This is a genomic window from Vibrio sp. S/42/10 (assembly GCF_029890535.1).
Lineage (GTDB): Bacteria > Pseudomonadota > Gammaproteobacteria > Enterobacterales > Vibrionaceae > Vibrio > Vibrio cyclitrophicus.
Window position 1 is genome coordinate 115,344 of sequence record NZ_JAKMZC010000001.1, and the last position, 57,671, is coordinate 173,014.

The 57,671-nt window shown below is 43.3% G+C and carries 50 protein-coding genes (1 of these 50 only partly in view); 25 read left to right on the plus strand and 25 right to left on the minus strand.

Annotated features, from left to right (window positions below):
• A protein-coding gene (locus tag L8S15_RS00500; protein WP_010441426.1) for an HD domain-containing phosphohydrolase crosses the window boundary here: on the plus strand, positions 1-1,067 show its 3' portion. Its footprint begins 436 nt before the window's first position; only the last 1,067 of its 1,503 coding nucleotides appear in the window; its start codon lies beyond the left edge, outside the window; its stop codon occupies positions 1,065-1,067.
• Between the two features lie 202 nt (positions 1,068-1,269).
• Complete coding sequence (locus L8S15_RS00505; RefSeq protein ID WP_010441428.1) at positions 1,270-2,460, plus strand: amino acid aminotransferase; 1,191 nt, start codon at positions 1,270-1,272, stop codon at positions 2,458-2,460.
• Between the two features lie 135 nt (positions 2,461-2,595).
• Here the strand turns inward: L8S15_RS00505 and L8S15_RS00510 are convergent, their stop codons facing one another.
• Entirely contained in the window at positions 2,596-3,237 is a 642-nt protein-coding gene (locus tag L8S15_RS00510) for an outer membrane beta-barrel protein (protein WP_016767243.1), read from the minus strand.
• A 150-nt stretch (positions 3,238-3,387) separates the two neighbouring features.
• On the opposite strand from L8S15_RS00510, the gene L8S15_RS00515 reads away from it, so the two are divergent.
• On the plus strand, positions 3,388-5,277 hold the full coding sequence (locus L8S15_RS00515) for a DUF294 nucleotidyltransferase-like domain-containing protein (RefSeq protein ID WP_010441436.1): 1,890 nt from the start codon (positions 3,388-3,390) through the stop codon (positions 5,275-5,277).
• A 5-nt stretch (positions 5,278-5,282) separates the two neighbouring features.
• Entirely contained in the window at positions 5,283-5,999 is a 717-nt protein-coding gene (locus tag L8S15_RS00520; protein WP_010441437.1) for a 3'-5' exonuclease, read from the plus strand.
• A 94-nt stretch (positions 6,000-6,093) separates the two neighbouring features.
• Here L8S15_RS00520 and L8S15_RS00525 read toward each other — a convergent pair whose 3' ends face one another.
• From L8S15_RS00525 to L8S15_RS00535, 3 genes are all read right to left on the minus strand, one after another.
• Entirely contained in the window at positions 6,094-8,109 is a 2,016-nt protein-coding gene (locus tag L8S15_RS00525; protein ID WP_010441438.1) for a diguanylate cyclase, read from the minus strand.
• A 20-nt stretch (positions 8,110-8,129) separates the two neighbouring features.
• Positions 8,130-9,278, minus strand: a complete 1,149-nt coding sequence (locus tag L8S15_RS00530) for an extracellular solute-binding protein (RefSeq protein ID WP_016767240.1) — start codon at positions 9,276-9,278, stop codon at positions 8,130-8,132.
• Positions 9,279-9,507: 229 nt separating this feature from the next.
• On the minus strand, positions 9,508-10,203 hold the full coding sequence (locus L8S15_RS00535; protein WP_010441442.1) for an MOSC domain-containing protein: 696 nt from the start codon (positions 10,201-10,203) through the stop codon (positions 9,508-9,510).
• Positions 10,204-10,411: 208 nt separating this feature from the next.
• On the opposite strand from L8S15_RS00535, the gene L8S15_RS00540 reads away from it, so the two are divergent.
• The gene (locus tag L8S15_RS00540; protein ID WP_065100301.1) at positions 10,412-11,227 is read left to right on the plus strand and encodes a helix-turn-helix transcriptional regulator; all 816 of its coding nucleotides are present in this window, start codon (positions 10,412-10,414) and stop codon (positions 11,225-11,227) included.
• 189 nt (positions 11,228-11,416) lie between these two features.
• Here the strand turns inward: L8S15_RS00540 and serC are convergent, their stop codons facing one another.
• Together serC and L8S15_RS00550 are read right to left on the minus strand one after the other, a co-directional pair.
• Positions 11,417-12,511: a 3-phosphoserine/phosphohydroxythreonine transaminase gene (gene serC, locus L8S15_RS00545; RefSeq protein WP_280571893.1), complete on the minus strand. Its 1,095-nt coding sequence runs from the start codon at positions 12,509-12,511 to the stop codon at positions 11,417-11,419.
• A 163-nt stretch (positions 12,512-12,674) separates the two neighbouring features.
• The gene (locus L8S15_RS00550) at positions 12,675-13,937 is read right to left on the minus strand and encodes a DUF945 family protein (RefSeq protein WP_280571894.1); all 1,263 of its coding nucleotides are present in this window, start codon (positions 13,935-13,937) and stop codon (positions 12,675-12,677) included.
• A 182-nt stretch (positions 13,938-14,119) separates the two neighbouring features.
• Here L8S15_RS00550 and L8S15_RS00555 point away from each other — a divergent pair, with 182 nt between their 5' ends.
• The 3 genes from L8S15_RS00555 (at position 14,120) to L8S15_RS00565 (ending at position 17,495) form a co-directional block, all read left to right on the plus strand.
• Entirely contained in the window at positions 14,120-16,063 is a 1,944-nt protein-coding gene (locus tag L8S15_RS00555; protein WP_280571895.1) for an ATP-binding protein, read from the plus strand.
• Positions 16,056-16,553, plus strand: coding sequence for a response regulator (locus tag L8S15_RS00560; protein ID WP_280571896.1), 498 nt, complete (start codon positions 16,056-16,058; stop codon positions 16,551-16,553). The genes L8S15_RS00555 and L8S15_RS00560 overlap by 8 nt, the downstream gene beginning before the upstream one ends.
• Positions 16,554-16,952: 399 nt before the next feature.
• On the plus strand, positions 16,953-17,495 hold the full coding sequence (locus tag L8S15_RS00565; protein WP_004734692.1) for a hypothetical protein: 543 nt from the start codon (positions 16,953-16,955) through the stop codon (positions 17,493-17,495).
• A gap of 132 nt (positions 17,496-17,627) precedes the next feature.
• Here the strand turns inward: L8S15_RS00565 and L8S15_RS00570 are convergent, their stop codons facing one another.
• Entirely contained in the window at positions 17,628-18,209 is a 582-nt protein-coding gene (locus tag L8S15_RS00570) for a TfoX/Sxy family DNA transformation protein (RefSeq protein WP_010441453.1), read from the minus strand.
• A 357-nt stretch (positions 18,210-18,566) separates the two neighbouring features.
• Between L8S15_RS00570 and L8S15_RS00575 the strand changes: the two genes are divergently transcribed.
• From L8S15_RS00575 to L8S15_RS00595, 5 genes are all read left to right on the plus strand, one after another.
• On the plus strand, positions 18,567-19,487 hold the full coding sequence (locus L8S15_RS00575; protein WP_010441455.1) for an HDOD domain-containing protein: 921 nt from the start codon (positions 18,567-18,569) through the stop codon (positions 19,485-19,487).
• 54 nt (positions 19,488-19,541) lie between these two features.
• On the plus strand, positions 19,542-20,447 hold the full coding sequence (locus tag L8S15_RS00580) for a lysine exporter LysO family protein (protein WP_010441460.1): 906 nt from the start codon (positions 19,542-19,544) through the stop codon (positions 20,445-20,447).
• A 174-nt stretch (positions 20,448-20,621) separates the two neighbouring features.
• Complete coding sequence (locus tag L8S15_RS00585; RefSeq protein WP_010441462.1) at positions 20,622-21,149, plus strand: hypothetical protein; 528 nt, start codon at positions 20,622-20,624, stop codon at positions 21,147-21,149.
• A gap of 119 nt (positions 21,150-21,268) precedes the next feature.
• Positions 21,269-22,912: a pyridoxal-dependent aspartate 1-decarboxylase PanP gene (gene panP / locus L8S15_RS00590; RefSeq protein ID WP_010441464.1), complete on the plus strand. Its 1,644-nt coding sequence runs from the start codon at positions 21,269-21,271 to the stop codon at positions 22,910-22,912.
• Positions 22,913-23,271: 359 nt separating this feature from the next.
• Positions 23,272-24,126, plus strand: coding sequence for a MurR/RpiR family transcriptional regulator (locus tag L8S15_RS00595; protein WP_004734686.1), 855 nt, complete (start codon positions 23,272-23,274; stop codon positions 24,124-24,126).
• A 131-nt stretch (positions 24,127-24,257) separates the two neighbouring features.
• Here the strand turns inward: L8S15_RS00595 and L8S15_RS00600 are convergent, their stop codons facing one another.
• On the minus strand, positions 24,258-25,550 hold the full coding sequence (locus L8S15_RS00600) for an iron-containing alcohol dehydrogenase (protein ID WP_016798691.1): 1,293 nt from the start codon (positions 25,548-25,550) through the stop codon (positions 24,258-24,260).
• A gap of 469 nt (positions 25,551-26,019) precedes the next feature.
• Between L8S15_RS00600 and L8S15_RS00605 the strand changes: the two genes are divergently transcribed.
• Complete coding sequence (locus tag L8S15_RS00605; protein ID WP_009847069.1) at positions 26,020-26,283, plus strand: GrxA family glutaredoxin; 264 nt, start codon at positions 26,020-26,022, stop codon at positions 26,281-26,283.
• A gap of 249 nt (positions 26,284-26,532) precedes the next feature.
• A complete protein-coding gene (locus L8S15_RS00610; RefSeq protein WP_010441471.1) occupies positions 26,533-28,215 on the plus strand; it encodes an aspartate:alanine antiporter in 1,683 nt (560 codons plus the stop codon).
• A gap of 224 nt (positions 28,216-28,439) precedes the next feature.
• On the opposite strand, the gene fabV is transcribed toward L8S15_RS00610, so the two are convergent.
• The 3 genes from fabV to L8S15_RS00625 all read right to left on the minus strand — a co-directional run bounded on the left by fabV (position 28,440) and on the right by L8S15_RS00625 (position 32,819).
• Complete coding sequence (gene fabV / locus L8S15_RS00615) at positions 28,440-29,642, minus strand: enoyl-ACP reductase FabV (RefSeq protein WP_010441474.1); 1,203 nt, start codon at positions 29,640-29,642, stop codon at positions 28,440-28,442.
• A 209-nt stretch (positions 29,643-29,851) separates the two neighbouring features.
• The gene (locus tag L8S15_RS00620) at positions 29,852-32,134 is read right to left on the minus strand and encodes an acyl-CoA dehydrogenase (RefSeq protein WP_010441476.1); all 2,283 of its coding nucleotides are present in this window, start codon (positions 32,132-32,134) and stop codon (positions 29,852-29,854) included.
• 55 nt (positions 32,135-32,189) lie between these two features.
• Positions 32,190-32,819 (minus strand): TetR/AcrR family transcriptional regulator, encoded by a 630-nt coding sequence (locus L8S15_RS00625; protein WP_010441478.1) that lies wholly within the window; start codon positions 32,817-32,819, stop codon positions 32,190-32,192.
• A 755-nt stretch (positions 32,820-33,574) separates the two neighbouring features.
• Between L8S15_RS00625 and L8S15_RS00630 the strand changes: the two genes are divergently transcribed.
• On the plus strand, positions 33,575-34,882 hold the full coding sequence (locus tag L8S15_RS00630; RefSeq protein ID WP_280571897.1) for a TolC family outer membrane protein: 1,308 nt from the start codon (positions 33,575-33,577) through the stop codon (positions 34,880-34,882).
• Positions 34,882-35,493, plus strand: coding sequence for an OmpA family protein (locus tag L8S15_RS00635; protein ID WP_010441482.1), 612 nt, complete (start codon positions 34,882-34,884; stop codon positions 35,491-35,493). The genes L8S15_RS00630 and L8S15_RS00635 overlap by 1 nt, the downstream gene beginning before the upstream one ends.
• A gap of 275 nt (positions 35,494-35,768) precedes the next feature.
• On the opposite strand, the gene nhaA is transcribed toward L8S15_RS00635, so the two are convergent.
• The 5 genes from nhaA to L8S15_RS00660 form a co-directional block, all read right to left on the minus strand.
• Positions 35,769-36,935: a Na+/H+ antiporter NhaA gene (gene nhaA / locus L8S15_RS00640; RefSeq protein ID WP_010441484.1), complete on the minus strand. Its 1,167-nt coding sequence runs from the start codon at positions 36,933-36,935 to the stop codon at positions 35,769-35,771.
• A 274-nt stretch (positions 36,936-37,209) separates the two neighbouring features.
• Complete coding sequence (locus L8S15_RS00645; RefSeq protein ID WP_016784577.1) at positions 37,210-38,358, minus strand: lipocalin-like domain-containing protein; 1,149 nt, start codon at positions 38,356-38,358, stop codon at positions 37,210-37,212.
• Positions 38,348-40,801 carry an ABC transporter permease gene (locus L8S15_RS00650; protein ID WP_010441487.1) on the minus strand — a complete coding sequence of 818 codons (2,454 nt, stop codon included), beginning with the start codon at positions 40,799-40,801 and terminating at the stop codon, positions 38,348-38,350. The genes L8S15_RS00645 and L8S15_RS00650 overlap by 11 nt, the downstream gene beginning before the upstream one ends.
• Positions 40,782-41,453: an ABC transporter ATP-binding protein gene (locus tag L8S15_RS00655; RefSeq protein WP_010441489.1), complete on the minus strand. Its 672-nt coding sequence runs from the start codon at positions 41,451-41,453 to the stop codon at positions 40,782-40,784. Before L8S15_RS00655 ends, L8S15_RS00650 begins: the two co-directional genes overlap by 20 nt.
• Positions 41,454-41,575: 122 nt before the next feature.
• The gene (locus tag L8S15_RS00660) at positions 41,576-42,949 is read right to left on the minus strand and encodes an MATE family efflux transporter (protein WP_010441491.1); all 1,374 of its coding nucleotides are present in this window, start codon (positions 42,947-42,949) and stop codon (positions 41,576-41,578) included.
• Positions 42,950-43,045: 96 nt separating this feature from the next.
• Between L8S15_RS00660 and L8S15_RS00665 the strand changes: the two genes are divergently transcribed.
• Positions 43,046-44,485 carry a DUF2867 domain-containing protein gene (locus L8S15_RS00665; RefSeq protein ID WP_016797414.1) on the plus strand — a complete coding sequence of 480 codons (1,440 nt, stop codon included), beginning with the start codon at positions 43,046-43,048 and terminating at the stop codon, positions 44,483-44,485.
• 125 nt (positions 44,486-44,610) lie between these two features.
• Here L8S15_RS00665 and L8S15_RS00670 read toward each other — a convergent pair whose 3' ends face one another.
• The 3 genes from L8S15_RS00670 to rsuA form a co-directional block, all read right to left on the minus strand.
• The gene (locus tag L8S15_RS00670) at positions 44,611-45,270 is read right to left on the minus strand and encodes a DUF2913 family protein (RefSeq protein WP_010441495.1); all 660 of its coding nucleotides are present in this window, start codon (positions 45,268-45,270) and stop codon (positions 44,611-44,613) included.
• The gene (locus tag L8S15_RS00675) at positions 45,270-46,487 is read right to left on the minus strand and encodes a Bcr/CflA family multidrug efflux MFS transporter (protein ID WP_010441498.1); all 1,218 of its coding nucleotides are present in this window, start codon (positions 46,485-46,487) and stop codon (positions 45,270-45,272) included. The genes L8S15_RS00670 and L8S15_RS00675 overlap by 1 nt, the downstream gene beginning before the upstream one ends.
• Before the next feature lie 179 nt (positions 46,488-46,666).
• A complete protein-coding gene (gene rsuA / locus L8S15_RS00680; RefSeq protein ID WP_016797416.1) occupies positions 46,667-47,362 on the minus strand; it encodes a 16S rRNA pseudouridine(516) synthase RsuA in 696 nt (231 codons plus the stop codon).
• 97 nt (positions 47,363-47,459) lie between these two features.
• Between rsuA and L8S15_RS00685 the strand changes: the two genes are divergently transcribed.
• The 4 genes from L8S15_RS00685 to L8S15_RS00700 all read left to right on the plus strand — a co-directional run bounded on the left by L8S15_RS00685 (position 47,460) and on the right by L8S15_RS00700 (position 51,860).
• Complete coding sequence (locus L8S15_RS00685; RefSeq protein WP_016784579.1) at positions 47,460-49,202, plus strand: DEAD/DEAH box helicase; 1,743 nt, start codon at positions 47,460-47,462, stop codon at positions 49,200-49,202.
• A 104-nt stretch (positions 49,203-49,306) separates the two neighbouring features.
• Positions 49,307-49,705, plus strand: a complete 399-nt coding sequence (locus L8S15_RS00690) for a membrane protein (RefSeq protein WP_010441504.1) — start codon at positions 49,307-49,309, stop codon at positions 49,703-49,705.
• Positions 49,706-49,732: 27 nt separating this feature from the next.
• On the plus strand, positions 49,733-50,392 hold the full coding sequence (locus tag L8S15_RS00695) for a response regulator transcription factor (RefSeq protein ID WP_010441506.1): 660 nt from the start codon (positions 49,733-49,735) through the stop codon (positions 50,390-50,392).
• 118 nt (positions 50,393-50,510) lie between these two features.
• Entirely contained in the window at positions 50,511-51,860 is a 1,350-nt protein-coding gene (locus L8S15_RS00700; protein ID WP_016797418.1) for an ATP-binding protein, read from the plus strand.
• Positions 51,861-51,975: 115 nt separating this feature from the next.
• Here the strand turns inward: L8S15_RS00700 and L8S15_RS00705 are convergent, their stop codons facing one another.
• The 3 genes from L8S15_RS00705 to L8S15_RS00715 all read right to left on the minus strand — a co-directional run bounded on the left by L8S15_RS00705 (position 51,976) and on the right by L8S15_RS00715 (position 54,727).
• Positions 51,976-52,356 (minus strand): VOC family protein, encoded by a 381-nt coding sequence (locus L8S15_RS00705; protein WP_010441510.1) that lies wholly within the window; start codon positions 52,354-52,356, stop codon positions 51,976-51,978.
• A gap of 320 nt (positions 52,357-52,676) precedes the next feature.
• A complete protein-coding gene (locus L8S15_RS00710) occupies positions 52,677-53,984 on the minus strand; it encodes an LssY C-terminal domain-containing protein (RefSeq protein ID WP_016797419.1) in 1,308 nt (435 codons plus the stop codon).
• Between the two features lie 14 nt (positions 53,985-53,998).
• Positions 53,999-54,727 carry a glycosyltransferase gene (locus tag L8S15_RS00715; RefSeq protein WP_016794425.1) on the minus strand — a complete coding sequence of 243 codons (729 nt, stop codon included), beginning with the start codon at positions 54,725-54,727 and terminating at the stop codon, positions 53,999-54,001.
• A gap of 355 nt (positions 54,728-55,082) precedes the next feature.
• Here L8S15_RS00715 and rplY point away from each other — a divergent pair, with 355 nt between their 5' ends.
• A complete protein-coding gene (rplY, locus tag L8S15_RS00720) occupies positions 55,083-55,361 on the plus strand; it encodes a 50S ribosomal protein L25 (RefSeq protein ID WP_010441516.1) in 279 nt (92 codons plus the stop codon).
• A 249-nt stretch (positions 55,362-55,610) separates the two neighbouring features.
• Here rplY and L8S15_RS00725 read toward each other — a convergent pair whose 3' ends face one another.
• Positions 55,611-55,961, minus strand: coding sequence for a hypothetical protein (locus tag L8S15_RS00725; RefSeq protein ID WP_010440416.1), 351 nt, complete (start codon positions 55,959-55,961; stop codon positions 55,611-55,613).
• Between the two features lie 387 nt (positions 55,962-56,348).
• On the opposite strand from L8S15_RS00725, the gene L8S15_RS00730 reads away from it, so the two are divergent.
• Together L8S15_RS00730 and L8S15_RS00735 are read left to right on the plus strand one after the other, a co-directional pair.
• Positions 56,349-56,522, plus strand: coding sequence for a hypothetical protein (locus L8S15_RS00730; protein WP_010440413.1), 174 nt, complete (start codon positions 56,349-56,351; stop codon positions 56,520-56,522).
• Positions 56,440-56,631, plus strand: a complete 192-nt coding sequence (locus L8S15_RS00735; protein WP_229632042.1) for a hypothetical protein — start codon at positions 56,440-56,442, stop codon at positions 56,629-56,631. The genes L8S15_RS00730 and L8S15_RS00735 overlap by 83 nt, the downstream gene beginning before the upstream one ends.
• Positions 56,632-56,728: 97 nt before the next feature.
• Here the strand turns inward: L8S15_RS00735 and L8S15_RS00740 are convergent, their stop codons facing one another.
• Entirely contained in the window at positions 56,729-56,980 is a 252-nt protein-coding gene (locus tag L8S15_RS00740; RefSeq protein ID WP_016786255.1) for a TIGR03643 family protein, read from the minus strand.
• An 86-nt stretch (positions 56,981-57,066) separates the two neighbouring features.
• Positions 57,067-57,588, minus strand: coding sequence for a GNAT family protein (locus L8S15_RS00745; protein ID WP_010440408.1), 522 nt, complete (start codon positions 57,586-57,588; stop codon positions 57,067-57,069).
• Positions 57,589-57,671: the final 83 nt, after the last annotated feature.

Here is a 57,671-nt window from a genome sequence, read left to right on the forward strand (position 1 = left end):
GTTCATTAGTGAATCAGATGATCGGTTTAGTCATCGTACTTCTAATCACACTGACCACTATGCTGACGATGGTGGCTGTTAAAGATATTTTTTGGCTGGAGAACAACCCTGAACGCTTGTTGGATGGCACCGGCAAAGTCAGCGTGATTAAAGAGTTCATCTATTTAGCGCTAGTACTTGGTGGATACGCGATAACCATAATGACACTTTGGAACAAGTTGATTAAACGTATTCTCCTTAGCCAAGAGTGCGCCTTGAATAAAGTTACCCAAGGTGAACCAGGCATTCGTCTACCGATTTTCGGCTACAACGAGCTAGGTTCTATGGCATCCATGACTAACATCATGCTAGATAGCCTTGAAACCGCGCAGAACGAAGTAAAAACCACACGTGATGTTGCGATTGTTAGCTTGTCGGCGCTTGCAGAGTCTCGAGATAATGAAACGGGTGCTCACATTCTGAGAACTCAAGAGTACGTAAAGGTACTGGCACAAGAGCTTAGCAGGTCGGAAACACACGCTAATTTGTTAACTCCGAATTATATCGAATTACTTTATAAATCAGCTCCCCTACATGACGTCGGCAAGGTAGGTATTCCTGACAAGGTTTTACTAAAACCCGGTAAATTAACCGATGAAGAATTTGAAATAATGAAAGGTCACCCTGCAATTGGTGCTGAAGCCCTGTCTATTGCAGAAAAGCAGTTGGGAAGCTGCTCATTCTTAAAAGTCGCGAAAGAGATATCACTGACGCATCATGAGAAATGGAATGGCAGCGGCTATCCAAATCAGTTGTCCGGTGAAGAAATCCCGTTATCTGGCCGATTAATGGCATTAGCAGATGTTTATGATGCGCTCATATCGAAGCGCGTGTACAAGCCAGCCTTTACTCACGAGCAAGCTAAACAGATTATCTTGGAGGGCAATGGGACGCATTTTGATCCGCAAGTTGTTCAAGCATTTCTTACTGTTGAACAGCGGTTTGTCGAGATTGCAGCGACCTATAAAGATGGCAAAAACATCCCAAGTGAACTTGAACGCGAGAGCTTCATTGCTCAACCAGCATAATCTATTCAAAAATCACTAACTTCTTACACCCTATAGGTTAACCCGTAGGGTGTTTTGTTATCAAATACCCTCTTTAGTCAATAAATCTGATTGAAATGGATTTTTTTTGGTCTTTCTGTTCACTTCGTATTGTCTTAAAAATTCCATACAGGTATAACTACCAGTAGATACTATCCCCTCTCAATTGACATGGATGAAGATTATGTTTGAAAAAGTGTTAGCTGCTCCCGCCGACCCTATCCTCGGCCTTACTGAAGAGTTTAAAAAAGACTCTCGCGCAGAGAAAATCAACCTTGGTGTTGGCATCTACAAAAATGAAGATGGTCAAACGCCTGTACTTAAAACAGTAAAGAAAGCAGAAGCTGCACTTCTTGAAAACGAAAAAACCAAATCTTACCTAACAATTGAAGGCACGGCTGAATACGGTCTAGCCGTTCAGAAACTTCTTTTCGGTTCAGATGCAGAAATCGTAACGTCTCAGCGTGCTAAAACAGCACAAGCTCCAGGTGGTACGGGTGCACTTCGCGTAGCAGGTGAATTCATCAAGCGCCAACTGGGCGACGTGAAAATCTGGATCAGTAACCCAACTTGGGCTAACCACAACGGCGTTTTCGCTGCTGCAGGTATCGAAACCGCTCAATACAGCTACTACAACGCTGAAACAAAAGACAAAGATTTCGCAGGCATGGTTGCTGACCTAGAGAAAGCTTCTGCTGGCGATATCGTTCTTCTTCACGGCTGCTGTCATAACCCAACAGGTATCGACCCAACAACTGAAGAGTGGGAAGTACTGGCTAAACTAGTTGCAGAGAAGAAACTGCTTCCTCTATTCGATTTTGCTTACCAAGGTTTTGCAAAAGGCGTTGAAGAAGATGCGGCTGGCTTACGTATTTTTGCTCAATACAACAAGGAGATCCTTGTTGCTAGCTCATTCTCTAAGAACTTCGGCTTGTACAACGAACGCGTAGGTGCATTCACTCTTGTTGCTGAATCTGCAGACGTAGCAACGACAGCGTTCTCTCAAGTTAAGAGCATCATTCGCTCTATCTACTCTAACCCACCAGCGCACGGTAGTGCTGTAGTAACTCACATCCTTGGTGATGCTGATCTACGTGCTGAATGGGAAGCGGAAGTAGCAGAAATGCGTGATCGTATCCAAGAGATGCGTGAACTGTTCGTAACAACACTGAAATCTGAAGGTGTTGATGCAGACTTCACATTCATCGAACGCCAAAACGGCATGTTCTCGTTCTCTGGCCTAAGCAAAGAGCAAGTAACTCGCCTGAAAGACGAATTCGCTATCTACATTGTTGGCTCTGGCCGTATTAGTGTTGCTGGTATGACTAAGTCAAACATGGGTCCTCTGTGTAAAGGTATCGCTGCGGTTCTTTAATCGTAAAGCATAAACCTGTACTTGAAGACGTATAGATATCAAAAAGCCAGCAGTTACGCTGGCTTTTTTACGTCTGAGTTTTGATGTATGAATCACTTACTTTGTGTATCAAACACTTAGTCTTCATATCGTTGACTAATACTCTAGAACAAACTCCACTCCAAGCTCATTGGTGCGTTCACTGCGAATCTTACCTTCACCGTCTCGGTGTTGATAAGAGCCACCAATCGCAAACTTATTGGTCACTAGATAACGTAAACCCACGTGGTAAATTTCTTCATCAAACAGGTCACTGCGATTCACTTGCACACTGCCGTTTGCAATCCAACGTTTCGCAAATCCATAGTTAAGTTCGGCTTTTATCCCTTGGATGAACTCAGTGTCCGAAGATTCAGTTCGGTTGGTATCATTATCTTCAACCTTACCCTTAGTAATACCAAGCAGGTAGTAAGCCACCACATCTAAATCTTTTTTAATACTATATCGATAACCAACACCCGGCATAAGCGTATCAATTCGAGTTGTCGTTTCATCCGGGTGAATGAAACGTGCACTGTAGTCACCTAGCAACAACCAGTCGTCAGTCATGGCGTAACTCACACCCAACCCATATGACGAAGCATTGTTATTACTGCCGGCATCTTCATTTAAACTGCCCGAATGCGCGGTGGCGTATATATGGTCATAATCAAGAATATCCACACTATGAGTTTCTGCCCACAAATTTGGAGAAAACATAAAAACTGCAGATACCAAACTAAGCTTCCACTTCGACATTCCTATTATCCTTAAGCAATCACTCCATTAACTGAAAGATTAGTCTATCCATAAGACTTTAAAAAGGTTTTAGCTCACAGATTGATTTGTCACGGCAAATTATTATCAAATGTTGTACCATGAAATCATACAAACTAATGGATGATCATTATGGATGCTGAGTTATTAGAGATTCAGAACTTTCTGGCACAATACCCACCTTTCACAGAACTCCCTGAGGAGGCCTTGATGAAAGTGACCAGTAGCGTAGAAATTTCTTATTACCGCCAAGATACACCTATCATTCACTTTGGTGACCAAATTCATGATCTCTATATCGTTCGAAGCGGTGAAGTAGAAGTTTATCGTCGTAAAGGCGAACTCTATAACCGCCTTGATGAAGGGCACTTGTTCGGCCAAATGGGCTTGCTGACCAACAACAAGGTTCGTTTTCCAGTGAAAGCGACCGAAGATACCCTACTCTATTGCATTCCTGAGCCAATCTTCCAAGAACTCTATGACAACTATGACTCTTTTGCCGACTTCGTTGAAGTCGAAGACAACGCCCGCCTTCGTCAAGCTAATTCAGACAGCAACGACGCTAATGATTTAACGACCTCTAAGGTGAAAACACTGCTCACCAGTGAAGCACCGATGATCGAAAAAACGCGCACGATTCAGCAAGCTGCCACCATGATGGCCGAAGACAACGTCTCTTCACTGCTCATTATTGACCCAGATATTGTTGAAGACGATGAAGACGACTCAACGCCTGTTATCGGCATTATCACGGACCGAGACTTGTGTACACGCGTTCTCGCAGAAGGCCTCGACCCATCCGATGAAGTATCAAGCGTAATGACAGCCGAGGTTATCTCGCTAGACCATAACGCCTATGTATACGAAGCAATGATGACTATGCTTCGCTACAACGTGCATCACCTACCAGTACTAAAAGACAAGAAGCCAATCGGTATAATCGAAGCAACTGATATCGTGCGTTACGAATCTCAAAACTCCCTATTATTGGTAAGCAGTATCTTCCAACAGCAGAGTATTGAAGATCTCAAAGTGCTCTCAGAACAAGTAAAAGACAGCTTTGTTCGTCTAGTCAACGAAGACGCCAACGCACATATGGTTGGTACCGCTATGTCAGTAATTGGCCGTAGCTTTAAACAACGTATTATCGAGTTAGGTGAAGAGAAACTGGGTAAAGCGCCCATTCCTTATTGTTTCCTTGCACTCGGCTCTATGGGCCGTGACGAACAGCTGCTAGTCACAGACCAAGATAATGCCATCATTCTTGACGATACGTACGACGAGAAAAAGCATGGTAAATACTTTGAAGAGCTTTCCACTTTTATCTGTGACGGTTTAGATCAATGTGGTTACGTTTACTGTACTGGCGACATCATGGCGACAAATCCTACTTGGCGCATGACACGTCGCCAATGGGAAGAGTGCTTTGCCGATTGGATTGATGATCCGAACCCGAAAGCACTACTAAATGCTTCCATCTTCTTTGATTTAGATGGCGTGTATGGCCGCTTAAAATGGGCTGAGCAATTGAACAGCTTCATCGTAAGACGTGCACGTAAGAATAATCGCTTCTTAGCGTGTCTTGCTCGTAACGCGCTCAACCGCACACCGCCTCTGGGTTTCTTCAAAGATTTCGTAATGGAGAAAGATGGCCGTCACAACAACTCGATCAACCTTAAACGTCGTGGCACCGCGCCACTCGCAGACTTAATTCGTGTTCACTCTTTAGCGGTGGCTTCTCGTTCAAAGAACTCATTTGAACGTTTGGATGACATTATCGACGCCGGTATTTTGCCAAAAGGTAGAGCACAAGACTTGAAAGACGCCATGGAGTTTATCTCTCTAGTTCGTATTCGTCATCAAGCACACGATGTTGACAATAACATCGAGCCTGATAACAACATTGAACCCGAAAACCTTTCAGATTTTGAACGTCGTAACTTGAAGGACGCATTCCAAATTCTTAGCAACGCGCAAAACTTCCTTAAGTTCCGTTATCAAGCTAGCAATAAGTTTAAGTAGGGACTATGAGTAAATTATTTAGAACTCCTGCGGTGGACTGGCCTTTTAAGTTTGCGCAAAAGCTAGAGCGTTCAAAAGATGAGCGTTTGCAGAAATTTTATAGTGAGCCACTTCCGGCTCCAGATACACCACTTTCTGAAGTGACCTTTTTAGCAGTGGACTTTGAAACCACAGGCTTAAACCCTGTTAAAGATGGCATCATTACCATTGGGTTAGTCCCGTTTACGCTCAATCGTATTTATCTACGACAGGCAAGACACTGGACACTTAGGCCTAAACAAAAACTAGAAGAAGAATCAGTCGTCATCCATGGCATTACTCACAATGACATTATTGATGCTCCAGATTTAAATGAAGTGCTTGAAGATATTTTGGGGGCAATGGCAGGCCACATTCCAGTTGTTCATTACCGTCGAATTGAGCGTGATTTCTTGGACAACGCGTTAAAAGTAAGGCTAGGCGAAGGCATTGAGTTTCCAGTATTAGATACACTAGAAATAGAATCTCAAATTCAGCATAAATTGGCCGGTGGCTTGTGGAATAAACTCAAAGGCAAGAAGCCGGCATCAGTAAGACTTGGGCAAAGTCGTCGTCGATACCACTTACCGGACTACACGCCACACCACGCACTAGTGGATGCCATTGCAACCGCAGAGCTACTCCAAGCGCAGATTGCTCATCACTACAGCGATGACATGCCTTTAAAGGATTTCTGGCTGTAGTGGCTGCTACATGGCGAATCGGTGGCAGAAGAGCAATATAGAGTTAGATATATGAAAAAAGAGGTGCATCATGCTCCTCTTTCTCTATTCATTGTTATTTGTCTGTCGAAAGCAAAGACTGATAATAATGGCGTTTCTGTTTATACATATCCTCATCGGCGACAGCGAACAGATTATCGAGATCGGTAGATTCGCTGCACGAAGACCCGATAGAAAATCGAACCGGAATAGAGATACCAGCTTTAGCTTCAATAACTTGTCCTTCTTGGTCCGCATACAGACACTGCACCAATGAACCTGCACTTTGAAGATCTTGACCGTGACCGCTTAAAGTGAGGATCCCAAACTCGTCTCCTCCTAAACGGTACAAATTACTCATACTATCCAGTCGCTTACGAATAACTTCCACACTACACTGTATCAACTGATCTCCGACCTCATGCCCGTAGACGTCATTCGTATTTTTCAATCCGTTGATATCAATAATAAATAAAGACAGTGTATCTCGGTTGTTGACGACACACCGCTTACTAAACTCAAAATCTTCGTTAAACGCTTTTCGGTTATAGCAGCCTGTCTGCATGTTAACTCGAGTGATGTTTTCTAGCTCTATCCAACCGGCTAACTGTTTTTGGTACAAATCGAAAATTAATACGTCTTCTTCGCTCAGACGATCAAACTCTTTAGAAACAAAGTAGCCAATAGTGGCGCCTTTAGAATCCACCAATACTTTAGAATCCAAGAGCACTTTAGAACCCAACAGCGCTTTAGAATCCAATAGCGCTTTGCTGCTCTCGGGCTTATCACTAAAACTGAACTGCATACAACAGTTAGGCAATATCGATACAAGTTGTACATTAACCAGCTCTGGAATTAGGCGATATTCAACACTTTTTCTCATCGAAGCAAACTGAACAATCTTGAGAATTCGATGCTTATGTGATTCTTCACGGGCTAATGAATACGCTAGGCTGCTGGTTTTCTCTTCTACCGTTTTCTCTAACTGTATATTGAAATTTTCTAGCTTGTTATTACTCTCGGCGATCTGATAGTTAGCAGAAATTAACTGCTCATTTCGTACCGTTAATTCACTGAGTTGATGCTGTATTCGAGCCCACATTTTTCCTAATAAACTGCTGAGAGTGAAGAATTCCGTAAAACGATGCTCTTCTAGTTTATGATTAGGCAACTTATTACTCGAATATGACCCAACCGACTCTGTTAGCAAGTTCAACTGTTGTGAGAACAAACGACTTAAAAGCAGAGCACACACAATAGCAATGGCTAATGTTGCGAATAGAATTTTGACAAACACCGCCTCTGATTGCTGCATTTCTAACAATCGAGCACTGTCAGAAACATTATGTTTTATCGAGAGCCTTAAAGGTGCTGAAAACAAGTCGTTGCCTATTGAAACGAGCTTCGTTTCAGACGCAGTGTTCTCTGCATTAGTGCGTTCGACGCTAGTGCGTTCTAAACCAGAGTGAGGAACGTGATTAAACTCGACCGACTCATTCTCATATAGGAAGGGGGTGACTTTGGACTCCAACCGGTCGTAACCCATCAGTACAACCAAATAACCTTGCGGTGTATAACTAGAACCTTCAATAAGCCGATAAGGCAAAATGGGAGCAACAAACGCAATGCCTGCACTGGCATCATCCACTAACTCAGGTTCAGTAAATTCAGTGTGAAACAGCTTTCCTTGCTTATAGGTTAAAAGCGGCTGCTTCAAATCTTCGAGTAACTGACTTTTCTCAAAGTGATACAAACTGCCCTTGCTGTCATAAATAGGTTTCCAGTAACGATCCAGTATGTACGTGGCTGACACGCTATCAGCCAACGAATTAAAACTATCCATCTTGTCCCAGACTACGCTCGAGAAAAAGATATTCCCTCCCGCCTTAATCAAAGAGCGATCCTGCGAATACCATTGTGTAAGGCTTGCGATGAGATTAACTTTGTCAAATACCGTTTGCTCAATACCGATAGTCGAATTGGCCAACTTGATTTCTTTTTGCTCTAGAGAGCTTTGGCTTTGTTGATTCAATATAAGCTGTCCAGCGACATAAACAGGAAGCAATGAACAAGCAAGTAGTACTAACCCCATGGTGTACTTTAGAGAAAGTTTCAATTGCCGGACCTCATCGTCGCCGAGTAATAGAGCACGAATTCATCATAGAACTTATGCAACTCTCCCTTTGGCATACCTGACTTGAATCGCTCATATGCCCTTGCAGACGCTTCCCATACAATCGCCATTCGGTAATCACTCGACATCATTTGCGACGACTGAAACTCATCGTACATATTGGAAAAGGTGTGATTCCCCTCTTTTACTCGACGTTGATTCACTTCGTAAAATGGAGAGATCATTGCATTTGAGTGAGCTAAGTAGGTGAAGCGATTCGATTGTAAGTATTCAACCACCTCCTTCAATGCCTCTCTTTTCTCTGGATTTTCCATACCTTTTTTGGTGATAGCGAACACTTTCGCGCCACTAAAAGAGGACATAGATCTTCCTTGATACGTCGGCAATGAATTCACGTGTAAAGCCTCACCAAAAGCCGAATCAAGTTCACTAAACGCCCAATCTCCATCAATTAGAAACTCAACTTCACCATTAATGAATTGCTGCCTAGCGCATACTTCATCACAAGATCGTTCAATAGTATTTGTCTTTTCAAGCATCTCGATAAACTCAAAAACCGAGACCAAACCTTTGCCATTGACATTCTGCGCTGAAAGCAAATTTTTTGAAAATAGCTGATAAAATGCCAAATAGAAGTACATATTTGGATTAGGGAAAAGAAGGCTTACCTGCTTCGTATCTGCAGAACGTTGGATTAACGACTCCCAAGTAATGACTTGAGATTGTGGTTTATTTGAATACAACACTATCTGATTACCAATACCAACAGGCAGCGCTTTAAGCTCACCGTCGATAAGCACTGCATCAAGCGCTTTCTTCTCATAGCGTGAGGTATTAACCCAATTTTCAGGGAGGGTAGCAAGATCGATATATTCACTTAACCCTAGGAAATCGGAAGGCACCCAAATAGCATCTGGGAAGATATTATCCCTAGGATCTGCAACAAGAAGCTCTGAACGAATACTGTTGACGTTGAATGGGCGAATTTCAACGTAATGCTCGGTCATCGACTCAATATGTTCTTTGACATAGTCGGCGGTTTCATAGTTGATACCCGCCCATATTTCGAGTGTAGAGGCACAAGTAAACATCGGAAAAAACGCCGGCAAGATACTCAGTAGTCTCACACATCACTCCAATAGGTAAAAAAACATCAGGGTCAAACTTAATTATTCGAACACAAACCAACCTCATCATTACGCGATCACTTGCTAGTTGTTATTTTTTGGCGATACGTTATATAGCAAAAAACCATGAAGAAATAGGACAACGTGACAACATATCATACCCTTAAGTATTGCCTAGGCAAAAAAAAATACCGCAAAAGCGGCATTCATCTCATTTGGTGCTATTGAATTAGTTGACCAATGTTGGCCCAACTAATCGCATTTCCCAATCTTCAACCTCACCCGTTTCCAAACGTCGTTCAACAAGCTTTCCCCAGGATTCAACTAACGGCAAATCAGCTAATTGGCTTAACTCTCTTTTGTCGAGACAACCAGTGAAGACCGCTCCCATGATTCGAGCTAGAGACCAGTCAGGATAAGGTCTTTCGCACAAAATAATCTCGTCACCAGCTCCAATATTCCCGTGTTCCAATACTCGAAAGTACCAACCAGTACGAAGAGTATCTTGCAGTCTTCTTGCCATATCATTTTGCTCGAATCTTACGTTCAACTTCCAACAAGGCATACGTCCCTGTGAGACTTCCAACACTGTTGAACCAATGCGAATCTTATCTTTCAAACAAATTGACGCTTCAGTTATACCACTTGAGCTGAGGTTCTCGCCAAATGCGCCTGCAGCTTGGAAAATCGATTTGTCGCCTAGCTCGCGTTGCCAAGCTGGGTAGTGTTCACTTGGATAAATATGAAGGGCTTTTTGAATACCACCATGGAAACGAGGATCGCCTTGCTCGTCATTTGTAAAGCCAAGCTCTGTGGCATGTTGACGACTAGGCACAACTTGTTTGTTAATGGCACTTTTTGATCCGTGTGCAAAGTCCACAGTCTTGCCTGTTAATACACTATTCACTACGCCTAACTTTTTCATATCCCTTCCCTTTTAACCGTAACTTGTCTGCTGAACTTTATCGCTTGATCTATCGTTTGATTAACGTTGCCGCTTGCTTAAACATGCCGTTTTCTTTGGATATTCCAACTTGATATCGCATACATTTTCTTTCGCGGCTTCATTCACGTTTCCCAACATGATAGCCTAGTGAACCTGTGTCAGGGTAGGGATGTAAGGACAGTTAACAATGCTAACCCGCCAAATTGATTCTCAATCCGATGTCATGAGTTCAAATGAAATGATGGCTACCAGTTTCCATTCACCTGCATTGGTGAAGACCATCGACATGCCCAAAGGGTATATTGACAAAATGCATCAGCACACATGGCATCAAGTTATCTTTCCCATCAAAGGGCTGTTGCAAACCAAAACCGAACACTACCAACACCTTGTGCCACACACCTCAGCCTTGTTTGTTCCTGCCAGTATCCCACATGAATCTATCGCACTTAGTCATACGACGTTTGTCGGCATTTATATCAATCCTGATTTTGGCACGACCTATGATCCTCAAGTGCGAACCATTACGCTCACGCCGTTCTTAAATGAACTGTTACAAGAGCTCCGAAGGCAGTGTGAAGGACACAAAAGTGATGAGGAAGTATCACGTTTGCTCGCGGTTTTACATGACCAAATCATGAAAGGTAATGTACAGACCTTTCAACTATTATTACCCGAAGACAGACGCTTAAAACTAATATTTGAAGCGCTTACAGATATTCCAGCATTAGATTGGTCGCTCAGTGAATGGGGGAAGAAAGTAGGCGCATCAGAGCGCACGTTATCGCGGTTATTCTCAAAAGAATTCAATACGTCGTTTCAATTATGGCGACAGCAAATACGACTGATTTACTCGCTGTCTTTATTGGATGAAGAACTCTCAATTCAAAATATTGCCGACAAAGTGGGTTATCAGAACGACTCTTCATACATCAAAGCTTTCAAGGCCTATTTTGATGTTACCCCACAGCAGTTTCGTGTTAATGGTCAACGGAGAGTGTAAGTGCTAATGGTGAGATACGAGCAGTGATGGGGCTTAATAAAACAAGTGAAGTGTTACTTTCTACTTTGTAATAACTTGTCGTACAAGAGCCTAGTTAGAAGCTAAGAAGGCAGGCTTACCGCTTCAAAGAAATAAAAAAAGAGGAGCATCAAGCTCCTCTTTCGAATTGTGAATATTGAAGTTCGCTTACTAAGCGTATTTTTCTTCAAACTCTTTCATAAAGCTCACCAATGCTTGAACACCTTCTAGTGTCATTGCGTTGTATAACGAAGCTCTCATACCGCCAACAGCGCGGTGACCTTTAAGTGATTTAAGGCCTGCAGCGTCAGCTAGCTCAAGGAACTTGCTATCCAGTTCTGGTTTCGCCAATTGAAATGGCACATTCATTCTTGAGCGGTTTGCTGTGTGAACATCGTTTCTGTAGAAAGCAGAATCATCAATCGCGTTGTAAAGTAGCGCCGCTTTTTCTTGATTGACGCGCTCCATTGCTTCAACACCACCTTCAGCTTTCAGCCATTTAAATACAAGGCCCGATAAGTACCAAGCATACGTTGGTGGCGTGTTGAACATTGAGTCTTTTTCAGCAAGCACTTTGTAGTTAAGAATACTCGGTAGCACATCGTTTGCAAGATCGAGTAGATCATCACGAACGATAGCAATGCAGATACCCGCAGGACCAATATTCTTTTGAGCGCCGGCGTAGATAACACCGTACTGAGACACGTCGATCTTACGAGACAGAATGTTAGATGACATATCCGCAACGATTGGCTTATCCGTTTGAGGAAGCTCGCTAATTTCAATACCATCGATGGTTTCGTTCGGACAGAAGTGTACATACGCCGCTTCTGGGTCGATTTTCCAATCTTTAGCCGGAACAACAGCCGCTTTACCATCGATTGACGTCTTCGCGTTGAATACATCGATCTCGCAATATTTGCTCGCTTCAGTCACTGCGCTTTCTGCCCAGTAACCCGCATCGATGTAAGTCGCTTTGGTCGCATCACCTAAAAGGTTTAGAGGAACAGCAGCGAATTGAGCACGAGCGCCCCCCTGACAGAAAAGAACTTTGTAGTTGTCTGGGATGTTCAGAAGATCACGTAGGTCCTGTTCGGACTCGTCAGCAACTTGAATAAATTCCTTGCTGCGATGACTGATTTCCATCACGGAAGTCCCTAAACCATTCCAATCAATGAAGTCCGCTTGCGCTTGTTTCATTACCGGTTTAGGCAGTGCAGCTGGGCCAGCACTGAAGTTGAATACGTTATCTAATGTAAGTTCCATGGGGATGATTGCTCCTGCTAAATAATAACTATGCAAGTAATACCATGTTTTACCCAACATAAAAACAACAAAAGAGGTCTTAAGACCTCTTTTGTTTTGTACCGTATAAAATGTTTAAACTTAATCCGCTAAATCACCTTATCAGTATTAACCTTTGCTCTGTTTATTGAACAAAAATCGGCATAAGTAGAGCGATTAATGGAATTTCTTGTCCATTTTCGAACACTAGGTTTCCATTTTCTAAGTCAGCGCTGATTTCATAACCACTTTCTGTTTCCTTAATCATTTCCATCACAAGCAATTCATCGATACCTTCGCGGATGAATGGATACTCTTCAACAAGTTCATTTGAGAAGCTAGAGTGAACGTTACCCGTTAATGCCGGCATGATCATAGAAGGATTGCTGCTGATGTTTTCCGTCCCTTCCGGTACGCTCACCAACCACTTAGATTCAAACTGCCCTTTACCTAGATCTAGTGACATGTTGTTCATTGAAAGGTCGAAACCTTTAGCAAACAGGATATCAATAAATGGAATGATCTGTGCAACGTCTTCTTGCGTCATCACAGGATTAGATTGGTAAATCTCGAAGATTTTCTCAAACGATTCACTATCCAATTTCGACACTTCAAAATCGACGTTTAGGTTGTTCAACTGGCCTTCATTGGTCTCTATATTTGCGATATCCAGCTTAAGGTTGCTGCGCAGGCGCTTAGTTGCTTCATCTAGATGCGATTCAAAATCGTACTTGGAATTTTCAATGGTCATGAAAGGCTGCATTGCAGAATCTGAAACCAAGAAGCTATCGATAGTAAAATTCTGAGTACCTAACCAGTAACCTTTCGCTTGCTGCCCTGAACCCACACCTTTCAGGTTAGACAGCGTTACCTCTTCACCGGTTTCAAAATCAATTTGAACTGAAGGGATTGAAAGCTCGTAATCAACTTGCCCTAAAACAGTCGCATGGCCAGAAAGATTCGATTTAGTGATCGATACCGAAGTGCCATTCTCATCAGAACCTTGATGATTAAACTGGCTTAACTCGAAGTTAAAGTCAGTGTTGCCGTTTAGCTCAGTGCTAGTTGTCAGAGTTAGAGGCAAAATATCGGTATTATCAAACGTCGACAATGCATTTAGGCTCACCAAACCGTGGCTAACGGCACTATTGATGACAAATTCACTCGGCAGTCCATCAATCGCAAGTTGCTCTTTCAGGTTTTCATCCGTCACAGTTAGACGAGTGGTTACGTTGGAAGACAGGTAACCTCTATCGTATTCCACGATCTCAGCTTGAATGCTTGAATTGTTAAGCTTTGCAACGCCATCAGTAATCGCGTTTTGTCCAATTTGCCCAACCGCTAGTGGCCAACAAAGTGCCAATGAGATTGCTCCGCCGATTGCGCCAATTTTTCTTAACTGTTCCATGAGTTCTCTTTCTACACGTGTCTGTTTTTTTAGTCTAACCCATCAGTAGCAAACAAGAAACATTGAGTTAAATCAGTCTATTGCTCGATACTTCGATTGCCTCAATAAATTAACGGCTAGCTCTCATCCTTATTCGGCGGTTCTTGCTAGGCTAGAAGCGTCGCTACTATTAAGGTTGAGCTGTGAATCAATACGCTGTTATCTGTTTAGACAATAATCCGGTTAGCATTGAAAGAATACGTTCGGATCTGGCTCCGTTGGCTTCTGTATTCGATGTTTATACTGCCGAGAACATAGAAGACGCACATCACGCATTAGAAGATATCCATGATCACAACCAAACCGTTGCCTTGGTGATCACTCATCATCATTCTGAATTTAATGGCGTGCAATTTCTTATTGAACTTGAACAGCTACCCCATAGTAATACCGCAAGAACGATATTAGTCAGCGCCTCGTCAGACATTCAATCCATTCTAACCGCTGTGAATGAAGGTCGACTCAATCACTGCCTAACCAAACCGGTTCAAGATCAGGTTCTATTCAAATCAGCGCAAAAAGAGCTGACTTCTTTTGTTATCCAATACGACTCAGAAAACCTGCTCTCTTACAGTGATGCATTGGATCAACAGCGCTTACTCAGAGCGCACATTGAACAAAAGATTCACTCTTTCCAATCGGGGTTCATTCACGACTACCACCAGCTTTCTGATAATGCCCTCGCTGAACGTGTCGTCAATGCCTTACAAGATGTGTTTTCAAAAGATGACAAAACTAAGGCCATTCGTGACTACTCCCCCGAGCATCTGCTCACTGTGGAAGGCGAAGACAATCGTTTTTTATGGCTGATCATTGAGGGTGAAGCGGCTCTTTATAAGAAAGATGAACTTGGGCAACAGCGAGAAGTGGTTCGTCACTCTAAGGGAAACATTGTCGGCGGGATGTCGTTTGTGACTGGTGAGCCTTCGTTCTCTACCGCGATAACCTTAACGCAAACACGCGTTATCAAGCTGGATAAAGATAGCTTTGCTCAAGTGATGCATTCAAACAATACCCTGCTGCCACTATTTACTAATCTGCTGCTCCGTCACTTCAATCGCCGTTTGCAACGAAGCATCACCAATAAGATCAAGCTGCAACAAACACTTGAATCGCTAGAGTCCGCACATCAACAATTGATTGAGAAAGAGAAAATGGCGATGCTGGGTCAACTTGTTGCGGGAGTCGCACATGAGCTAAATAACCCGATTGCCGCTATCTTACGAAGTATTGAAACTCTGTCAGAACATCTCGACCAGATATTGGCAAACCTATCCGTTCCAGAGTCCAATAAAGGGACTGACGTGCTGGCGCATTCAAAATTAGCCAAGCCACTATCAACGGCTCAAGAAAGACAGCTCGTAAAACATCTGACCTCAACGATCGATGACCGAGCTCTAGCAAAAAAGGCAGTGAGACTAAACCTAAGCCAAGATTCTACGGTGCTAGACACATTAAAAGAATCTCCAGTAGCAGGCAAAGAGCTGCTCAATGACTTAGAACACTACCACTATGTGGGAAACTCTATTCGCTCAATTCAAGTGTGCAGTAAGCGTATTGCCGATATGGTCAAAAGCCTAAAAAGCTATGCTAGAGAAGATGAAGAAGTTCGCCACTATGCGGATATCCATGAAGGGCTCGAAGATACCTTAGTGATCTTTGAAAACAGACTCAAACATCACCAACTCGAAAAGCATTACGACACTGACCTACCGCCCTTATTGTGCCAGTCGCTCTCACTGCAACAAGTGTGGACCAACCTCATTTCCAATGCGCTCGATGCCCTTTCTGAGCGAGGGAAAGTGTCCATTACTACCTACCAACAAACTCAAGGCGACGACACGTTTCTTGTAGTGCAAATTTCCGATACTGGACACGGCATTGCCAAAGAAGACATCAACACCATTTTCAACCCAAATTTCACGACCAAAAAAGAAGGCAACTTTGGTTTAGGGATTGGGTTATCCATTTCTCAACAAATCGTTTCGGCTCATCAAGGTTTTATTTTGGTGGAGTCAGAGGTAGGCAGCTACACAAATATGCAAGTGTGGCTTCCATTCAAACAAGAAGGAGCACCTCATGAATAAGTACCTAATTTTATGTGTCGATGATGAGCCTGAAGTTCTCAACAGTGTCCTTCAAGACTTAGCGCCATTTGAAGAAAACTTTATTGTTGAAGGAGCCGAATCGGTCGATGAAGCCAAACAAGTAATCAAAGAAATGGGCCAAGATGGTATTAAGCTCGCCTTAATTTTATGCGACCACATCATGCCGGACAAAACAGGGATCGATTTTCTGATAGAACTCAACCAACACGACGTGACTAAGCCAACACGTAAGCTGTTGCTTACCGGACAAGCTGGACTTGAAGATACTGTCACGGCCATTAACAACGCTGCGCTGGATTTCTATATTTCAAAACCTTGGCAAGGCGACCAACTGAGAGACACGATTAATCAACAACTGACTGATTATGTCATTGCCAACGACAAGCAATTGCTTAACTGGACTTCCATTTTGGATACCGAGCGCATACTGACCGCCATGGCAGACAAACGAACAAGTTTTGGCGAATAGCTCCCAGCCCCATACGGGTGGTAATGACGATTAGAAGCAAGTGGTCAGACTAAACTTTTCTGATAGCTATTAAAGCAAGGAATAGCCGTTCAAGCTGAGCGAACAAAGATTAAATTAGGTCAAATAGAGATTTAATCTCGGCGAGTCGCATTTTAGCTTGCACAGCATAGCACTGAGATTTTATTTATTAACGCTTACATTTTGATGAATTGTATCTAAAACATGAGATCTCAGTTGCAGAGTAACCCTTGATTTGGTCATTTTTTAGTTAATTGACAAATGAATGGCATTTTTATGGATTACTTTTCCGTGAGTTAGATTAAACTGTCTCAATGTTTATGGTTTGCCTGATTTATCTCAAACCAAAGGAATTAACACAAATAAAGGTTTACTGTCGTTATGCGCAAAATTCTACTTACTACCGCTATGCTACTGGCATCTAGCCAAGCACTAGCTGTTGATGAACAACCACAAGTAATGAGCAACTTTAACTACGATTACTTTGAAGCACGTATCGGTGCTAGCCCAGTAACGTTTGGTGGCGCGTTCAGTAAGTCAATTCACCCGAATGCTCACGCTATCGCACGTATCGATTCAGAATTTGAAGGCGATTACGATTCAGCTGTAGGTCTTGGTTTCCACGCACCATTAAACAACTGGGCAGATCTAACAGGTGAAATGCTAGCGCGCATCGTTCAACCTGAGAACTCTAGTTCGACGGATATAGGTATGGAAATAAACGTTGGTGTTCGCCAATGGCTTGGTCCACAACTAGAAGTGGGTGGTAAAGGTGGTTACGTTTCAATCGATGACAATGATGATTGGACTGGTTCTGTTTACGCACGTTTCCACTCTACAGAGCTATTTTCTCTAGGTGCAGAAGCTCGTATCAACGACTTCTACGGTGATCAGCTAATGTTCACAGCTCGTTTCAAGTACTAATACTTGAAAAGATTGCTCTCAATGGGCACTTAGCTTTCCAATAATCAAGGCTAAGACAGAAACAAAAAAACCGAGGATATTCCTCGGTTTTTATTTATTAACAATAATCTTAAGCATATAGGAACAACTTCTTTAGTGGCAGCTCTTTAATAATTGCTGCTTGCGTGGTTCTTGTAACAGTTTCCAATGGATACCATCAATTGCACCCGCAAATTTCCAAAGTAGTTTTAGGTCAACATCATTGCCGTACGCTTTGCGAACCTTATTAAACACTTCAGGTGCGCCTAGCTGCATAAACATTGAAACATCATCCACACCCGCCTTCTTAACCATGCGCTCTAGTGTAAGTTGCATGTTCGGAAGATCTCTTAATCGACGGCTAGCTGATGATTTTTTGAAGCTACGTTGCTGAATTGAATTATCGATTGAAGTACGAATAATGCTATCCAAATCAGGGTGTTCACATGTAAACAAATCAGTAATATCGTAATAGTTTACGGTTGCTGTCGTCTGTTTTTTTACATGACGATACTTTTCACAATCAAGATCTGTCAGTTTTTTATCTAATGACTTTCCACCTCTAATAAATAAACAACCTTCGCTCAACAAAGCGAACATGGCGTCATTTTGAAAGAGGCCCATACCTCCGAACATAGAACGTTTTTGATGCTTACCAAATTGATTCATGTAATTAATAAATGCTGTCTCGGTCATATCCGTTGATCCTTAATCAAATTACCCCGATTAGGTTGATCACCAGACAAGCAGCTTTTTATGCGAAAAATTTTTAATCTATTTTTTATTGTTTAGATGAATATTATGTTTCGTCTCTCACCTTTAAAATAAATGATACTTCGAAAAGAAAAATAAGTCTGGACTTAGTTCACATCAATTAATTGTCTATTCCAGTATTTCATGATTGACTTCACAGTAAACTATCAAATTTGAGTAGAATACTGACATTTGGTGATACATCGGTTCAAACTTTCGGAGCTTATGTGGCCCGATCAGTATTGCCTCTCAGCATCGTGGCTTGTAAAATAGTACGACATACCTGCTGTTGTTTTTTATATGAATCATTTATCGTTTTTCTGGCTACCACAAAATAAAGCTCTTCTATTAAAGGGCCTAGAATCAGAGTTTGCCCAATTAGTTGGTCATTCTATCTCAGCGGGAAAAATAACACTTCCTCCTATACCTAACGTTGTACTCAAAATTCAGAAACTTTGTACCCTCGATTCAACCGGGATTGCCGAAGTTGCCGAGTGCTTACTTGAGGACCCGGGCCTCACGGCCGTTGTGATTCGCGTTGCTAACTCTGTCGTCTTTAACAGACGCAACATTACTTGCGTCGATATTGTGACAGCGGTTTCTCGCCTCGGTATATTGAGAGTACGCGACATTGTTACAGCTCAAGCAATTGAGCAACTCAAGCATTCAGTAAACCTTAGCAACGAATGTAACCAACTTTTGGTCCAGAGTGCTTCTGTGTCCAAAGAGCTTGGCGCGACCATGGTTCTCGTGACCAATGGATTCAAAGAGCTTTCCCCTATTGAATATCGCTATCTTGAACATGAAAAATCATTGCTTGTTGGGTTATTAGCAGACATAGGTTTGTTCTGTTTAGTCAGCGAATATCACCTCTATCTCGAAAACGGTAACTACCTCAACCACGATATCGCCCTGCAAATCTTCCAAGGTCAGTGTTCGGCGACAAGTAAGCTAGTTTTACGACGTTGGGGTTTCGATAGCGACTTTATTGATGTGTGTAGCAACACCATCAATATACAAGAAGAGCGTGAAGTGTCTTACCTGGATATCGCTAGAATTGCTAACCACCTATTGATGTTCAGAAACAAGGACGAGAACATCGACGAGCACGAAGTTGAACTGAATGTGACTGGTGCAGAGGTGCTTTATAAATTAAGCAACTTGAGTAAACATGATTTTAATGCAAAGCTAAACGACGTTATAAACACTAGCGGCTTCTAGGCAACCGTTAAAAGCTAAGTATATGTAATATGAAGTAAATGCAATGGGGAAAGCATGTTTACAGGGATGATCTTTATATTTGCACCACTCGTCGTGGGGTATCTTTTTTCTATTTCAAATATTCAAACGCTAGAGTTTATCAACCGCTCTACCTCGCGTTTAATTTACGTGATCTTGGCGCTTATGGGCCTAAGCTTGGCCGCGCTTGATAACCTAGGTAGCAACCTGCAGACAATCCTTCTTTATACTGTCACTTTCTTTGTTTGCTTGGGTGCTTGTAACCTAATGGCACTGCCTGCTATTGATAAATTACTGCCACTTCAAACTGACAGCAGCAAAAAGAAGCTCCCTCTGTCCTCTATGGCGATGGAATCGGCCAAGCTAATCTTAGTGGTGGGCTCTGGCCTTATCGCTGGCTTGGTGTTGCCTATCGGCCTGGATTGGGTCGATACCGCCAGTGAATGGATTTTGTTTGTACTTCTGTTCTTCATCGGCATCCAACTTCGTAATAGCGGACTAACGCTTCGGCAAATCTTGCTCAACAAGCACGGCATGGTTATCGCGGTAACAATCGTCATCACCTCATTGGTAGGTGGCGTTATCGCGGCTTATCTTCTTGATATACCTCTGTTCAAAGCTTTGGCGATGTCTTCAGGTTTTGGTTGGTACTCATTGGCCGGTATTTTGATGGGTGACGCCTTTGGTCCAGTCTATGGGGGGGCGTCCTTCATGCTTGAGCTGCTAAGAGAACTGGTTGCCTTGGTATTGATTCCAGTTCTGATTCGTAGCTATCCATGCACCTCGATTGGTTATGCGGGGGCAACGGCGATGGACTTCACCTTACCTGTGATTCAAACCACAGGAGGCGTTCGATGCGTTCCTATCGCGATTGTCAGTGGCTTTATTCTAAGCTTGCTTGTCCCGATTTTGATGTTGTTCTTTGTATCTCTTGCTAACTAGATCGCAGGAATAGTAATTGTTTTAGATTAGAATGCATCTCGAATTGAAATGCCCAAGATACCGATACAGTTACCGAAATAAAAAGACACGAAGTGTCATTGCTCAACAAATAATGATCACGGTACTCTGTAACGACAAAGTTATAAAAAGAATAAACTTACAAAAGGAACCACTATGAAACGCCTTTGCGTCGCATTACTGCTAGCTTCAACTTCTACTTTCTCTTTTGCAGCAGATTCTATGTCTGAAACAAATCAGTGCCAAGCAACAAAATATGATGCGTACATCGACGCTTCTTTGAATTGGTATGCCGACCTTGCTGCTTTAACGTCTGAACAGTACCCAGAGTTAACAGAAGTCAGTGAGTGGTTCCTAGAAGGTCGTAAACACCACTTTGAACTTAATCGTGCCGCGGTCAATTACTACCTAGTTAACGACTCAAGTAAAGTCGCTACTGAGCAGCCAGTTGAAGGTTGGTTGCAATTAGAACAACACGACATTAAGACACTTTCAACGCGTAATGATGAGCTTGGCCAAATCGCAAAAACAACGTTCGATGACCGCCAATCAACGCCTCACGCTCAAAACTACGAACTACGTTCAGCGTTTGCAGAATTGCTTAGTCACCCTAAGCAGATCGACACAGCACTGCAGCGCTACAACCAGTCAATTGCTAAACTTGAAGCGATTAAATGTAAATAACCCCTCATTTAGTATGCTTTTTTGAGAAGTTGGATTTCATAATTAAGACGGGACATTGTTCCCGTTTTCGTTTAGATTGTCCCGCTCGCGTCAATATAAAAAAAAATAACTCGCTTGCTATGGTTACGGAACAAAAAACAGCAGATGTTAGCTTCGACAGTCTTTTACGTATCTTCACGGTACCTGAAGGCCCAGATTCAACACTCACTCAAATTGAAGACAAACTTTCACGAAACCTGAATCAATTCTTACGTGAACACATTGTGGCTGAAGAAAAGCCGCTGCGTGAAATTGAGAAAGATTTTTCAAATGCTCATATCCCTGAGCAACCTGAATTTGTTTCTGAACATACTGAGCATCTACTCGATTCTCTCGTGTCTCATTCGGTACATACGTCATCGCCAAGTTTTATTGGCCACATGACTTCTGCCCTGCCGTATTTCTTGATGCCGCTTTCTAAGATAATGATTGCCCTCAATCAGAATCTAGTAAAAATCGAGACCTCAAAAGCTTTTACTCCCCTAGAACGTCAAGTTCTGGGCATGCTACATCGCTTGATTTATCAAGATAGTGATCAGTTTTACTCTCGTTGGATGCACAGCGCAAACCACTCTCTAGGTGCGTTTTGTTCTGGAGGTACCATCGCGAACATTACTGCGCTTTGGGTTGCACGTAACAATGCACTGAAAGCACAAGGTTCGTTCAAAGGTGTCGAGAAAGAAGGCTTATTCAAAGCCATGAAGCACTACGACTATGAAGGCCTTGCCATCTTAGTCTCTGAACGTGGTCACTACTCTCTTAAAAAAGCCGCTGATGTACTCGGTATCGGTCAAGAAGGCCTAGTGTCTGTTAAAACCGACAACAACAACCGAATTTGCACAGACGATCTAAGACTGAAAATAGAACAACTCAAGCAGAACAAGATAAAACCTTTCGCTGTTATTGGCGTAGCGGGTACAACAGAAACCGGTAATATCGATCCGTTAAGAGACATTGCCGAGGTATGTGCTGAATCTGATTGCCACTTCCATGTGGATGCTGCTTGGGGCGGCGCGACTTTAATGTCGAATAATTATCGCCACCTGCTTGATGGCATTGAGCTGGCGGATTCAGTTACGATTGATGCACATAAACAGCTTTATATCCCTATGGGTGCGGGTATGGTTCTGTTTAAAAAACCAGACGCAATGACTGCTATTGAACATCATGCTCAATATATTTTGCGTAAAGGATCTAAAGATCTCGGCAGCCATACGTTAGAAGGCTCTCGCTCAGGCATGGCCATGCTGGTTTATGCTTCGATGCACATCATCAGTCGTCCAGGTTATGAGCTACTGATCGACCAGAGTATTAACAAAGCGCGCTACTTTGCCGACCTGATCAAGCAACAAAACGATTTTGAATTGGTATCAGAGCCTGAACTTTGCCTACTGACTTACCGCTATGTGCCTGAATCAGTTAAAGCCGCCCTACTTAAAGCCGACGCAAAAGAACGTATTGAACTGAATGAGTTACTGAACGAGCTCACTAAGTTCATTCAGAAAAAACAACGTGAAACAGGTCGATCTTTTGTTTCAAGAACTCGTTTGAACCCTGAAGTTTGGGCGCATCAACCAATCATCGTTTTCCGTGTTGTGTTAGCGAACCCACTAACTGGCAACGACATTCTTTCTTCGGTACTTGAAGAACAGCGCGAAATATCGACACTAGCCCCTAACTTGATGGGTAAAATCACCAAGTTGGTTACGCAAATCAACACATAGCCATTCAATTTTAGTTGCATCAAATTGAAAATTTCTTTCTTTTTGATGTAACTAAGCTGTCAGTTCGTACTCAATTTGCACTCTTTTTACTCAAAATCTCTTCCAGTTCTGTAGTTTTCTAAAATTTTGTTGAGGTTTGTCATATTCTTAAGCATTCATGCCGTGTTTTTGTATTAGTAAATAGTATGTTGGGTTTATACTGACTATATGGTGCTAGTTAGCTTGATATCTATTTGAAGCAGCGGTATTTACATGCAAAAAAATATTTTGAGTCATGTTTTACTGATATTTGTTTCAGCCATACCCCCTGGTAAAAAGATATTAACTAGCAAGTTGTTCTCTATACCCTTGTGAACACTATGAATACATTAGAAAAAATACAAAAAAACCTGGAAAATTTCAGCAAGTCTGAGCGTAAGGTAGCCGAAGTAATTATGGCTTCCCCTCAAACTGCAATTCATTCTAGCATTGCTACCTTAGCTAAAATGGCTGACGTGAGTGAGCCAACAGTTAACCGCTTCTGTCGTCGTTTAGACACAAAAGGCTTCCCTGACTTTAAACTTCACCTAGCTCAAAGCTTGGCGAACGGTACACCTTACGTGAACCGTAACGTTGAAGAAGATGATGGCCCAGATGCTTATACACACAAGATTTTCGAATCGACTATGGCTTGTTTAGACGTTGCTAAAAACAGTCTCGACGCGATGCAGGTAAACCGTGCGGTTGACTTGCTGACTCAAGCAAAACGCATTTCGTTCTTCGGACTGGGTGCCTCTTCTGCTGTAGCCAAAGATGCTCAAAACAAGTTCATCCGTTTTAATATTCCGATCACATGTTTCGAAGACATCGTGATGCAACGAATGAGCTGCATTAACTGCAGTGATAACGACGTTATTGTTCTTATCTCTCATACAGGCCGAACTAAAAGCCAAGTTGAGATCGCGAACTTAGCGCGTGAAAACGGTGCGACAGTTATTGCTATCACAGCAAAAGACTCTCCACTAGATAAAGCGAGTTCACTGTCTATCTCATTGGATGTACCGGAAGACACAGACGTTTACATGCCAATGGCAAGCCGTGTCGTTCAAATGACGGTTATCGATGTGCTAGCAACAGGCTTTACGCTTCGTCGTGGCTCTGGTTTCAGAGAGAACCTAAAACGCGTTAAAGAGTCACTTCGTGATTCACGTTACGAGAAGTACTCTCAGTTCTAACCTGCTAAGACATGAACAGAAAGCACATGACTTGAGAACAAGTCGAATTAAAAAACGGAGCCTAGTGCTCCGTTTTTATTTGTCTTTCCGAAAGAATTTTTTTAATGTTCTCTTTACCAAAACAAATACGGTTAAATAGTCCAACTATTGCCTTTTTCAACCACTCCGTTTTCAGACGCATAAGAATTAATATATGTAAAACTCGACTCAACCTCTTGAGACCGATCTTTTTGATTCAATAAAGCGTTCTTATCAGAGATCTGATCACAACAGCACTCCTCACAAACTTGCTGTAAAATATGTACTAACCTTTCTCGATTCAGCGGTAGCGGATTGCCTTTAATTGCGACCGATTTTAATGCATCGGCTGACACTTCATCAAACTGAGCGGCACACACACCAAATTCGAGTAGACTTGGTAACTGGAGAGTATTTAATGTTCCAGATAACCAAGAAACGGCCTCTTCCTCTTTAGCCTCTATATTATACGTCACTATTTGAGCAATTCGTTTATAACGTACTAAGATGTCGTCTCGTTTCTGTTCTCTTGCTACGGCAATGTTTTCTAACATTACATATGGCGCTAACCGAGCCGTAATAATACTGTGTGGCGCAGAAATTTTACCACCTAGCGCAGACGCTAAACCATGAGCAGCACCAAGCTTAGCATTAGTGATTGCCATTCCACCAAGCATAGAGGCAAACGCTAGATCACAACGTGCTTGTGGCTCATCATCAATACATGCCCGAACTACAGATGAACTCAATTTACGCAGCCCTTCCTCGCAAATCATATCGGTCAGCGGGTTAGGTTCACCACACACATAGGCTTCCATTAAATGAGTAAATGCATCCATCGCACCACGCCCCGATAGATACAGATTGGTGCCATGAGTTAAAGTAGGGTCAACAATCGCAACGTTCGCCAGCATGTCTGGGCTTCTAAGGCTAACCTTGACTTGATCTTGGCCTGATTTGAGCACCGCATTCTTAGTTACTTCTGCCCCCGTACTCGCCGTTGTAGGAATAGCGATAAACGGAATAGGTTTGGTTTTCAAAGGAACATTACGACCAACCACTTCTACATAGTCGTATAAATTACCTTGATTAGGTAGAACCGCCGCTAAAGCTTTCCCCATATCAATCGCACTGCCTCCACCCATGGCCACTACCATGTCAGGTTTAAATCGACGAGCAGAAATGGCGGCTTCTTCTACCATTTTTATGTTGGGTTCACCTGAGACCGCAATGTGTTGATAACGTATGCTTTGCGCATCAAAGTAATCGGTGACGATTGAAGTTCGTTCTAACGTATTACCAGTAACCAATAGAACACTGTAGCCATATTGATTAAAGAGAGACAATGAAGCCTTTAATGCCCCATCACCAAAGATGATCTTTGTAGATGTCATAAACTGAAACATGGTGCCTCCTGCGCCTATGTATGACTAAACAAAACTGCGAACTCTTGGTATTTGGAATATGACGTTTGTGTTTCAAACATAACCACGATATTGACGTAGTAACATCAGCGAAGAATACAGAGTGTGGTTCTATATCTGTTTCTAAGATGCCTCGTTCTGCAGCTGATTTTTTTGACGAGGTGCAACTTGTCGTATTAAAGACAGATTAAAGTCCTATTTTTAGGGGTAATTCACATTCTTATAGTAAGGGTACTCATCGTCAACATTCACAAGAGAACAGCCATGTTGTTTTTTATGAACATTATTTGCTCTGATAGGCAAAACCTATTGTATTAAGAGGCAATTCCATCTTTATTTCCCTAAGGCATTAGGGCATAGTTGGTTTCAAGAATTTTTGAGTCGTATTCAGTTTAAGAATAGTTGACATATTTAGGTTAACGAGCCTCATCCCGTATTTAGGAGAAATGAAATGTTTGTAGTTATTTTTGGTCGCCCAGCTTGCCCATTCTGTGTTCGTGCAAAAGAGCATGCTGAAACTCTTAAAGCGAAGCGTGATGATTTCAACTACCGTTATGTTGATATTCACGCTGAAGGCATCAGCAAAGCTGACCTGGAAAAAACAGTAGGTAAGCCGGTAGATACAGTGCCACAAATTTTCATCGACCAAGACCACATTGGCGGTTGCACAGAATTTGAAGCATACGCAAAAGAAAACTTAGGCCTTTTTGACTAAGCTAAATTATCTCTTACGAGCATCGAGGTTAAAGCCTTAAGCAGCTAACCAGTTTACCGTTAGACTGTCAGATTTATATAAAGCCCGCTCCCTGTAGCGGGTTTTTTTCATAACAAGTTTTCGTACCGAATAAGAATCAGGTCAAAATCAAGTAAAATAGCAAAATATCGCTTATAATTTATTTATATTTAGATACAATTCACCTCTCAAACTTACCCTGTGTTTCACGCCAATTATTGAGCGACCGCTGTGAATATCGACGTTGTTTTTCTGCTAGAACAAAACCCTATCCTTCTCATCTTTGTTGTTTTATCGATTGGTTTAGCCATTGGTAAAATTCGTTTCGGTAGCCTCCAACTCGGCAACTCAATCGGTGTTCTGATTACTTCCCTTATCATGGGACACCTGGGTTTTTCGTTTAATGCAGATGCGCTCACTATTGGCTTTATGCTCTTCATTTACTGTGTTGGTATCGAAGCCGGGCCTAATTTCTTCGGTATCTTCTTCAGAGACGGTAAGCATTACCTTATTCTTAGCCTTGTCGTACTCTCTACCGCAATTGCTTTAACGTATTTCAGCAGCCACTACCTTGGTTTAGACTTTGGCTTATCAGCAGGCATGATGGCGGGAGCCCTAACGGCAACGCCGATATTAGTTGGTGCTCAAGATGCTCTCAATTCTGGGATTGCAGAATTACCAAGAAATATGGATTTAGGTTTGATCATCGAAAACCTTTCTGTGGGTTATGCGATGGCTTACTTAGTCGGCTTAATCAGTATGATTATGTTCGCTCGCCTCATTCCAAAACTTCAAAAAGTAAACCTGCATGACTCAGCAGAGCAAATCGCTCAAGAACGCGGTCTAGGGGCATCTGGCCAACGTAAGGTTTATCTTCCAATAATTCGTGCTTACCGCGTGGGACCAGAGCTTATATCTTGGACAGACGGTAAGAACCTGCGTGAACTAGGTATCTATCGTCAAACGGGTTGTTACATTGAACGTATTCGCCGTAACGGTATTCTCGCCCACCCTGATGGTGACGCAATTTTGCAAGAAGGCGATGAGATTGCATTGGTAGGCTTCCCTGATAGCCACGCTCGTCTCGACCCAAGCTTCCGTAATGGTAAAGAAGTTTTCGACCGTAACCTTCTCGATCTACGAATCGTAGAAGAAGAGATCGTCGTTAAAAGTGACAATATCGCAGGTAAACGTCTTTCAGATCTCAATCTGTCTGAGTATGGCTGTTTCCTTAACCGCGTAGTTCGAGCTCAAATTGAAATGCCGATGGACTTAAACATCGTGCTTTCCAAAGGCGACGTGCTGCAAGTGAGTGGTGAAAAGAGTCGTGTTCACGGCTTAGCTGAGAAAATTGGTTTCATCTCGATCCACAGCCAAATGGCAGACTTGATGGCTTTCTGTAGCTTCTTCATTCTGGGCATTTTGTTTGGTTTGATCACCATGACATTCGGTCAGGTTTCGTTTGGCTTAGGCAATGCAGTCGGCCTGCTATTGTCGGGGATCATGCTTGGCTTCTTAAGAGCAAACCACCCTACCTTTGGTTACGTACCTCAGGGTGCGTTAAACATGGTCAAAGACCTCGGTTTGATGTTCTTTATGGTCGGTATAGGTTTAAGCGCCGGTGGCAAGATATTCGAGCACTTAACCCAAGTTGGACCACAGGTCATTGGTATTGCTCTGGTGGTGAGTGTTCTACCAGTATTCTTCGCCTACTTGGTCGGCGCTTATGTGCTGAAGATGAACCGAGCTTTATTATTTGGAGCCATCATTGGCGCTCGAACCTGCGCGCCTGCGATGGATATCGTAAACGACCACGCTCGCTCAACCATTCCGGCTCTGGGTTATGCAGGTACCTATGCGATAGCCAATATATTGATGACCTTAGCGGGTACCTTCATCATCATTATTAGCTAATCTCTTAGGTGTTAAGAGCGCTTTAGGTTAGATATTTTTAATGCACTAATTCACCTTTGGATTAGTGCATTTTTATTACTCGTTATATTCTTCTCTTTCCCTATCTTTCTCATCTGTCTTTTAGCTCTCTGCGCATATCAAATCAGCTCGTCATTTTTCTCAAACTACAGATAAAAAAATAGGCGCTCAATGAGCGCCTATTTCGTTTTATTCGATTGTTCGAATTAGATGTCAGCTACATCAAATTCAACCGCTGTATCAACGTCGGCTTCGTAATCCACACCTTCAACACCAAAACCGAATAACTTCAAGAACTCTTCTTTGTACTCGACGTAGTCTGTCAGTTCTTTTAGGTTTTCAGTTGTGATTTGAGGCCATAGGTTACGGCAATGTTCTTGGATGTCGTCACGAAGTTCTAGGTCGTCTAGGCGTAGACGGTTCACTTCATCAACTTCTGCAGCGCTACCGTCTTCTTTGTATAGACGTTGGCTGAACATGCGGAAGATCTGTTCCATACAACCTTCGTGGATACCTTCTTCACGCATCTTCTTGAACACCATAGCGATGTAAAGAGGCATAACAGGGATAGCCGAGCTTGCTTGAGTCACAACAGACTTAAGAACAGCAACGTTTGCTGTACCGCCAGTTTGGCCTAGCTTCTCGTTTAGCACTGATGCTGCACGGTCTAGATCCATCTTCGCTTTACCTAGCGCGCCATCCCAGTAGATTGGCCACGTTAGTTCAGTACCGATGTAGCTGTAAGCAACTGTCTTACAACCGTCAGCTAGAACACCAGCTTCTGAAAGTGCGTTGATCCAAAGTTCCCAATCTTCACCGCCCATTACAGTAACAGTGTCTTTAATCTCTTCTTCAGTAGCAGGCTCTACGCTTGCTTCAATGATCAGGTCTTTGTTCGTATCAACAGCCGTTGATGTGTATGTTTCACCGATAGGTTTTAGAGCTGAACGAATCACTTCACCAGTCTCTGGCATTTTACGCACTGGAGATGCCAGTGAGTACACAACCATATCGATTTGGCCTAGATCTTCTTTGATCAGGTCAATTGTTTTCTGTTTCGCTTCGTTAGAGAAAGCATCACCATTAAGGCTCTTTGAATACAGGCCTTCTTCTTTAGCAAGCTTGTCGAACGCTGCTGAGTTGTAATAACCAGCTGTGCCCGGCTTTTTCTCAGTACCGGCTTTCTCGAAGAAAACACCGATAGTTGAAGCGCCGCCACCAAATGCAGCCGCAATACGTGAAGACAAGCCGTAGCCACTTGAAGAGCCAACAACTAATACACGTTTAGGTGCGTTTGCGATTGGGCCTTGAGCTTTTGTGTAAGCAATTTGTTCTTTTACATTAGCTTCACAACCGACTGGATGTGTTGTAGTACAGATGAATCCGCGAATTCGAGGTTTGATGATCATATTCAACTTCCTTAAAAAATCAGGTTAAGGATAAAAGTTTCGTACGCAAATGGCATCTAATTTCTGTAAAAATGTGGTGAAAATGCAAGTGGTTGGAGCACTCAACTGATATTTGCTGACTAAGTCACCATTTGTTAACGCATCTATTGCGACTTCTGCGACAAAAACAAAAAAGGCACCTTATTAGGTGCCTTTTATCGTTTCTTTATCTAAGCAACGCTATTTAGCTTAGGTTTTAACTCTTTTCGCGTCAAAGTTTCACTAAAGTCATGACTGAAGTGGTCAACTTGAATCGCGGTGTAACGCAGTTTATCAGCAGCGACAATTTGGTCGACTTCTTCTTGCGTTAGAACATCGGCAGCAAGTGCTTGAGCCAGTTTGTCGGCCAGCAAGCCTTTACGAGCCACTTTGCCTTCTTTCACTGCTTTGAAGATCTTACGTTCCAGAGGCTTGATGCTGTACATCGCGTTAAAAGCGTTCTCCATAAGACCAATACTGTCATCCTCTTCCTTGCCGATGTAGCAAAGATGAGTCAGACGTTCACGGTGCGCTCCCGGAGTCATCAAGCTTTCAGCTAATTGAACCGTTAGATTGTCACTCGGTTTTTCGAAGTGGTTACCTACAGGGAAAACTAAACCTTTCAGCACTTTCCCAACCATCTTGTTAGGGAAGTTACGGTACGCTTCTTGTAGTGACTTAGCCGCATTGTGGAAACAGTGTTGAACTGCGTAGTGTACGTAGTCTAGATCAGCTTGTTGACGACCTTCATCCTCGTACTTCTTAAGCGCAGCCGAAGCCATGTATAGGTAACTTAGGCCATCGCCCAAACGTGCAGAGATAAGTTCTTTACGTTTCAGCTCACCACCTAGCGTCAGCATTGCGAAATCCGCACTGACTGCAAGCGCACGGCTCAAACGAGTTAGATCTTGGTAGTAAGGTTTCGTTGGACCACTCATGTCGGCTTTAATAAATTTAGAGCCAGTTAGTGCTGCACCAAAAGCACCGAACGTGTTTTTAGTTGCGTGTGAGATATGCTTGAACAACAAGCTATCAAAATCTTTTGCACCTTGCTTCTCATCTGGGTTCGCAGCCGCTTCCATTTCGCTCAATACGTATGGGTGACAACGTGTCGCACCTTGACCGAAGATCATCAGGTTACGAGTTAGAATGTTCGCACCTTCTACTGTGATAGCAACGGGAATACCTAGGTATGGCGCAGCCAAGTAGTTCATTGGGCCATCTTGAATGGCACGACCTGAGTGGATATCCATTGAGTCATTCAGAATAGTACGAGCCATTTCTGTCATGTGATATTTCGCGATAGCCGTTACGATACCCGGCTTCTCTTTCATATCAAGTGAAGTGGTTGTCAGTGTACGAGTCGCTTCTAATAGATACGTTAAACCACCAATACGGCCTAAGCTCTCTGCAACACCTTCAAATTTACCAATCGACATACCGAACTGCTTACGAACATAAGCGTACGCACCGGTCGTTTTCGCTGTTAGGTGGCCCATCGCCGTGCCAAGTGCAGGTAATGAGATACCGCGACCTGCAGACAGACATTCCACCAGCATACGCCAGCCTTTACCTGCGTAATCTGCGCCACCGATTAGCCATTCCATAGGAATAAATACATCGTGACCGCGTGTTGGACCATTCATAAACGCAAGACCAAGTGGATCATGACGCTCACCGATCACAACACCTTCGTGGTCTGCTGGGATAAGCGCACAAGTGATACCGATGTCTTCTTTGTCACCCAGTAGCTTTTCTGGATCGTGCAGTTTGAAAGCCAGGCCAAGTACCGTAGCCACTGGTGCTAGCGTAATGTAACGCTTGTTCCAGTTAAGCTTGATGCCAAGTGTCTCTTTGCCTTCGTGCATACCCATACACACAGTGCCTACATCAGGGATACCGCCTGCATCAGAACCCGCTTCAGGGCCTGTTAATGCGAAACATGGTATATCTGTACCGTCAGCTAGACGTGGAAGCCAGTAATCTTTTTGATCTTGAGTACCGTAGTGAGACAGTAGCTCACCAGGCCCAAGAGAGTTTGGAACCATTACCGAAACCGCAGTACTGATACTGCGAGTCGCAATCTTAGTTACGATAGTAGAGTTTGCGTGCGCTGAAAATTCACGACCGCCGTACCCTTTCGCAATAATTAACGAGAAGAAACGCTCTTTGCGTAAGAAGTTCCACACTTCCTCGGGAAGGTCTCGGTCTTCTTTTACAATTTGGTGGTCATCAAGCATAGCGAGCAGGGTCTCAAGTTCATTATCCATGAACGATTGCTCTTCTGCTGTTAGCTGAGGTTTTGGATATTGATGCAGCTTAGTGAAATCTGGTTTACCAGAAAACAGCTCTCCGTCCCACCAAACACTACCCGCTTCCATCGCTTCTTTCTCGGTGCTAGATAGTGGTGGTAGTACTTTTTTAAAGAGTTTAAAAGCTGGGTCACTTACCCATTTTTGTCTTAGAGAGCTCATAGTTCAGATCCTTTTGTTCACTATATTGTTTGTGAATATTTTACTTTTTATTGTTTTATTCTTTTGCTGACATACCAGCGGCTAAATATGGAATGAGAATATCGACCACTGATTTCGCATCTATCTTTCTGTCATAGTCATTCTCTGCAATTTCTATGAGGGCTTGGCTAGATGCCATGGTGAACACACAAGTCCCTAGGGTGAAGTGCAATCGCCAAAATAACTGTTCTTGAGTAAGGTTCGGATTCGCCTTCATTACTGATGTCGTAAACAAAGAAAGTACTTCGCTATAACGAGTAGTAATAAACCAACGCAGGTGCCCTTGCACATCCGTATAGCCTCTACCGATAAGCAACATGAAGCGACTCGTACCGTTTGGTCTAACATCGTTGAGTGCTCTTAATGGCTGTCTTAAAGACTCAAACACGTCACTCATAGAATACGTTTCGTTCAAGTTTAAGTTCACTAGCGCATCTTGTAGAGCTGGCATGAATGCCTCTAAGTACCGATTGAGTACCGCACGAACCAGAGTTTTCTTATCGCCAAAGTGGTAATTCACTGAAGCTAAATTGACATTGGCTTTACCCGTAATGGTACGTAAAGAGGTGTCATTAAAACCGTGCTCAGCGAATAAGCCTTCAGCCACATCTAAGATTTTGTCTTTGGTTGTACTTCTTGGTGCCATTTCAATCACTCGTATTAAACAACTGTTTGAAATATACTCTTAGTACATTTATTTAACAAGCAAGCAACATCACATTTTCACAAATTGGTCGTACCAGTTGGAAAAAGTCGACACTAACCAATTGAATCGATGTGTGTTTACAAAAAAAGGAAAAATTAATGAATTTTCTTGGAACTGAAATAGAAATGGAGGGTCATAAATTAAGTAGAAAACAGAGTATTTAGAAGTTTAACAGGCCGTCAAACTTGTTCTTCTCACTGCTTTCTTAATTACTGCATTTTCCTTATTAACTCCTATACTTGTATCCGCCCAAACCGTGTTGGTTTGGGCTTTTTTTTGTTTGTTGTTTAGAGTGAAACCTTACTTGCCCTTCTTCACAGCTACAACTACAAACTAAACAGCGCGATCGATTCTTTATATATTGTCATTTTTTACTAAAAATCGAACTACCACGCTTGGCACATTGCTATCACTGAGATACGTATTTCAAACAACCCCCTAACCAACGTTTATCAATCTCTGCCCAAGCCGAATTCTAGCCTTGCATTTATTTTCAACACATCTACTCGAAGCTTACCACCTGTCACAACTGGTAAATTAATCAATAGCGATAGAGACTTACATTCGAAATAAAGCCAACAAACTTAGCAATTTCTAGCAGATGTCCTAAGCTTCGTTTAATACCCTTCTCAATTAAGTAGTTAAACGCTAGTTGAGAGGAGGCGGGAGCTTTTAAAAGTAGAAGGAGACCTACTTTGAGACTGTTTAAATTACCCATCATCTGTTGCTTAGCTATTGCAACCCCACTCTCTGCTCAGACTTTAGAACAGGCCGTTGCCATTACCTTGGCTACCAATCCTGAGATAAAAAGTATTTTTAATGAGTTTGTGAGTGTACAAAAACGAAACGATGCCGCAGGTGGTGCTTATAGGCCGAGTATCGATCTTGATGCTGGTATTGGCTATGAAGGCATAAACCCTGCGCGAAACAACGGTCCTGATACCGATCTCACACGAAAGGAAGCCACCATATCCCTCACTCAGTTGTTGTGGGATGGTTCGTCGACTCTCAATGATATTGACCGTACTGCCGCAGAAGCGGAATCGGTTCGCTTACAATTACTCGCGGATGCCGAAGACAAAGCGCTAGAGGTCACACAGATCTACCTGGATGCAGTCAAAGCAACTGAAGTTTTAGCCCTTTCGGAAAGTAACCTTGCTATCCACAAGAAAATCTATAAAGACATCAAAAAACGAGCAGCCTCAGGCATAGGCTCAACCGCAGATGTATCTCAAGTAGAAGCTAGGATTGCAAAAGCGCACGGCAATTTATTAGCCGCACAGAACAACCTAATTGATACCCACACTCAATTTAGAAGAATAGTGGGTCAAGAACCGCTTGGCTTAGTTTACCCAAGAGCCGATATTTCTATGATTCCTCTGTCATTATCAGACGCCCTTGTTAATGCTCTGGACCAACACCCGGTAATCAAAGTCGCAACTGCAGATGTCGATTCGGCGCACTTCCAGTACAAACAATCAAAAGGGGTTAACTACCCGACTTTCTCTATCGAGGCATCTCAATCATGGCGCGATGATGCGGGAGGCGATGAAGGTTCGAGCCAAGAGACGTTGGCAATGTTAAGAATGCGATACAACCTCTACAACGGTGGTACCGATAGTGCTAATTCAGAAGCTGCAGCTTACCAACTTAATAAAGCGAAGGATCTAAGAGATCGTGCTTATCGACAAGTGGAAGAAGGCCTTCGCCTATCTTGGAGTGCATTGGATCTGACGTTGCAACAAAAGAACTTCTTGTCTGATCACGTGGATTCGGCGTCAGAAACCGTTATCGCTTATGAGAAACAATATCGAATCGGCAAACGTACACTCCTTGACCTGCTTAACACCGAAAACGAATTGTTTGAAGCCCGTAAAGATTACTTAGATGCGCATTACTCTGAACAGTACGCTAAATACCGTGTAATGAACGCGACAGGCTCTCTATTGAACGCTCTACTGGTCGACATTCCAGACGAGTGGACAACGGCCGTGGAGTATTAATGATGAAAATACCTTACTTATTGCTTTCCGCATTAACGATAACGCTATGTGCATGCTCTAGCCAAAATGAAGAGCCCTACATAGAAACGCCAGAAGCGGAGCAAATTTCAGACCTGCAAGACGATGATAATGATGGGGTGGTCAATGCACGAGATACCTGCCCAAGTACACCTAGAGCGTCATTAGTTGATAATGAAGGTTGTGGCGAGACTATACGCTCAGAAGAAATCAGACAGCTGAACATCCTTTTCGCCAATGACTCCTATGAAGTTAACCCTATCTTCTCAGATCAAATCACTACCATGGCTGAGTTCTTAGAAACCTACCAAAGTGCATCGATAGAAATTCAAGGTTACGCCAGTAAAGTCGGCGCGAGTGAATACAACTTAGAGTTATCAAAGAAGCGCGCTCACCACGTTGAAGATGAATTATTGTCGAATGGTATAGACCCGAGCCGAGTAAGAGTTGTCGGTTACGGTGAAAACCGCTTAGAGAGCGATGGCAACGATGCTACTTCTCATGCACTGAACCGTCGAGTAACAGCAACGGTTGTCGGGCTGAATGAGCAGATCGTCGAGGAGTGGACCATATTTACCACGCTAGAAAAATAACATGACACTGTCACTCTGGTCATCCCAAACGATCCGCAATTCATGCCGATCAAAATAATGAGTTGAATCTAGGAGTTTTAGATCATCAATAACTAACCAAACTAAAAATACTAGCAGTTAGGATCAATAAAGCCGTGATAGGAAACCCTATCACGGCTTTTTTGTTCTTTGCTGTCACATGAATCGGGGAGGATGATTCTGTGACTCGTCTTGCTACTCAGAAGTTAGCTTGTTAATCAGTGAATAGGCTCGCCGTTAAACGAGCCTACCGCTGATTATAGTTTTACTTCTTGTTGCTTTGCTGTTTTCGGTAAAGAAACGCTTAGCAGGAAGTAACCTAGAATTGCAGCTGTTGTAGATCCCATCAGGATGCCTAGTCGAGCTAGTGTGTCAAACTCTACATTCGTTGGGCCAAACGCTAACGAAGAGATAAAGATAGACATTGTAAAACCAATACCACACAGGACAGATACTGCGAAGATGTTCATAAAGTTCACACCTTCAGGGAGCTTAGCAACACCCAATTTCACCGCTCCCCAGCTGAATGCAAAGATACCAAGAGGCTTACCAATCAATAGACCCATAGCGATACCAAGCGGTAGCATACCTGTTAGGCTTGAGATTGAGATACCTTCCAATGAAATACCTGCGTTTGCAAAAGCAAAGACTGGCAAGATTGCAAAAGCGACGTATGGGTGCAGAGCATGTTCTAGATGCTTCAGCGGAGAATGTTCACCTTTATTGCCTTTCAGTGGGATAGCAAAACCAATCACTACACCAGCCAGCGTTGCATGAACACCAGACTTCAATACTGCAAACCACAGAATTGCACCAACAATGAGATACACACTCAGCTTAGTTACATGCTTGTTGTTTAGCATGAACAGCACACCCGTTGCGATGAAACCAACCGTTAGCGCAAGCGTTGATAGGTCGCCTGAGTAGAACAGTGCAATGATAACAACAACGCCAAGGTCATCGATAATTGCTAAAGCCAATAGGAACACCTTCAAGCTAACCGGTACACGGTTACCAAGAAGCGCCATGATACCTAATGCGAATGCAATATCAGTTGCCGCTGGGATAGCCCAACCTTGAAGCGCTTCTGGGTTACTTGAGTTAAATAGCACGTAAATAAGTGCCGGAGCTAGCATACCGCCAACGGCTGCGATAGCTGGGAAGATTGCTGTCTCTTTAGATTTTAATGCACCTTCTAAAAGCTCACGCTTAACCTCTAAGCCGATTAGAAGGAAGAACACTGCCATTAAGCCATCGTTAATCCAGTGAGACACAGACATACCCAAAACGTAACTATGTAATACGCCTTGGTACATTTCGTTCAGTGGTGAGTTTGCTACAAACATTGCGATCGCCGCAGCGATGACTAGTATGATGCCGCCAGCAGATTCCATTTTAAAGAAGTCACGGATGACGTCGGTCATGATTTCGCCCTTATATTTATTATTTAAATAAACGAATAACAAAGAATAGCCATGAGTTTATATCCAAGCTTTCTCGATAGATAATCACTTCTTCGGATGTTTAACTTCGGTTTTTCCTACAAATACTAAACAATACGTCGTATATTCCATAATGTTATTATGTCACATAAATTAAGTATAGATGAGATAGCCGAGTCTGTATGCACATTTAGTTTAAGCTTTTTAGAAACCTCAAGCATAAAAAAGGCTATCAAATGATAGCCTTAGGTGTTTTTCAGTAGCCGGTTAACTGCATAAAGCCCGTCGCTTCATGGCTTCCGCTGGCCATTATTGGCCCTTCCCAATATGGTATGACAAATGGAAGCCACATATCTCTGCGTTTAATGCGCGTCGTGAGATTGATATTGTGCTGTGGCACGTTGATTATCCATTGAAGGGGCATTCTTCTGCCATTCAATAACGTTGTGTTCTGCAGAGGCTTGATAGAGATATCAGAGTCTGTTAAGTGATAAACCTTACCTGAGCGAGTTGCCAATGTGCCAAAAACATAAGGCAATTGTTGGTTGTGACGATAGCGATTGATACTTAACGCGGTGCCATCATCAAGATTAAACACAAACCAATCCCAACCTTGTTGACCCACTCCAAGTAAGCCACTGCCCCACTCTTTATGCACCCACGCCGTACCTTCAACTTCTTTGGTAACACCATCAAGGTTCAACACTCCACTCAATGATAAAAAGGGTGCGCTAAAGTTGTAAGAAGCGACAGGTAGTAGATCGTGTTTTTTCTGATAGCCATTGTCCCCGTTAAGCACGTATGGCCCTTTAGCCACAGTGTCCAATTCGAGACCAAATGTGTCGGTTTTGACTTGAAGACGGCCAGGAAACGGCGTATTACCCAATGCTCGCCAGTTCCAATTATCAATCCAAATTCTAAACGGTCGATTTGTCATTCCCGCTTGACCAATGCCACCACGAGCTAAACGTTGCTCTTTCCAAACTTTCATCTCAGAAGAGATCACCACATTTGAAATATAGATTTGCGGGCTTTGCCACCCCGGAGTTTCGCGTTCATCTGTTGCGATACGAAAGAAACTCCATTGAACCGAGTACTTTTTACCATCTTTCCCTTTTAGGGACGCAAAATAATGCCACCATTCGTGTTGAAACTCTGGATGAAATTGGAAATCTCGCGGCAGAGAAACCGTTCTATCGGGTAACACTGGTTCAAATACATTGAAATGCTCACTGACCAGTACCGAGTTAACTTCATTGACGCCCTTTTCACCGACGTCAACGAAATAGGAGTAGTAAGCCCAGATACTTAAAAGCGCACCAAAGAAGCAGATCAACAATACAGAAGAGATCAATCGGTGCCTGAATTTAATTGAATTATCGCGTTGAAGCATATTAAAGCGCATCCCTTAATGATTTCATCGGTGTGTTCCGAATCATTCTCATCACCGGTAAAGCACCAGCAAGCATTAATGCTGCCATGGCCCATGCAAATGTCACTAAATAATCCCATGGAATCACTTGTAACTCGAGTGACCAACCAAAAGATTGCTTAATCACGATATCCACGATCAAGCTCGCTAACGCTAAGCCAAGCGGAATGGCGATTAGTGAGGAAATAAGTCCAAATACAAACAACTGTAAACTACCAGTTAGGATCAGCTCTTTAGCCGAAACTCCCAAACAACGCTGTAATGAAATATGCCTTTGACGCGATACCTCGCCCGCAACAGTCGCAAAGAAGATACCGAAAACCGCAATCACTAAAGTGATGTTGCCTAGAGTGTCGGCAATAGCGAAAGTTCTATCAAACACACGCATCGCTTGGCTATGGATATTGTTATTATCGAAAATACGTTCCGACCCCAGCCTGAATACATTCTCTAGTCGGCTACGTAAGCCTATTGCATTCACGTCGTCTTTTAAAATGACGCCAAGCCCCACATTACCCCTGCCAGCAAAACCATACAGCCAGTTTCGATGGGACATCATTACTTGATGGTAAGGATTACCATAATCGTAATACACACCCACAACCTGCCAACCAGAGCCTAGGCTGTCATAAAGATCAATGTAGTCACCAGGACGGATACCCAGTTTCAAAGACATAGATTCACTGATCAATACGCCTTTAGAATGATGCAAGTGATACCAATAATTCGGAATACCTAACTTAATCGTTAGTGCTTCTAGTTCACCTTCTGATGGGCCAGTACTAACAACTTGAATACTGCCTACAGGTGAAGCGACGTCTTTTTCCCAACGCCACCACACAGAATCCACTTCAGGTTGATCTGACAACCAGTTGCTCATGCGAGCAGCGGCATTGTTAGTTGGGTATATATAGAGATCAGCGGCCAAACGCTGCGTTAGCCATTTATCCGTAGTATCTCTGAAACTGCCCACCATGGTTTCAACGCCAATATTAGCTGTTAACGCCAACATAAAGGCCATTGTCGCCACACCACGATAGCTCATACTCGAGGCTGCATCAGCAAAGAACCAACGAGCACGAACCCAACGCAAAGAGTAAGACAAACTATTGAACAGCTTCCACATCAAGAATGGCGTAAACAACGCGACACTCACCAGCATCAGGGCAATAATTGCAAAACCCGTTTCTTGGGTTTGGGGCGCTTGATACACAGCAACCGCAGCGACACAGAACCCACAACCCATTAAGGCTTGCCAAGTAAACTCGGTGCCAGCGAAGCGCATTAATGACAGTCGAGAGGTCAAACGAATAGGCTGAGATTTAAGCAAACGTACCAACGGCCAAGCGCACGCTAAGAATGCCCCAAGTAATGCCATTAATAAGCTGTAACCACTCCAACGCCAACTCCAGCTCAGCGTTAAGCCCACATTAGCATCATAAAGATCGCCCAAGCTTGAAGAAACTGCAGGTAACAGTTGATTCGCGAGCATCAAGCCAAAAATATTGCCGCATATCCAGCTGAGTAAAACTAAGATCAATAGCTCTAAACAAAGCGCTTTCGCAAGTTGCCAACCGGATACACCTGTTTGTCTTAATATTCCAACTAACGGCTGACGTTGAATAAATGAAAGCGACATCGCTTGATAAAAAATAAACAAGCCCACCACAAACGACAACATACCCATGGCGGTTAAGTTCAAGTGGAAGGCACTGGTAAGAGATTCCAGCTCCGCCTTTGAACTACGAGTAATCGTTAATCCATTTGGTAGCATGTTCTTAAGACGCTCAAACTTTTCAGTTGGCATATCTGAACACGCAATCACCGAAAGCCCTGCACTGCGTTTTAGCATTCTGAGCAATGAGATATCCGCAATCAGGCGAGTACCATTAATAATATTGTCTTGATCGACAGCCACTGGCCCTAACTCAGATCCATCCATCAGATGGATGTAGTCGCCGTGTTTCCATTCCATGTGTTCAGCGAGATCATCACTGACTAGGATCGGGTATGGCGGTTTCATTAGATTTAAGGTAGTGAGATCTTTTAATGCAACACCCGGCTGTAGCTGAAGCATAGACACAGGGTCTAAGCCAATTAGCATGAAGTTCGCGCCGTTTTCATCAGTGATACGATGGTGGTCAAAAGGAGAACACTGTTGAAAGCCTTCACGGCGAAGTTGGATATAAAAACCTTGCGGGATTTTATTAGCGTTGTGTTTTGGTCGAATACGATAAGGAAGAGGATTCGAAAAAAGTTTCTCGCCATGCGCATAGCTTTGCTTGGCGTGTTGGTTGATGGCAGTAACACCAACCAAAAGTGATACGCCAAGGGTTAAACCAAGCCATACCAAAATAATCTGAAGTGGGTAACGTCGATAGTGACCGAGTAGTGCCTTAACTACGGGCCATGACATGCAGTTGCCCTCCTTGTAGACGGATACGACCATCCATATGGAGCGCTACTTTTTCACTGTGCGTCACCAATAACAAGGTACACTCTAACTGACGAGCCAAAGAAGTAAGCAAACGCATTACCGCTTCCGCATTACGTTCATCTAAGCTTCCTGTTGGTTCATCGGCCAACAAAATTTTAGGTTCCATATACAAAGCACGAGCAATTGCCGCACGTTGTTGTTGGCCACCAGACGCCTCTTCAGGATAACGCCCCAGTAAAGGCATAAGGTCTAAAGCAGAAAGAATTTGTCTCCAGAGTCCTTTATCTTCTGGTAAACCCTTTAATTGACGGCAAAAGCGAATGTTATCGGCAATATTAAGCGTTGGCAGTAAGTTGAATTGCTGGAAGATATGGCCAATATTATTTCGGCGATAAGCAGTACGATCACGTTCAGTGGAGGCGTGCATGTTGAAATGAGGAAAAGCAATTTCACCTGAGTCTGCTAGGTCTAAACCCGCGATAAGATTCAATAATGTACTTTTCCCTGAACCGCTTTCTCCCATTAATGCGAGTTGATCGCCTTGGTTTAATGTTAACTCAGCACCTTGCAAAACAGGGTGGAACTCCCCCCCGTCGACATAGCCTTTACATAGGTCTGACAGCTTTAACATTAAACAGCTCACATTAGTTAGAATTTGGAAGGAGAATCTACACTAATTCCCTGTTAGGAGGAAGTATTTTGAAAGATAGATCACACGCCAACGAGAAAGTCATTAGATTGATGCGCCTCACTTCAACTTCCTATTAAGTTCTTAATCCATTTTCTTGTTTTCATTCGATAGAGCGAACCGCCCCACTTTATGACTTCTTCGGTAAGAAACAGTAAATACACCCATTCAGGCGGGAACTTGAAATAAATAGCAGCGATCGCGGCCAATGGAATGCCAATCACCCACTGAGCGATTAAGTCTTGATAGAGGCAGAACTTAACATCACCACCCGCTCTCAATACACCTACAATCACTGTCATTGGGATAGAACGGATAACAATTCCGACACTTAAAATGAGAATAAACTTCTCTGAGAGCGCTCTGGTTTCTTCAGTCAACGCGCTGAACGCATTAAGTATTGGTACTTGCACAAAATAAAGGAAGACCGCCACAACAATACTGGTCAAGAAACACAAAATGGTTAGGCCGAGAGCTTGATAGTAAACCGCTTCATTATTCTTTGCGCCAAGTTGATTCCCGACCAAAACAGAAGCTGCATTCGACATGCCAATCAATAGACTCAACGAGATAGACTCAACCGGCGTCATTACTGACAGTGCCGCCAAACCTTGTACACCTGATTGCCCCATGATTGCGTGATAAGCAAAAAGACCACCAGCCCAAGCTAAGAAATTAAACGTCGTCGGCAACGATAACTTCAAAAAGCGAATCACTTTTTCAACGGTCGCTGCCGCTTTGATATCACAGAATTTAAAGGCTAATAAATGTTTAGAGAAATAGAGGTAACCAAACAAGGTTGCTACTTCAATAGCCCCACTCATTACCGTCGCAATCGCTGCGCCTTTTATTCCAAGAGCAGGAAAGCCCCAATTACCAAAGATCAGTACCCAGTTTAAGAACACATTAGAAAGGATGCCAATACCACTAAAGAAAGTACTGAGCCCTGGTTTATGCATCGCTCTCAAGCCAACAGCCATACTGCTCACACAGGATACCGCCAACATGCTAAATGAAGTGATAACGATGTATTCCATACCCAAGTTAATGACTTCTTGAGAGTCTGTCGTCACACCCATGATTTGCGCTGGGAAAGAGACAAAGAAAACAATAGTCAGTAAGGCAAACAACGTCGAAACCAACCAGGTCAGAGCGGTACTTTCTCTCACGCCTTGTTTGTCCCCCGCTCCCCAGTATTGTGCCGTCAACAACGCGCCACCCGTGGTAACACCAACTAACATAATGGTCGTCACAAACATCGCACGGCTTGCTACTCCAACCGCCGCAATGTCTGCTTCTCCAAGCTGACCCAACATCAACACATCCACTAAGCCTCGGCTTGAAAACATAATGCTCTGCAAAGTGATAGGCAAAGCAATCGCAATAAGCCTACGAACAAAATCACCGCGAGTGTGATGAAGAATGGAAGAGAGCAACATAGAGATACCTAAACGGAACGTATTGATGAATAAAGATAAATATCGCGCTATTATATCAATGTTCGGTTTTTAACCACAGATATAAATGGAGTAACAATGAAGAAAGTACTGGTTTTAGGCGCTTCTGGATATGTTGGTTCACAGCTCCTCCCCCTCCTGCTTGAACAAGGCTATCAAGTTACTGCAGCAGCAAGGCATATCGACTATTTAAAGGCACGAACAGAACCTCACGACAACTTGTCACTGGAATACCTTGATCTCGCAGATCAAGCGGCGACACAAGCATTGGTACCCGATTTTGATCTTATCTTCTTTCTAGTTCATGGCATGGCAGAAGGCCATGATTTCATTGATTACGAGCTCAACTTGGCGCGTAACTTTGTTTCGGCACTTGGACCGAAGAATCAACACATTATCTATCTCAGTTCTCTTCAGCCTCAAACGGGCGATTCAGAACACCTTCAAGCTAGAAAAAAAACCGGACAGCTACTTCGAAAAGGCCCCGTTCCTGTAACCGAACTCCAAGCCGGTGTTATCATCGGTCCAGGCTCCGCAGCATTCGAGATCATGCGAGATTTCGTTTACAACCTACCCATCATGATTGCGCCAATATGGGTGGACTCCAAAGCCAACCCTATCGCCTTGCAGAACCTTAACCATTACTTGCTGAAACTCGCACAGGACACACCCAATGAAAGCCAAACGTTTGAGGTTGGCGGACCTGATATTGTCTCTTACCGAAACCAGTTTGCTCATATAGCCAAAACAGCCGATCGCCCACTCAGGCTTTGGGCAACGTCATTACTAACGCCTCAAATCGCTTCCTATTGGTTAGGGGTAGTCACCTCCGTCCCTTCTAACATCGGCAGAGCGCTTCTCGCAGGCTTAAAGCATGACTTCATTGCCAGTTCGACCACCATTAGAGAAAAGTACCCTCAAAAGCTTATATCGTTCGAGAGCATGGTTGAGCAAGCCATTCACGCTGAAGGAAATTTCGTTAAAAGTAATGTCTGGGGCTTTGATAAAACCGCGTTCAAACGATGGCAAGCTGGATATGGCTACTACCCCAAGAAAACCGGTGCAAGCATTACTTCAACCGCGTCACTGGAATCACTGTGGAATGTCGCACAGCAGATAGGAAGCCCCAAGCAAGGTTACTTCTTTGCTAACGCTTTATGGCGCACACGAGAATGGCTAGATGTTCTGTTTGGTGGCGGTATACCGGTTCGACAAATGCCTGAAGGCCCAAACTTAAAAGTGGGTGACAAAATCGACTCGTGGAAAGTGATCCGTTGCAAAGAGAATCAGTTCTTATCTCTGCTTTTCGGAATGAAAGGCCCTGGTTTAGGTCGGCTGGAAATTACCGTATCTGACCACGGAGAAGCTCGTGAACTGAATATCTCAGCTTGGTGGCATCCAAAGGGCTTTCTAGGATTACTGTATTGGTTTGCGATGATGCCGGCCCACCTGTTTATCTTTAAAGGCATGGTAAAGGCGATAGAAAAGCAGGCTAAAAAAGCTGATAAAAAACCATAACAGCACATGAAGTATTAGAGTAAAGAGATGCTAAGACAGTAAAAACGAATGATGTAGCCCGTTGCTATCATTAAAAAAAGACCGCCAATTCGGCGGTCTTTTGATAAATATCGAGAGTCACTTAGTTAACCAATAACACTTATTGGAATTTCCGCTAACTGATTACCTTGGTTGGCAGGGTACACGATGTATTCACCGTGGTACTTCACCGCTGACTTATAGTCTGTAACTTTGTGAAGCATAAAGCCTGCTTCCATCGCTGCTTGAATAAACTCTGCGTGATTACCACGCACAAACCAGTTCATCGGCTTAACCATCAACTCACCGTCGAAAGAGTCGTCACACTGTTTACCACACAAGGCAAAAGAATGTTCGCCATCGGTGAAGAATTGAATCTTACCGCCAGTGGTCAGTTCATCTTCACTCGATACGCTCCAACCCATCTCATACATTTTGTCCATAAATGCTTCAACATCACTGTCTTTTAGCGCTTTAGGCTCTTCGCCTTCAGGGAAAAAACGTCCGTAAAACGCAGAAATACGTTTGAAGGTAAAAGTTAAATCAGAGTTGTTGCCTTTTGAGCGACCCTGTTTCTGCCAGCGAACCAAGTCAGGCACAATCACGCGATCATAAGCTTGAGATTTAATCGCCTTTGTTACCCAACGAACAAGGTAAAGGTTGTTCGCGATAGGTGCGTCAATGGCCTTGCCAGATTTATGTAAAGCATATAGCTCGCCTAGCGCATCATTCACTAACTTCTGAATTTCAATATAGTATTTTGACATTATGCCTTCTTTCCTAATGTCCAATATAGTAATGCTGACATTACTGCACACGCAGCCATTACCATAGCCATAGACCCAGCACTGTCACTTGGTAGCATCGCAACGATCGCTCCAACGACAGAACCAGTACCAAATCTCAATGTTCCCGCAAGCGATGAAGCCGTGCCTGCCATATTAGGGTAACCACTTAGCAGTAGACCCATAGAGTTACTGCCAATCGTAGAAATAGTGCCGATAAACAGCATCACAAACGGTACAATACCCCAAAGCCCGAGATCCAATGCCCAACCAGCCAGTAAACCCACACCAGCCAGTAATTGAATGACCAGCGCTGCTCTCAGCATGGTATGAGAACCGACCTTCTTAACGATTCGACCATTGATTGTCGTCATCAGAATCATCGCAACAATGTTCAAGCCAAATAAGTAACCAAACAAATCAGGACGTACGCCATAAATGTCGATATAAACAAAAGAGCCTGCGGTTAAGAATGCAAACATCCCAGAAAAAGAGAATGCACCAGAGAAAATCAGGCCCATAGCCGTAGGGTTTTTACATAAACGAGCGTAATTACGAATCGTCGTTTTAAAGCGCAGTGGCTGGCGATTTTCAACAGGCAGTGTCTCAGGAATTTTGATTATTACCGCGAGAATCACAATCACCGCAAAAATGGCCAAGACCCAAAAGATTGAACGCCAGCCAAACCACAATGCCAAGTAACCACCAATCATAGGTGCGATAAGTGGCGCAACCGTCATCACCAAGGTAACGAACGACATGGTTCTTGCAAAATCTTCACGGTCGAACATATCACGCACAACGGCCTGGATAATGACCGCTGCCGCTGCCCCTGCGAAACCTTGAGCAGTACGAACTAACGTTAGCGCTTCAATGCCATGAGTAGTAGCACTCACAACAGACGCAATTGCAAAGAAGAAGACACCAATCAGTAAAACAGGCTTGCGACCATAACTGTCGGCTAACGGGCCATGTAACAACTGACCTAACGCAAAACCTGCGGTGTACGCTGTGAGTGTGATTTGTACTTCACCCGCTGTTACGCCGAGATCTTTGGCGATCGTTGGCATTGCGGGCAGGTACATATCGATGGCGAGTGGTGTCAGTGCACCAATCGCACCCAGAACCAAAAATAGCATCCAACCTAACTGAGGAGTTTGTGGTTGTGATTTTGGGGTCTGTTGGGTAGACGTTTGCATAACTCTCCGACTAAGTACTAGGTTTTATGTGAGCATGAATATGCACACAGTGATACGCGAATATACACATAGCGATATATAAATACGCAAATAGTAATAATGGCTGAAACTGTCCTAGTACCAGTCACAATAATCAGCCGACGCTATCCTTGGTCGGCCACATTTTACAATAGAAAAAACTACTTCCAGATAGAGTCGACTTCTTCTTGTGTTAGATAACGGTATTCACCCAACTCCAGAGATTCGTCCATCTCGATTTCACCGATACGCTCGCGATGCAATGCTTCAACCTTGTTACCAAGCGCCGCAAACATGCGTTTTACTTGATGGTATTTGCCTTCGTGAATCGTTAAAAGCACTTCACGCTCAGCACGTACATCAAGGTGTGCAGGAAGTGTTAGGCCATCTTCGCTCTTAAGCTGAATGCCTTCTTTGAATTTTTCAACGTAGTCCGATTCAACAGGTTCAACAAGCCATACACGGTATGTTTTTTCGCACTTGTGCTTTGGCGACGTGATGCGGTGAGACCACTTACCATCGTCAGTAATCAATACAAGACCAGTGGTATCAACATCGAGACGACCTGCAAAGTGCAGCTTGTCCATTTTGATTTCATCAAGCAATTCAAACGCAATACGATTTGCGCCATCTTCATGCGAACAAACAAAGCCTTCTGGCTTATAAAGCATGATGTAACGTGGGCCGTGAACGTGAAGTTCATTGCCTTGCCATTCCACAACGCACTCTTCAGTTACCTTAAGTGAGCCGCTTTTTTGAATGACATCATTAACAGTCACTGCTTTTGATTTTAATAAGTGTGTTGCTTCTCTTCGAGTGACGCCTAACGCATCGCACAGAAATTTATCTAAACGCATGAATACCTCAACTAATCTAAGTCGGGTATTATAGTCACCTTTGCTCAATTAGTTGAGCTATTTCACACTATTTGTTTTTCACCATACAAGACTCGATATGTATACACTCCGCCCATACCAAGCTGACTCCGTAAAATCAGTGATTCATTACTTCAGAAAACACCAAACTCCAGCAGTTTTGGTGCTGCCAACGGGTGCAGGAAAAAGCCTAGTCATTGCAGAGCTAGCAAGGCTTGCCAAAGGCCGCGTTTTGGTGCTTGCTCACGTTAAAGAGTTAGTAGAGCAAAACCATGAAAAATATGAAGGTTATGGGTTAAAAGGTTCGATTTTTTCTGCCGGTTTAGGCCGTAAAGAAACCGACCAGCAAGTGGTATTCGCGTCGGTTCAATCCGTGGTTCGCAATCTCGATTCATTTTCTAATCAGTTTTCATTATTGGTTATCGATGAATGCCACCGTGTACCGGATGAAAAGACCAGTAGCTACCAGAAAGTGATCACTCACTTGCGCGAGAACAATCCAGGTATCAAAGTGCTTGGGCTGACTGCAACCCCATATCGTCTTGGTATGGGTTGGCTTTATCAATACCACACACGTGGCCAAGTGCGTTCTGAAGAACCGAGATTTTTCAGAGACTGTATTTTCGAACTGCCGATCCGCTACTTATTAGACGAAGGCTTTCTTACGCCAGCACGCATGATTGATGCTCCGGTTTTGAGTTATGACTTCTCTCAGTTAAAACCAGCAAGCACTGGTCGCTATAAAGAAGCTGAGCTCGATATGGTGATCGAACAATCGAAACGCGCCACGCCACAAATTGTCGACCAAATCATTGAGCTGGCCAAAGACAAACTCGGCATCATGGTATTCGCTGCAACCGTTAGACACGCACAAGAGATCCTGAGCTTACTCCCTGAAGGTGAATCATCCATCGTGATTGGTGACACACCTACGCTAGAGCGCGACCAAATCATCAACGATTTCAAAGAACGTAAAATCAAATTCTTAGTTAACGTATCGGTATTAACCACAGGTTTTGACGCGCCACATGTGGATTTAATCGCAATTTTACGACCGACAGAGTCCATCAGTTTATATCAACAAATTGTTGGTCGTGGATTACGTTTGTCTCCAGGCAAAAAAGAGTGTTTGGTATTAGATTATGCAGGCAACAGTTACGACCTCTACCAACCTGAAGTCGGCGATCCTAAGCCGGATTCAGACAGTGAGATCATCACCATTCCCTGCCCTGCTTGCGGCTTCAATAATAACTTCTGGGGCAAGCTAGACAGCAACGGCTTCTTACTCGAACACTTTGGGCGAAAATGCCAAGGCTACTTTACCGATGAAGACACAGGGGAACGCGAGCACTGTAACTATCGCTTTAGAGCTAAATATTGCGGTGAATGCGGCGCGGACAACGACATTGCCGCACGTATTTGCCACGAATGCGATGCCACCTTAGTTGACCCAGATAAAAAACTTAAAGAAGCGTTAAACCTCAAAGATGCGTTGGTGTTTGAGTGTTTAGAAATGGACCTTAACGTTCTCAAGGACGAAAAAGGCAAGTCGCAGCTTAAGGTCACTTACCGTGGAGAAAACCAAGCACAAGTGCATGAGTTTTGGTCATTAACCACCAAGAAACAGAAGCAGAATTTTAAGGATCAGTTTGTTCGCCCTCACCTTGCCGACAGACACAGACCGTTTGAGGAAGCGTCACCAACCAAAGTTGTTGCTCACCAACATCGATTTCGCCCGCCTCAATTTGTGATTGCACGTAAAGTGGGACGCTTTTGGAAAATGAGAGACAAGATATTCGAAGACGAGCTTCAACAGCGCTAATACCTCATTTTTTGAGAACCTAAAGCTCATAATTAATCAGGTTCACTTTCTGTTCAGAATTACTTTTTTATACTGAACGCTATCAACCTTCTCTAGGATTCGCTATGTTTAGTAAAGCTATGATTTCTTTGTTTTCTATAAGCTTCGGCTTATTGGTTTCTGCCAGTGTCTGGGCCGACTCTGATCATAACGGTCATGACCTCGTACAAGATGTCCACAAAGCAGGAACTCGTATCGAATTTGAAGAAGATCAAGACGAAGTCTACGACGCAGTACAAGAAGGCTATATCCGCCCTTTCTCAGAAATGTACGCGGCAGTGGAAAACGATCTGCATGGTCGAATCATTAAAGTAGAGCTTGAAGAAGATGACGACGTTTGGGTTTACGAACTCAAAATTAATCATCAAAACAACATTATCAAAGTCGAATACAACGCTGAAACGCTAGAAATGTTAATGATAAAAGGCCGAAACTTTAAAGACGCTATAAAAAGCGCTAATTAGTAGTTCATAAAAATAAGAAGAGTAAACATGAAAATTTTAGTCGTTGAAGACGAACCTCGTTTAGGCCAACAAATTATTGAAACACTTGAGGGAGCCGACTGGGTACCCGAGCTTTCTCAAGATGGTATTGACGCACTGTATCGGGCAACATCTGAAGAGTGGGACGTGATTGTTCTCGACTTAGGCTTACCAAAATTAGATGGCTTAACCGTATTGAAAGGCATTCGAGACGAAAACATCAATACACCCGTAGTTATTTTAAGTGCTAGAGACACATTAACTCAACGAGTAGAAGGCTTGAATGCTGGCGCTGACGATTATCTAACCAAGCCATTTGAAATGGTAGAGCTGATTGCTCGAATCCGCGCTCAGTTACGCCGAGCATCTGGCAGTGCCGCTCCAGTGCTACAGATTGGCGATCTCAGCTTAGACACGCGCAGTTCAAAAGTTTTGTGGCAAGGTCAAGCTGTCAGCTTAACCGCACTCGAATACAAAGTAGTCGCGTATTTCATGCATAACCAAAACAAGGTTATTTCACGTACGGAATTGGTTGAACACATTTACAAACAAGATTTTGACCGCGATTCAAACACCGTGGAAGTGTTTATCGGGCGTATTCGTAAGAAAATCGCACCAAAGATCATAAAAACCGTTCGTGGCCTCGGCTACCAACTGAATGCTGAATAGCGCGATCGTCAATTAACAAGCGCCATCATTAATCAAATACACATCAAATAAGTGGATAGCCTGTTCTGATCACCGTAATACTGATAAATCGCGACGAGCAAAGGCCGGCTAGAAATGCATGAATCTAAAAAAAAGAACGCTTAAAAACATCAGTCTAAAAAGCCGCTTGCTTCTCGCTGCGGCTTTTTGGTTGGGTGCAATGATACTTGCTGCTGGTATCGGTATACCAAAATTGGTTAATGATTACTTGGTCGATGACGTAAAGCAGCAATTGAGTCTTACTATGGACGAGTTAACTGCAAACATCGAAACAAGTAACAGCGGCAACCTTATCATGGCCGAACGTCTTTCCGATCCAAGATTCAACCAACCGTACAGCGGGATCTATTGGCGTGCATCCACTCAAGATCAGATCATTCGTTCTCGTTCTCTATGGGATAAAGATCTTACCATCAAGCGTTCACCCATTCACACCTCCGTTAAGGGACCTCAAGACGATAAGTTGATTTACATCGAGCAAGACATTTACTTACCTGAACTGAGTGAGCCTGTCACCATTACTATTGGCCTCGATGAAGACCCACTAGAGTCAACACTCAATCAGTTAACACGCCAGGTTTGGCTTATTTTGATGTTGTTGTTTGTAGGGGTGCTACTGCTCATCGGCATTCAAGTCAGTTGGTCACTACTGCCACTAAGTAAAATGCAGCGCGAACTGGTGATGCTAAGAAAAGGCGAACAACAAGGGTTAAGTGATAACTACCCGAAAGAAGTGTCTCCGCTAGTCTCTGACCTTAATGCCCTACTCTTCCATTACCAAGAGCTATTGGAGCGAGCTCGAAACCACGCAGGTAACCTTTCTCACGCGTTAAAAACACCGTTATCGGTTTTGAAAAATGAGATAGAAATGCTTCCCGATAACGAGAAGAAACTCTTACAGCAACCCATTTATCAAATTCAAAGCCAAATTGACTATCACCTTGGCCGCGCACGCATGGCGGGTGCAATGAATATCCTTTCCGTGAAGTCATCACCTTGTGAACGTGTCGAAGCTATCGCGATGGCTTTTGATAAAGTCTATGCCGCTAACGACGTCACCATGATCAATGAGCTGGATTCTGAACTTGAAGTCGCCGTAGAAAAAACTGACCTAGATGAAATGGTCGGCAACCTGCTTGAAAATAGCTATAAATGGGCGAGCGGTATTATTCGAGTTCACGCCAACGCGCTTGCAGACGGTAATATTGAATTGGTCATTGAAGATGACGGAAAAGGCATTCCTGAAGAGAAACTCGCGCAAGTCACCAAGCGAGGCGTTCGACTTGACGAAACAACGCCAGGTACAGGTTTGGGGCTCAATATAGTGAACGAAATGGCCCACAGCTATCGAGGCAGTTTAACTCTAAGCAAGAGCTCTATGGGGGGGTTAAAAGCCTCTCTCATTCTAAAGGCCTCTCAAGCTTCTTAGGCTTCTTAGGCTTCTTAGGCTTCTTAAAAACAATAAAGCTTCTGGGCGCGAAAAGCAGGCGTTTGCCTATCATTTGCAAACACCTGCTCTTTTTCTTACTTAATGAGAGCTCACTTTAACTCATAGAATGCAACCCTATCGTATTGCCCTCAGTATCACTGACAACACTAATGAAACCATGTTGACCAATGGCCATTTTGGGCACTTGTAAGGCACCACCATTCGCTGCTGCTAAGCTCGCTTCGGTCTCACAGTCTTCACAAGAGAAATAAACCATCGTGCTGTTACCACCAGCTTTGACACCAGACATAGAACACAGCGCCCCTGTTGCACCGTAACTGTCCATCTCACAAGGAAATACCCACATTTCAATGTCGATTTCAGTTTCGTTATCTAACTTCTCTAGCCTCACTTTAAACACAGCTTCGTAAAAAGCCTTCGCTCTCGCCATATCATCGACATAAATTTCAAACCAACCAATTGGATTCATTTGCATAACGTTGTCCTTGGCTTTCGCCGCTTACTCGCCCTTAATTAGCATAGACAAAGAAAACAGATTATCGCTGAGAAGTAGCTTATAAGAGGGTTAAGTTACTTAACTTAAAATAAGCGCTGAAGAAAAGGCAAGGCCCTGTTCGATTTAAGAATTAAACAAGGCTCATATTATTGGCTGTTCTAGGATGGGTAGACCAGAAAGAAGCGAGAGAAAGATAAGCAGTTAGGTAACTACTATATGGGTGCATATCACTAGAACGATGAATAATGAGCCAAAAACCAAAGCAACAGGTTTCCTTTAACAAGCTTTGTACCACTCTCCTATATATCGTTCACTGCCACATTTAAAGCTGGCGATTTAACGCCGTACGTCGTTGCTCCAATCATCAGAATTTTGCCATCAGTATAATAATCGTGATTATCATTCAAAGCTTCTGCGTTAGCGAGTGGCAAGTGCACCAAACCAATATTTGGATAAGTCGATTTGATCTGTTTGGCAAACCTATCGCGTTCTTCATCCACATTCGGGTCAATTTTATGAAGTATGGTGACAATACCTGAGTACGGCGTCACTTTAAGCCCATCATCGTAGCTGATTGCCCCTAACCACTTAAGTTGATTGCTATTACTGTCTAGCCCTGCGTTCCACCAACGTATGTGGCTTCTTTTCATTAGGTTTCCAGGCAATTGAAATGCCATATCTTGAGGCTGATTTCGCCAATACAAGTCAGAAACCGGAGGAGTATTCGCTTTTAACAAGGCTAAATAATGTGTCCATTCAATCTCATGTCGAGAAAAGGTTTGGTTCTCTATCCAACCAAGTTGATTCATCAATTCACGGGGGGACTCCCCGACATACACAACATTGATCGCTTGTGCATCGTAAACGGGAGACAAGCCAGGAAATGCTTTATAAATCACTTGCTCTAAGTCAATAGAGGCCGTTTCTTCTGGCGCTTGTTGAGTTTGAAAATCATCGGCCTTCCAGAAGAAGTGCGCGTAATTTGCGTAGCATAACCAAACGACCAAAAGTGTACTGGTCTTCAGCGTCAGTCTGCGCCACTTGAACTTATATCCGATTGTGACAAAGGCAATAACGACGACCAAGCCAATCATTAAGCTTTGATGTTCAGTAAGAAAAACCTTAACAGTATTCAATAATGGAAACTGTTCAACTCCATGTGCCAATAACATGCCCCATGCAATAAATTGTCCACCACCAAGCAACAACCCAATCGATGAAAGCAGCGTAAAGCTACTCCACTTAACGCGATGAGAGCCCGCAATAAAAGGTACGACCCAAGCAATAGGTCCAAGAAGGCGAGCAGCCACAATAATGTAATTGCCCTTCTTTGCGATTAGGTAACGGCATCGAGCCATAAGCCTTTTGGTTTTAGGGCGGAATTTTATAAGTTTCTTTTGTGCGGTTGCACCCCATTTTGATCCAATAAAATAGCTCAACTGGTCTCCGATGAAACCACCCAACATCACTAGCACCAACGCCATCCATGCACCTGAATACAGTTGAAAGCCCGCAGCGATAAAAAAGGGCTCTCCCGGTACAAATAGGTTCGGGCCTATGAGTGCGTCACCTAATGCACCCAAAAACAGCTCTAGTCCATCAAACATAACAACCTCAGCGCTTACTGTTCTTTATAATGACCAAACTTGTAGTTCATCTCGTTGTTACGCATTTCACCCTTAAAGAAACGTCTTACATTGGCTTTAAGGTAAGTTGATCCCGTTTTAACAACACCGTCTTGGTCTAACCGACGAGGGTCAAAGCCAAAAGTCATATTCAGGAATCTAAATCGCCATGTCTTGCTCGCACGTTTTACGTAATCACAGTCTTCGCACAATACAATTTCTTCATCGAACCCGCCGATTTCATCGTGTACTCGCTTAGTCGAGAAAATACACGCGCCAATCGCTGTTGGAAAAAAGAACTGAGTGGCAAATAGCCCGGCGTTAAACACCCCATAACCGAACTTGTGAACAAGCGGCAAACCCTTAGAGCTCATGTACACGCCTGCGACTTCAAGTTTCTTCTCGTCCAATTCATAAAGCGCTTTGGCAAGAAAGTTTCGAGGTAAGCTTACATCAGCGTCTAAAAAGAGGATTCTGTTGTACTGAGCCAAAGAAGCTCCCGTGTTTCTGCCCAAGCTCACACCACGTGTTTCCATGTGGTGAACCGTTAAGTTTGGCAATGCACTTTCATAGGCCTGCGCCACTTCTCTTGTGTTGTCTTCGCTGTTTGAATCGACAACGATAACTTCAAACTCCTGATGGGTTTGGACGCTCAACTCTTCCATCAAGCGTCCAATGCGTTTTTCTTCGTTTAAAGTGATAACGATAATGCTAACCGGTTCCATATGTTCACCTATTTATTCTGCTGTTTAATTAACACTAAGATTAACTAACAGAGTCTTAACCAATCCTTAGTTGAACATTCATTTTCCGTTCATTAGCTGATGATATAAATAGATAAGGTCTGTGATACAAAGGGCGAGAAAGGCAGAAATGAAGACCAATGAACATTTTATCGTCAAACGAGCTGAATATCGAAGGAATTTCCCTTTGCGATAGGCTTCTGACTTGCTCCGATTTGAATGTAATGTTAGTATCCGCGCTCGCTTAAGCATGAACTCGTTTATGCATAAGCATTACCACATACTCAAGGTCGCATTGAGGTGTGAAGTTAATTTTTACTAATTTGAGAGTAAAACTATGAAATTTGAAGCAGTAGTACGTACTGAACTAGGTAAAGGTGCGAGCCGCCGCCTACGTCACGCTGGTAAATTCCCAGCTGTAATCTACGGTGGCGAAGCAGCAGCTGTAGCTATCGAACTTGTTCACGCTGACGTGATCAACCAAATGGATAAGCCTGAATTCTACGAAGCAATCACTCTACTGATTGACGGCGCAGAAGTTAAGGTTAAGCCGCAAGACGTTCAACGTCACGCGTTCAAGCCTAAAGTTGAGCACATGGACTTCATCCGTATCTAATTCCCTACCAAGGAATAAGATTGGATTAATCCAAGCCTTCTGCATAGAAAAGATAATCGATCTTACCAGTCGAGAAATCTAGAAATTCGAAACCCCGATGCTACCAACATCGGGGTTTCACCGTTTTTGAGCCCTCAAAAACGTCGTAAATCTCGCGCAATATACTGAAATAATTACTGCCTCTTTGTAACTACCTTTCTGTCGGGATATTTATAGTAAGAAGGATTGAAAACTTACGTGTTTTGCCCTCTATTCCAAGTTCTCCAACCCTGATGTATCGATACCTTTCAATGCTTCTTTTGCTACATCATCAGAGCTCGTCGATTTAGTCTTTTGTGGATAACTACCTGCTAAACCTTTACCAATCGAAGTTGCTTCATCTTGCAGTTTTTTACCCTCAGACTCGCCCGCAAGCCAGCCTTGTTTGTAGTCGGTATCTGAATTGAAACGCTTCTCATCTTTTATATAGTCTTCGAAGTCATTACCAGTTTCTTGCATTCCGCTGTGTCTACCGTCATGGAAACCTTGTATGTAAGATTCGTTATGACCACTCTTCATTAAAGCACTGTCACTGGTTCCGCAACCAGTAGAAATAAGCATAAACAATATTACCAATACAAACCTTGTCATTTCCGAACCCTCAACTAAGTATCACTGTAACTTAACAATAGTCTAATATTTCAAGCATATAAATACTGTGGTAATAGATAGTTAACGACAGTTCGAAGTGAACCTAATGTGTAAGGATATCCACTTGTCCATCCACGCACCAAACAAGTTCACTGCTCGTCTAGTTCGTGGAAATACTGTTCGCCTCAAGCAACAAACTCTGCAGCGATTGACCCTGTATTTTCGATATCCTCAATTCAAGACGAACAAGGAAAGCTTAACTACCCTGCATTTTGGAGTAACACGACTCACCTCCGCGTTGGTCCAAAGTCACAATCACAAGCTGCCTACTTCTGCTTCGACGAATGCTTAGGTTATATGAAGAGACCAAAATCAAAAACGTGCACTCTACTTGATGTACATGGCGCTGGCGCTCAACGCGCAGAACCGAAAACAGGCAACGCGAAAGATTACCCTAACGGGTACGGACCTCAAGGTGATGTCATTCGGATTGAAAACGACGTTCGTGCTGTTCGTCATTTGTCTTCTTAACTTATCTTCGATATTTGTTAAAAGTATTAAGGAAATAAAATCGCACACAGTGATGGTTAAGTCTTCTTTGAAAGCTGTGAACAAAATGGTTAAGCGCAAAGCCAACTGACCTTTAATTCAGTTTGATAGATTAGTGTGGATGAATTCATCATCCACTAAGCTGTACAAATTCAAGCGCGATAACACAGCGCTAAGGTATGAACACTCTAACGCTGCTTATACTGGGTCGGGCAATAACCTCTCGAAACATCCGACCTACGAAGCTTTAAATGCTTTGTTGATCGCCCGGAAACACGCGACCGCCACAACTTGAAACTCCCCAGCTTTAATTTGGCACGCATAAAGCGAATCACTTCAGATTCATTCAAACCAAATTGTAACTCAATGGCCTCAAATGGCGTTCTGTCTTCCCACGCCATCTCTATAATTCTTGATTCACTTTCTCTCGATAACTTCATTGCACACTCATCCTAGTTAAACTAGACAAAAATACGCTCGTTCTCGATTTTTAGATCAAAGAGTTATCCGTTATATTTACAAGTCGTTAATGGCGTTCCAACCACTCACAACGCAACAGGCCATACTTAACTGAATCATAATACTCGCCTTTATAAAAGCGTACTTTTCTTAGTCTCGCTTCCTGTTGAAAACCCAACTTCAACGCCAGTGACATCATCCGCGGATTACCCGACCAAGTCGTTAAACCCACACGCTCTATCTGCTTATTTTCGAATAAATAAGAGACCCAAAAAGGAAGTGCTAACGCTGCAATGCCCTTACCCCAATATTTAGAATCATAAATAACAACGCCAGCTTCAAGCCAATGGGTCTCTTCACACTCCCAATAACAATTGACGGTTCCTACAGGCACACCGTCTACAACCACCAACTGTAAATCAGCTCCATTGAGTAACCGTCGGAACGAACAACTTTCAAACTGTTCAAATGATGGGTGGGAATACGGGAAATAAGGGCCGTTAAACTTCGTCCACTCATCGTTTGAGGTGACCAAAGCATAAATAGCGGCCAATTCACTTGGCATGGCGGGCCTAATAGTGACTTTCATATACTTTCCAAACCTGATTAAAAGAGTTATCAATCTCAACGATAACTATCATTAGGAGCCAATGTAAACCGTACAGTTCAAAT

Coding starts and splice junctions, on each gene's coding strand:
- L8S15_RS00505 (WP_010441428.1), top strand. CDS start 1,270: ATGTTTGAAAAAGTGTTAGCTGCTCCCGCCGACCCTATCCTCGGCCTT.
- L8S15_RS00510 (WP_016767243.1), bottom strand. CDS start 3,237: ATGTCGAAGTGGAAGCTTAGTTTGGTATCTGCAGTTTTTATGTTTTCT.
- L8S15_RS00515 (WP_010441436.1), top strand. CDS start 3,388: ATGGATGCTGAGTTATTAGAGATTCAGAACTTTCTGGCACAATACCCA.
- L8S15_RS00520 (WP_010441437.1), top strand. CDS start 5,283: ATGAGTAAATTATTTAGAACTCCTGCGGTGGACTGGCCTTTTAAGTTT.
- L8S15_RS00525 (WP_010441438.1), bottom strand. CDS start 8,109: ATGGGGTTAGTACTACTTGCTTGTTCATTGCTTCCTGTTTATGTCGCT.
- L8S15_RS00535 (WP_010441442.1), bottom strand. CDS start 10,203: ATGAAAAAGTTAGGCGTAGTGAATAGTGTATTAACAGGCAAGACTGTG.
- L8S15_RS00540 (WP_065100301.1), top strand. CDS start 10,412: ATGCTAACCCGCCAAATTGATTCTCAATCCGATGTCATGAGTTCAAAT.
- serC (WP_280571893.1), bottom strand. CDS start 12,511: ATGGAACTTACATTAGATAACGTATTCAACTTCAGTGCTGGCCCAGCT.
- L8S15_RS00550 (WP_280571894.1), bottom strand. CDS start 13,937: ATGGAACAGTTAAGAAAAATTGGCGCAATCGGCGGAGCAATCTCATTG.
- L8S15_RS00560 (WP_280571896.1), top strand. CDS start 16,056: ATGAATAAGTACCTAATTTTATGTGTCGATGATGAGCCTGAAGTTCTC.
- L8S15_RS00565 (WP_004734692.1), top strand. CDS start 16,953: ATGCGCAAAATTCTACTTACTACCGCTATGCTACTGGCATCTAGCCAA.
- L8S15_RS00570 (WP_010441453.1), bottom strand. CDS start 18,209: ATGACCGAGACAGCATTTATTAATTACATGAATCAATTTGGTAAGCAT.
- L8S15_RS00575 (WP_010441455.1), top strand. CDS start 18,567: ATGAATCATTTATCGTTTTTCTGGCTACCACAAAATAAAGCTCTTCTA.
- L8S15_RS00580 (WP_010441460.1), top strand. CDS start 19,542: ATGTTTACAGGGATGATCTTTATATTTGCACCACTCGTCGTGGGGTAT.
- L8S15_RS00585 (WP_010441462.1), top strand. CDS start 20,622: ATGAAACGCCTTTGCGTCGCATTACTGCTAGCTTCAACTTCTACTTTC.
- panP (WP_010441464.1), top strand. CDS start 21,269: ATGGTTACGGAACAAAAAACAGCAGATGTTAGCTTCGACAGTCTTTTA.
- L8S15_RS00595 (WP_004734686.1), top strand. CDS start 23,272: ATGAATACATTAGAAAAAATACAAAAAAACCTGGAAAATTTCAGCAAG.
- L8S15_RS00600 (WP_016798691.1), bottom strand. CDS start 25,550: ATGTTTCAGTTTATGACATCTACAAAGATCATCTTTGGTGATGGGGCA.
- L8S15_RS00605 (WP_009847069.1), top strand. CDS start 26,020: ATGTTTGTAGTTATTTTTGGTCGCCCAGCTTGCCCATTCTGTGTTCGT.
- fabV (WP_010441474.1), bottom strand. CDS start 29,642: ATGATCATCAAACCTCGAATTCGCGGATTCATCTGTACTACAACACAT.
- L8S15_RS00620 (WP_010441476.1), bottom strand. CDS start 32,134: ATGAGCTCTCTAAGACAAAAATGGGTAAGTGACCCAGCTTTTAAACTC.
- L8S15_RS00625 (WP_010441478.1), bottom strand. CDS start 32,819: ATGGCACCAAGAAGTACAACCAAAGACAAAATCTTAGATGTGGCTGAA.
- L8S15_RS00635 (WP_010441482.1), top strand. CDS start 34,882: ATGATGAAAATACCTTACTTATTGCTTTCCGCATTAACGATAACGCTA.
- nhaA (WP_010441484.1), bottom strand. CDS start 36,935: ATGACCGACGTCATCCGTGACTTCTTTAAAATGGAATCTGCTGGCGGC.
- L8S15_RS00645 (WP_016784577.1), bottom strand. CDS start 38,358: ATGCGCTTTAATATGCTTCAACGCGATAATTCAATTAAATTCAGGCAC.
- L8S15_RS00650 (WP_010441487.1), bottom strand. CDS start 40,801: ATGTCATGGCCCGTAGTTAAGGCACTACTCGGTCACTATCGACGTTAC.
- L8S15_RS00655 (WP_010441489.1), bottom strand. CDS start 41,453: ATGTTAAAGCTGTCAGACCTATGTAAAGGCTATGTCGACGGGGGGGAG.
- L8S15_RS00660 (WP_010441491.1), bottom strand. CDS start 42,949: ATGTTGCTCTCTTCCATTCTTCATCACACTCGCGGTGATTTTGTTCGT.
- L8S15_RS00665 (WP_016797414.1), top strand. CDS start 43,046: ATGAAGAAAGTACTGGTTTTAGGCGCTTCTGGATATGTTGGTTCACAG.
- L8S15_RS00670 (WP_010441495.1), bottom strand. CDS start 45,270: ATGTCAAAATACTATATTGAAATTCAGAAGTTAGTGAATGATGCGCTA.
- L8S15_RS00675 (WP_010441498.1), bottom strand. CDS start 46,487: ATGCAAACGTCTACCCAACAGACCCCAAAATCACAACCACAAACTCCT.
- rsuA (WP_016797416.1), bottom strand. CDS start 47,362: ATGCGTTTAGATAAATTTCTGTGCGATGCGTTAGGCGTCACTCGAAGA.
- L8S15_RS00685 (WP_016784579.1), top strand. CDS start 47,460: ATGTATACACTCCGCCCATACCAAGCTGACTCCGTAAAATCAGTGATT.
- L8S15_RS00690 (WP_010441504.1), top strand. CDS start 49,307: ATGTTTAGTAAAGCTATGATTTCTTTGTTTTCTATAAGCTTCGGCTTA.
- L8S15_RS00695 (WP_010441506.1), top strand. CDS start 49,733: ATGAAAATTTTAGTCGTTGAAGACGAACCTCGTTTAGGCCAACAAATT.
- L8S15_RS00700 (WP_016797418.1), top strand. CDS start 50,511: ATGAATCTAAAAAAAAGAACGCTTAAAAACATCAGTCTAAAAAGCCGC.
- L8S15_RS00705 (WP_010441510.1), bottom strand. CDS start 52,356: ATGCAAATGAATCCAATTGGTTGGTTTGAAATTTATGTCGATGATATG.
- L8S15_RS00710 (WP_016797419.1), bottom strand. CDS start 53,984: ATGTTTGATGGACTAGAGCTGTTTTTGGGTGCATTAGGTGACGCACTC.
- L8S15_RS00715 (WP_016794425.1), bottom strand. CDS start 54,727: ATGGAACCGGTTAGCATTATCGTTATCACTTTAAACGAAGAAAAACGC.
- rplY (WP_010441516.1), top strand. CDS start 55,083: ATGAAATTTGAAGCAGTAGTACGTACTGAACTAGGTAAAGGTGCGAGC.
- L8S15_RS00725 (WP_010440416.1), bottom strand. CDS start 55,961: ATGCTTATTTCTACTGGTTGCGGAACCAGTGACAGTGCTTTAATGAAG.
- L8S15_RS00730 (WP_010440413.1), top strand. CDS start 56,349: ATGAAGAGACCAAAATCAAAAACGTGCACTCTACTTGATGTACATGGC.
- L8S15_RS00740 (WP_016786255.1), bottom strand. CDS start 56,980: ATGAAGTTATCGAGAGAAAGTGAATCAAGAATTATAGAGATGGCGTGG.
- L8S15_RS00745 (WP_010440408.1), bottom strand. CDS start 57,588: ATGAAAGTCACTATTAGGCCCGCCATGCCAAGTGAATTGGCCGCTATT.